53 protein-coding genes, 1 tRNA gene and 1 pseudogene (2 of these 55 cut by a window edge) are annotated in these 57,175 nt (G+C 56.5%); 25 read left to right on the top strand and 30 right to left on the bottom strand.

Features of this window, described 5'->3' with window-relative positions; genetic code table 11:
• The 7 genes from fdnG to PspS34_RS13890 all read left to right on the top strand — a co-directional run.
• Window positions 1–815, top strand: partial view of a formate dehydrogenase-N subunit alpha gene (gene fdnG, locus PspS34_RS13920; protein WP_159389946.1) — the 3' portion only. 2,251 nt of this gene lie to the left of the window's left edge; the window shows 815 of its 3,066 coding nt (coding positions 2,252–3,066); the start codon falls outside the window, past its left edge; it ends in the stop codon at window positions 813–815.
• Window positions 816–1,751 (top strand): formate dehydrogenase subunit beta, encoded by a 936-nt coding sequence (fdxH, locus tag PspS34_RS13915; RefSeq protein WP_057714811.1) that lies wholly within the window; start codon window positions 816–818, stop codon window positions 1,749–1,751.
• Window positions 1,748–2,413 (top strand): formate dehydrogenase subunit gamma, encoded by a 666-nt coding sequence (locus PspS34_RS13910; RefSeq protein ID WP_057714812.1) that lies wholly within the window; start codon window positions 1,748–1,750, stop codon window positions 2,411–2,413. Before fdxH ends, PspS34_RS13910 begins: the two co-directional genes overlap by 4 nt.
• Window positions 2,414–2,416: 3 nt before the next feature.
• Window positions 2,417–3,343 (top strand): formate dehydrogenase accessory protein FdhE, encoded by a 927-nt coding sequence (fdhE, locus tag PspS34_RS13905; RefSeq protein ID WP_159389945.1) that lies wholly within the window; start codon window positions 2,417–2,419, stop codon window positions 3,341–3,343.
• A 51-nt stretch (window positions 3,344–3,394) separates the two neighbouring features.
• A complete protein-coding gene (selA, locus tag PspS34_RS13900; protein ID WP_159389944.1) occupies window positions 3,395–4,825 on the top strand; it encodes an L-seryl-tRNA(Sec) selenium transferase in 1,431 nt (476 codons plus the stop codon).
• Window positions 4,822–6,729: a selenocysteine-specific translation elongation factor gene (gene selB / locus PspS34_RS13895; RefSeq protein ID WP_159389943.1), complete on the top strand. Its 1,908-nt coding sequence runs from the start codon at window positions 4,822–4,824 to the stop codon at window positions 6,727–6,729. Before selA ends, selB begins: the two co-directional genes overlap by 4 nt.
• Before the next feature lie 19 nt (window positions 6,730–6,748).
• Window positions 6,749–6,844 (top strand) — tRNA-Sec (locus PspS34_RS13890).
• A 119-nt stretch (window positions 6,845–6,963) separates the two neighbouring features.
• Here PspS34_RS13890 and PspS34_RS13885 read toward each other — a convergent pair.
• From PspS34_RS13885 to PspS34_RS13875, 3 genes are all read right to left on the bottom strand, one after another.
• Entirely contained in the window at window positions 6,964–7,083 is a 120-nt protein-coding gene (locus PspS34_RS13885; protein ID WP_202982169.1) for a type II toxin-antitoxin system RelE/ParE family toxin, read from the bottom strand.
• The gene (locus tag PspS34_RS13880) at window positions 7,076–7,321 is read right to left on the bottom strand and encodes a type II toxin-antitoxin system ParD family antitoxin (RefSeq protein WP_102670266.1); all 246 of its coding nucleotides are present in this window, start codon (window positions 7,319–7,321) and stop codon (window positions 7,076–7,078) included. The genes PspS34_RS13885 and PspS34_RS13880 overlap by 8 nt, the downstream gene beginning before the upstream one ends.
• A 170-nt stretch (window positions 7,322–7,491) precedes the next feature.
• Window positions 7,492–8,811, bottom strand: coding sequence for an OprD family porin (locus tag PspS34_RS13875; RefSeq protein WP_159389942.1), 1,320 nt, complete (start codon window positions 8,809–8,811; stop codon window positions 7,492–7,494).
• 264 nt (window positions 8,812–9,075) lie between these two features.
• Between PspS34_RS13875 and PspS34_RS13870 the strand changes: the two genes are divergently transcribed.
• On the top strand, window positions 9,076–9,807 hold the full coding sequence (locus PspS34_RS13870) for a hypothetical protein (protein WP_159389941.1): 732 nt from the start codon (window positions 9,076–9,078) through the stop codon (window positions 9,805–9,807).
• A gap of 485 nt (window positions 9,808–10,292) precedes the next feature.
• On the opposite strand, the gene PspS34_RS13865 is transcribed toward PspS34_RS13870, so the two are convergent.
• Together PspS34_RS13865 and PspS34_RS13860 are read right to left on the bottom strand one after the other, a co-directional pair.
• Window positions 10,293–11,783: a DUF1214 domain-containing protein gene (locus tag PspS34_RS13865; RefSeq protein WP_159389940.1), complete on the bottom strand. Its 1,491-nt coding sequence runs from the start codon at window positions 11,781–11,783 to the stop codon at window positions 10,293–10,295.
• A 110-nt stretch (window positions 11,784–11,893) separates the two neighbouring features.
• Window positions 11,894–12,961 carry an alpha/beta hydrolase gene (locus tag PspS34_RS13860; RefSeq protein WP_154909062.1) on the bottom strand — a complete coding sequence of 356 codons (1,068 nt, stop codon included), beginning with the start codon at window positions 12,959–12,961 and terminating at the stop codon, window positions 11,894–11,896.
• 290 nt (window positions 12,962–13,251) lie between these two features.
• Between PspS34_RS13860 and PspS34_RS13855 the strand changes: the two genes are divergently transcribed.
• Complete coding sequence (locus tag PspS34_RS13855) at window positions 13,252–13,761, top strand: cupin domain-containing protein (RefSeq protein WP_159389939.1); 510 nt, start codon at window positions 13,252–13,254, stop codon at window positions 13,759–13,761.
• Window positions 13,762–14,241: 480 nt separating this feature from the next.
• On the opposite strand, the gene PspS34_RS28400 is transcribed toward PspS34_RS13855, so the two are convergent.
• The 4 genes from PspS34_RS28400 to PspS34_RS13835 form a co-directional block, all read right to left on the bottom strand.
• The gene (locus tag PspS34_RS28400; protein ID WP_202982168.1) at window positions 14,242–14,694 is read right to left on the bottom strand and encodes a hypothetical protein; all 453 of its coding nucleotides are present in this window, start codon (window positions 14,692–14,694) and stop codon (window positions 14,242–14,244) included.
• A 270-nt stretch (window positions 14,695–14,964) separates the two neighbouring features.
• A complete protein-coding gene (locus PspS34_RS13845; RefSeq protein ID WP_159389938.1) occupies window positions 14,965–16,068 on the bottom strand; it encodes a mandelate racemase/muconate lactonizing enzyme family protein in 1,104 nt (367 codons plus the stop codon).
• Between the two features lie 157 nt (window positions 16,069–16,225).
• Entirely contained in the window at window positions 16,226–17,137 is a 912-nt protein-coding gene (locus tag PspS34_RS13840; protein WP_238786602.1) for a glyoxylate/hydroxypyruvate reductase A, read from the bottom strand.
• 25 nt (window positions 17,138–17,162) lie between these two features.
• Window positions 17,163–18,143, bottom strand: a complete 981-nt coding sequence (locus PspS34_RS13835) for a 2-oxoglutarate and iron-dependent oxygenase domain-containing protein (protein WP_159389936.1) — start codon at window positions 18,141–18,143, stop codon at window positions 17,163–17,165.
• A 192-nt stretch (window positions 18,144–18,335) separates the two neighbouring features.
• On the opposite strand from PspS34_RS13835, the gene PspS34_RS13830 reads away from it, so the two are divergent.
• The 3 genes from PspS34_RS13830 to PspS34_RS13820 all read left to right on the top strand — a co-directional run bounded on the left by PspS34_RS13830 (window position 18,336) and on the right by PspS34_RS13820 (window position 21,999).
• The gene (locus PspS34_RS13830; protein ID WP_159390395.1) at window positions 18,336–20,372 is read left to right on the top strand and encodes an NADH:flavin oxidoreductase; all 2,037 of its coding nucleotides are present in this window, start codon (window positions 18,336–18,338) and stop codon (window positions 20,370–20,372) included.
• A gap of 64 nt (window positions 20,373–20,436) precedes the next feature.
• The gene (locus tag PspS34_RS13825) at window positions 20,437–21,552 is read left to right on the top strand and encodes an S-(hydroxymethyl)glutathione dehydrogenase/class III alcohol dehydrogenase (RefSeq protein WP_159389935.1); all 1,116 of its coding nucleotides are present in this window, start codon (window positions 20,437–20,439) and stop codon (window positions 21,550–21,552) included.
• A gap of 63 nt (window positions 21,553–21,615) precedes the next feature.
• The gene (locus tag PspS34_RS13820; RefSeq protein WP_159389934.1) at window positions 21,616–21,999 is read left to right on the top strand and encodes a VOC family protein; all 384 of its coding nucleotides are present in this window, start codon (window positions 21,616–21,618) and stop codon (window positions 21,997–21,999) included.
• A gap of 69 nt (window positions 22,000–22,068) precedes the next feature.
• On the opposite strand, the gene PspS34_RS13815 is transcribed toward PspS34_RS13820, so the two are convergent.
• The 4 genes from PspS34_RS13815 to PspS34_RS13800 form a co-directional block, all read right to left on the bottom strand.
• The gene (locus PspS34_RS13815; RefSeq protein WP_159389933.1) at window positions 22,069–22,845 is read right to left on the bottom strand and encodes a pyrroline-5-carboxylate reductase dimerization domain-containing protein; all 777 of its coding nucleotides are present in this window, start codon (window positions 22,843–22,845) and stop codon (window positions 22,069–22,071) included.
• A complete protein-coding gene (locus PspS34_RS13810; protein WP_150813134.1) occupies window positions 22,835–23,542 on the bottom strand; it encodes a TetR/AcrR family transcriptional regulator in 708 nt (235 codons plus the stop codon). The genes PspS34_RS13815 and PspS34_RS13810 overlap by 11 nt, the downstream gene beginning before the upstream one ends.
• A 224-nt stretch (window positions 23,543–23,766) precedes the next feature.
• Window positions 23,767–24,888 (bottom strand): mandelate racemase/muconate lactonizing enzyme family protein, encoded by a 1,122-nt coding sequence (locus PspS34_RS13805; RefSeq protein WP_174245518.1) that lies wholly within the window; start codon window positions 24,886–24,888, stop codon window positions 23,767–23,769.
• Window positions 24,875–25,993: an alcohol dehydrogenase family protein gene (locus tag PspS34_RS13800; protein WP_238786601.1), complete on the bottom strand. Its 1,119-nt coding sequence runs from the start codon at window positions 25,991–25,993 to the stop codon at window positions 24,875–24,877. The genes PspS34_RS13805 and PspS34_RS13800 overlap by 14 nt, the downstream gene beginning before the upstream one ends.
• A gap of 537 nt (window positions 25,994–26,530) precedes the next feature.
• Here PspS34_RS13800 and PspS34_RS13795 point away from each other — a divergent pair.
• Entirely contained in the window at window positions 26,531–27,298 is a 768-nt protein-coding gene (locus PspS34_RS13795; RefSeq protein ID WP_019690394.1) for a glucose 1-dehydrogenase, read from the top strand.
• 12 nt (window positions 27,299–27,310) lie between these two features.
• Complete coding sequence (locus PspS34_RS13790; RefSeq protein WP_150813136.1) at window positions 27,311–28,066, top strand: SDR family oxidoreductase; 756 nt, start codon at window positions 27,311–27,313, stop codon at window positions 28,064–28,066.
• Between the two features lie 78 nt (window positions 28,067–28,144).
• Here PspS34_RS13790 and PspS34_RS13785 read toward each other — a convergent pair whose 3' ends face one another.
• The gene (locus PspS34_RS13785) at window positions 28,145–28,924 is read right to left on the bottom strand and encodes an SDR family NAD(P)-dependent oxidoreductase (RefSeq protein WP_150813137.1); all 780 of its coding nucleotides are present in this window, start codon (window positions 28,922–28,924) and stop codon (window positions 28,145–28,147) included.
• Between the two features lie 445 nt (window positions 28,925–29,369).
• Here PspS34_RS13785 and fdhA point away from each other — a divergent pair, with 445 nt between their 5' ends.
• A complete protein-coding gene (gene fdhA / locus PspS34_RS13780) occupies window positions 29,370–30,569 on the top strand; it encodes a formaldehyde dehydrogenase, glutathione-independent (RefSeq protein ID WP_019690396.1) in 1,200 nt (399 codons plus the stop codon).
• 102 nt (window positions 30,570–30,671) lie between these two features.
• Here the strand turns inward: fdhA and PspS34_RS13775 are convergent, their stop codons facing one another.
• The 10 genes from PspS34_RS13775 to PspS34_RS13730 form a co-directional block, all read right to left on the bottom strand.
• A complete protein-coding gene (locus tag PspS34_RS13775) occupies window positions 30,672–31,601 on the bottom strand; it encodes a DMT family transporter (protein ID WP_159389931.1) in 930 nt (309 codons plus the stop codon).
• A gap of 36 nt (window positions 31,602–31,637) precedes the next feature.
• Window positions 31,638–32,651 carry a GlxA family transcriptional regulator gene (locus tag PspS34_RS13770; RefSeq protein WP_174245517.1) on the bottom strand — a complete coding sequence of 338 codons (1,014 nt, stop codon included), beginning with the start codon at window positions 32,649–32,651 and terminating at the stop codon, window positions 31,638–31,640.
• A gap of 102 nt (window positions 32,652–32,753) precedes the next feature.
• A complete protein-coding gene (locus PspS34_RS13765; RefSeq protein ID WP_150813140.1) occupies window positions 32,754–33,752 on the bottom strand; it encodes a 4-hydroxyproline epimerase in 999 nt (332 codons plus the stop codon).
• 12 nt (window positions 33,753–33,764) lie between these two features.
• On the bottom strand, window positions 33,765–34,613 hold the full coding sequence (locus PspS34_RS13760) for an ABC transporter permease subunit (protein WP_150813141.1): 849 nt from the start codon (window positions 34,611–34,613) through the stop codon (window positions 33,765–33,767).
• Entirely contained in the window at window positions 34,610–35,458 is an 849-nt protein-coding gene (locus tag PspS34_RS13755; protein ID WP_159389929.1) for an ABC transporter permease subunit, read from the bottom strand. The genes PspS34_RS13760 and PspS34_RS13755 overlap by 4 nt, the downstream gene beginning before the upstream one ends.
• The gene (locus PspS34_RS13750; protein WP_159389928.1) at window positions 35,455–36,573 is read right to left on the bottom strand and encodes a glycine betaine/L-proline ABC transporter ATP-binding protein; all 1,119 of its coding nucleotides are present in this window, start codon (window positions 36,571–36,573) and stop codon (window positions 35,455–35,457) included. The genes PspS34_RS13755 and PspS34_RS13750 overlap by 4 nt, the downstream gene beginning before the upstream one ends.
• Window positions 36,574–36,648: 75 nt before the next feature.
• Complete coding sequence (locus PspS34_RS13745) at window positions 36,649–37,500, bottom strand: glycine betaine ABC transporter substrate-binding protein (RefSeq protein ID WP_159389927.1); 852 nt, start codon at window positions 37,498–37,500, stop codon at window positions 36,649–36,651.
• A 68-nt stretch (window positions 37,501–37,568) separates the two neighbouring features.
• Window positions 37,569–38,915: an FAD-binding oxidoreductase gene (locus PspS34_RS13740; protein ID WP_159389926.1), complete on the bottom strand. Its 1,347-nt coding sequence runs from the start codon at window positions 38,913–38,915 to the stop codon at window positions 37,569–37,571.
• Complete coding sequence (locus PspS34_RS13735; RefSeq protein ID WP_150813146.1) at window positions 38,912–40,429, bottom strand: aldehyde dehydrogenase; 1,518 nt, start codon at window positions 40,427–40,429, stop codon at window positions 38,912–38,914. The genes PspS34_RS13740 and PspS34_RS13735 overlap by 4 nt, the downstream gene beginning before the upstream one ends.
• On the bottom strand, window positions 40,422–41,330 hold the full coding sequence (locus tag PspS34_RS13730) for a dihydrodipicolinate synthase family protein (protein WP_150813147.1): 909 nt from the start codon (window positions 41,328–41,330) through the stop codon (window positions 40,422–40,424). Before PspS34_RS13730 ends, PspS34_RS13735 begins: the two co-directional genes overlap by 8 nt.
• A gap of 791 nt (window positions 41,331–42,121) precedes the next feature.
• On the opposite strand from PspS34_RS13730, the gene PspS34_RS13725 reads away from it, so the two are divergent.
• On the top strand, window positions 42,122–43,357 hold the full coding sequence (locus PspS34_RS13725) for an aromatic ring-hydroxylating dioxygenase subunit alpha (protein WP_150813148.1): 1,236 nt from the start codon (window positions 42,122–42,124) through the stop codon (window positions 43,355–43,357).
• Between the two features lie 115 nt (window positions 43,358–43,472).
• Here the strand turns inward: PspS34_RS13725 and PspS34_RS13720 are convergent, their stop codons facing one another.
• Entirely contained in the window at window positions 43,473–44,426 is a 954-nt protein-coding gene (locus tag PspS34_RS13720) for a LysR family transcriptional regulator (protein ID WP_174245516.1), read from the bottom strand.
• A 448-nt stretch (window positions 44,427–44,874) separates the two neighbouring features.
• Between PspS34_RS13720 and PspS34_RS13715 the strand changes: the two genes are divergently transcribed.
• From PspS34_RS13715 to PspS34_RS13680, 8 genes are all read left to right on the top strand, one after another.
• Window positions 44,875–45,912 carry a glycine betaine/L-proline ABC transporter ATP-binding protein gene (locus tag PspS34_RS13715; protein ID WP_150813149.1) on the top strand — a complete coding sequence of 346 codons (1,038 nt, stop codon included), beginning with the start codon at window positions 44,875–44,877 and terminating at the stop codon, window positions 45,910–45,912.
• Window positions 45,913–45,920: 8 nt separating this feature from the next.
• Entirely contained in the window at window positions 45,921–46,925 is a 1,005-nt protein-coding gene (gene proW / locus PspS34_RS13710) for a glycine betaine/L-proline ABC transporter permease ProW (RefSeq protein ID WP_223508088.1), read from the top strand.
• A 67-nt stretch (window positions 46,926–46,992) separates the two neighbouring features.
• Window positions 46,993–48,036, top strand: coding sequence for a glycine betaine/L-proline ABC transporter substrate-binding protein ProX (gene proX, locus PspS34_RS13705; protein ID WP_174245515.1), 1,044 nt, complete (start codon window positions 46,993–46,995; stop codon window positions 48,034–48,036).
• Window positions 48,037–48,123: 87 nt separating this feature from the next.
• On the top strand, window positions 48,124–49,473 hold the full coding sequence (locus tag PspS34_RS13700; protein WP_159389925.1) for an MmgE/PrpD family protein: 1,350 nt from the start codon (window positions 48,124–48,126) through the stop codon (window positions 49,471–49,473).
• A 47-nt stretch (window positions 49,474–49,520) separates the two neighbouring features.
• Complete coding sequence (locus PspS34_RS13695) at window positions 49,521–50,555, top strand: helix-turn-helix domain-containing protein (RefSeq protein ID WP_159389924.1); 1,035 nt, start codon at window positions 49,521–49,523, stop codon at window positions 50,553–50,555.
• A gap of 97 nt (window positions 50,556–50,652) precedes the next feature.
• Complete coding sequence (locus tag PspS34_RS13690) at window positions 50,653–51,804, top strand: MFS transporter (protein WP_159389923.1); 1,152 nt, start codon at window positions 50,653–50,655, stop codon at window positions 51,802–51,804.
• Between the two features lie 139 nt (window positions 51,805–51,943).
• Window positions 51,944–52,585 (top strand): dimethylsulfonioproprionate lyase family protein, encoded by a 642-nt coding sequence (locus PspS34_RS13685; protein ID WP_223508087.1) that lies wholly within the window; start codon window positions 51,944–51,946, stop codon window positions 52,583–52,585.
• Window positions 52,572–53,543, top strand: coding sequence for an ornithine cyclodeaminase (locus PspS34_RS13680; RefSeq protein WP_159389922.1), 972 nt, complete (start codon window positions 52,572–52,574; stop codon window positions 53,541–53,543). Before PspS34_RS13685 ends, PspS34_RS13680 begins: the two co-directional genes overlap by 14 nt.
• On the opposite strand, the pseudogene PspS34_RS28560 reads toward PspS34_RS13680, so the two are convergent.
• Window positions 53,540–53,689: pseudogene (locus tag PspS34_RS28560) on the bottom strand (transcriptional regulator); the annotation flags it as partial. The gene PspS34_RS13680 and the pseudogene PspS34_RS28560 overlap by 4 nt on opposite strands.
• Window positions 53,690–54,067: 378 nt before the next feature.
• Between PspS34_RS28560 and gfa the strand changes: the two are divergent.
• Window positions 54,068–54,646 carry an S-(hydroxymethyl)glutathione synthase gene (gfa, locus tag PspS34_RS13675; protein ID WP_150813155.1) on the top strand — a complete coding sequence of 193 codons (579 nt, stop codon included), beginning with the start codon at window positions 54,068–54,070 and terminating at the stop codon, window positions 54,644–54,646.
• 82 nt (window positions 54,647–54,728) lie between these two features.
• Here the strand turns inward: gfa and PspS34_RS13670 are convergent, their stop codons facing one another.
• The 4 genes from PspS34_RS13670 to PspS34_RS13655 form a co-directional block, all read right to left on the bottom strand.
• Window positions 54,729–55,496, bottom strand: a complete 768-nt coding sequence (locus PspS34_RS13670) for an ATP-binding cassette domain-containing protein (protein ID WP_150813156.1) — start codon at window positions 55,494–55,496, stop codon at window positions 54,729–54,731.
• A 30-nt stretch (window positions 55,497–55,526) separates the two neighbouring features.
• Window positions 55,527–56,240, bottom strand: coding sequence for an ABC transporter permease (locus PspS34_RS13665; protein WP_150813157.1), 714 nt, complete (start codon window positions 56,238–56,240; stop codon window positions 55,527–55,529).
• The gene (hisQ, locus tag PspS34_RS13660; RefSeq protein ID WP_150813158.1) at window positions 56,237–56,926 is read right to left on the bottom strand and encodes a histidine ABC transporter permease HisQ; all 690 of its coding nucleotides are present in this window, start codon (window positions 56,924–56,926) and stop codon (window positions 56,237–56,239) included. The genes PspS34_RS13665 and hisQ overlap by 4 nt, the downstream gene beginning before the upstream one ends.
• 92 nt (window positions 56,927–57,018) lie before the next feature.
• On the bottom strand, window positions 57,019–57,175 hold the final stretch of the coding sequence (locus PspS34_RS13655) for an ABC transporter substrate-binding protein (RefSeq protein ID WP_150813159.1). 632 nt of this gene lie beyond the right edge of the window; 157 of the gene's 789 nt are visible here — the last part of the coding sequence; the start codon falls outside the window, past its right edge — the gene reads right to left on this strand; it ends in the stop codon at window positions 57,019–57,021.

The raw sequence follows: 57,175 nt of genomic DNA, 5'->3' as shown, positions 1-57,175 counted from the left end.
AGATGGCGCGGCGCGACAACAACGACCCGTACGGCATGCACCAGCATCAAGGCTGGGCCTGGGCCTGGCCGGCCAACCGGCGGATTCTCTACAACCGCGCCTCGGCGGACCTGCAAGGCAAGCCGTGGGATCCGAAAAAACGCCTGGTGTGGTGGAACGGCAAAGCCTGGGCCGGCACCGACGTGCCGGACTACAAGGCCGACGTGCCGCCGGAAGCGGGGATGAATCCGTTCATCATGAACCCCGAGGGCGTGGCGCGATTCTTCGCCGTCGACAAGATGAACGAAGGCCCGTTCCCCGAGCACTACGAGCCGTTCGAGACGCCGATCGGCATCAACCCGCTGCACCCGCAAAACAAGAAAGCCACCAGCAACCCGGCGGCGCGGATCTTCGATTCGGTGTGGGATTCCCTCGGCGTGGCCAAGGATTACCCGTACGCCGCGACCAGTTACCGGCTGACCGAGCATTTCCACTTCTGGAGCAAGCATTGCAAGCTCAACTCGATTACCCAACCGGAGCAGTTCGTCGAGATCGGCGAAGTGCTGGCCAAGGAAAAAGGCATCGTCGCCGGCGACCGGGTACGGGTCAGCAGCAAGCGTGGCTTCATCGAAGCGGTGGCGGTGGTGACCAAGCGGATTCGTCCGCTGCAGGTCAACAATCAGGTGGTGCACCAGATCGGCATTCCGTTGCACTGGGGGTTCACCGGCCTCACGCGCCACGGTTACCTGACAAACACCCTGGTGCCGTTCCTCGGCGATGGCAACACCCAGACCCCGGAATCCAAGTCATTCCTGGTCAACGTGGAGAAAGTCTAAATGGCCAGCCAAGACATCATTGCTCGCTCGGCCACCACCACACCTGCGCCCTCGGTGCGCGGCATGGAGGAAGTCGCCAAGCTGATCGACACCACCAAATGCATCGGTTGCAAGGCCTGTCAGGTCGCCTGCTCGGAATGGAACGAGTTGCGTGACGAGGTCGGCCATAACCATGGCACCTACGACAATCCTCAGGATCTCACCGCAGAAACCTGGACATTGATGCGCTTCACCGAGCACGAGACCGACGCCGGTAACCTGGAATGGCTGATCCGCAAGGATGGCTGCATGCACTGCGCAGAGCCCGGTTGCCTGGCGGCATGCCCCAGCCCGGGGGCGATCATCAAGCACGCCAATGGCATCGTCGATTTCGATCAGGATCATTGCATCGGTTGCGGCTATTGCATCACCGGGTGTCCGTTCAACATTCCACGGATCTCGCAAAAGGATCACAAGGCCTACAAATGCACCTTGTGCTCTGACCGGGTGGCGGTAGGGCTGGAGCCGGCCTGCGTGAAAACCTGCCCGACCGGTGCCATCGTGTTCGGCTCCAAGGACGACATGAAGGAACATGCGGCAGAGCGTATCGTCGACCTCAAGAGCCGGGGTTTTGAAAACGCTGGCCTGTACGACCCCGAAGGCGTTGGCGGTACCCACGTGATGTACGTGTTGCACCACGCCGATACGCCAAGACTGTACGCCGGCTTGCCCGATCACCCGGCGATCAGTCCGTTGGTAGGGCTGTGGAAGGGCATCAGCAAACCCCTGGCACTGTTGGCCATGGGCGCGGCGGTGCTGGCCGGGTTCTTCCACTACGTGCGCGTCGGTCCGCAAATCGTCGAAGAGGATGAACATCCGGAGCCGCCGGACAACGCCGTGCACGAAGTCGATCCATCGGTGCACACCTTCGATCCCCGAGGGGAGGGCAGGCCATGAGCGACAAGACGATCCTGCGCTACACCAGCAACCAGCGCACCAATCATTGGCTTGTGGCGATTCTGTTCCTCATGGCCGGATTGTCCGGGCTGGCGCTGTTCCACCCGGCGCTGTTCTGGCTGAGCAACCTGTTCGGCGGCGGGCCATGGACGCGCATCCTGCACCCGTTCATGGGCGTGCTGATGTTCGTGCTGTTCCTCGGCCTGGTGTTTCGCTTCTGGCGCGCCAACTACTTCATCGCCAATGATCGCCTGTGGCTAAGGCGCATCGACCGGGTGATGAAAAATGAAGAGGAGGGCGTCCCGCCCATCGGCAAATACAACCCCGGGCAGAAGCTGCTGTTCTGGACTTTACTGCTGTGCATGCTGGTGCTGTTGTTCAGCGGGCTGGTGATCTGGCGTGCGTACTTCAGCGAGTATTTCGGCATCACCACCATACGCTGGGCGATGTTGCTGCATGCGCTGGCCGGTTTCGTGCTGATCCTGAGCATCATCGTGCACATCTATGCCGGCATCTGGATCAAGGGTTCGGTCAGCGCCATGTTGCACGGCAGGGTCAGCCGCGGCTGGGCCAGGAAACACCACGAACTCTGGTATCGCCAAGTGACTCAAGATGAGACCCGCGGCGAAGCGCCCAAACGACCGATCACCAAAAAGGGCTGACATTTGCCAACCATCCTTGAACCCGGAGAAATCGAAGCGGCGGCCAGTTCGCCGCCGTTTCTGTACATGCCACCGCATAACCTGTTCAGCCTGCGTGGCCAGCGCCTGGAAACGCTGGCCGAAGGGCACCCGATGGCCGATTACCTGCGCCTGATCGCCGGGTTGTGCCGGGTGCAGCAACAGGTGCTGGACGACCCGCCGCCAAGCGATCCCCTTGACCGACAACGCATCGAGTTGTGCCAGCAACACGGCTTGCCACCGTTCGCGGCCGACAGCCTGGCGCGCGAAAACGATTGGCAGCCTTACCTCGATGCCTTGCTGCAGTGCTATAGCGCGCCGTCACAATCCGCCGTGGCCGATGCCGTGGACACCTTGCGCCTGGCCGGTGCCGGGCAACGTCGTGCCTGGGCGGTGGCGCTGGTCAGTGGCCAGTATTCGCTGGTGCCGGCGGCGCTGGTGCCGTTTCTCGGTGCGGCGCTTCAAACAGCCTGGAGCCACTGGCTGTTGAGTACGCCGAACCTCGCGCTAACTCCCGGCGACAGCCTCAGCCAGTGCCCGGCCTGCGGCTCGCCGGCCATGGCCGGGGTCATCCGTCATCGCGGCAAGCACAACGGCTTGCGTTACCTGGTCTGCTCGCTGTGTGCCTGCGAGTGGCATGTGGTGCGGGTCAAATGCGTGTATTGCGAACAGAGCAAGGGCCTGGAATACCTCAGCCTTGAAGATGATCGCTATGCCGCCAACCAGGCACCGTTGCGCGCCGAAGTCTGCCCCGGTTGCAACAGTTATCTGAAGTTGCTCTATCTGGAGAACGATGCGGACGCCGAAGCGTTGTCGGCAGACCTGTCCAGCCTGATGCTCGACATGCGCCTGACCCAGGACGGTTATCAGCGTCTGGCACCCAATCTGTTGCTGGCGCCGGGAGACGAGTAACCGCAGCGTCTACACTCTGGCGCGAGGGTCATTCGTTTTCAGGAGCACCAGATGTCTGCACGCAGTGCCAGCCAACCCTTGCGTCTACCTTCCATCGACAGTTTGTTGCGTCACCCGGCGTGCCGGCCGTTGGCCGAGCGCTATGGACGCGACGCCTTGCTGGGCGCCTTGCGGCTATTGCTGGATGAACTGCGCGAAGGCGTACGGCAGGGTTTGCTCGAACCTGTGGAAGGCAGCGCCGACGTGCTGGCGGGCAGGGTCGGCGAGCGATTGGCAACCGAGCATCGCAGCCATGTGCGTCGGGTGTTCAACCTCACCGGCACGGTCTTGCACACCAATCTCGGCCGGGCGCTATTGCCCGAGGAAGCGATTGAAGCGGTGCAAATGGCCGCGCGCTATCCGCTCAACCTCGAGTTCGACCTGCGCAGCGGCAAGCGCGGAGATCGCGACGACCTGATCGAAGGCTTGATCCGCGAATTGACCGGCGCCGAAGCGGTGACCGTGGTCAACAACAATGCCGCAGCGGTGCTCTTGACCCTCAACAGCCTGGGCGCACGCAAGGAAGGGATTATTTCCCGGGGCGAACTCATTGAAATCGGCGGTGCCTTCCGCATTCCCGACATCATGGCCCGCGCCGGGGTGAAGCTGGTTGAGGTCGGCACTACCAACCGCACCCATGCCCGCGACTACGAGATTGCCATCGGCCCGCGCAGCGGCTTGATCATGCGCGTGCATGCAAGCAACTACAGCATTCAAGGCTTCACCACGAGTGTGGCGACGGCTGAACTGGCGCAAATTGCCCACCAACATGGACTGCCGTTGCTCGAAGACCTCGGCAGCGGCAGTCTGCTGGACTTGACCCGCTGGGGCTTGCCGGCAGAGCCGACGGTGCGCCAGGCCCTGCTCGATGGCGCGGACATCGTCACCTTCAGTGGCGACAAACTGCTCGGCGGACCACAGGCCGGATTGATTGTCGGCCGCAAGGAATTGATCGCCAGGATCAAGAAAAACCCGCTCAAACGTGCACTGCGTGTCGACAAAATGACCCTGGCGGCCCTGGAAGCCGTGTTGGATTTGTACCGAAACCCGGACCGACTGGCCGAGCGTTTACCGAGCCTGCGCCTGTTGACTCGGCCACAGGCCGAGATTCTCGCCCAGGCCGAGCGCTTGCGGCCGGCGCTTGCCCAAGTGCTGGGTGACGGCTGGAGCGTCAGTGCCATGCCGGCACTGGGCATGATCGGCAGCGGCAGCCAGCCGGTGGCGAGGCTGGCCAGCGCAGCGCTGTGTCTGCGCCCGCTGACGTCCAAGCGCTTGCGCGGACGCTCGTTGTTGACGCTGGAAGAAGCCTTTCGCGACTTGCCGATTGCGGTCCTGGGGCGCATCGACGATGACGCCCTGTGGCTGGACCTGAGGCAACTGGACGACGAGCCGGCATGGCTGGCACAACTCGAACAATTACAGGTGGAGGGCCGGGCAGGGTGATTGTCGGCACCGCAGGGCATATCGACCATGGCAAGACAGCGCTGCTCCAGGCGCTGACCGGTCAGGCGGGTGACCGGCGCCGCGAAGAGCGTGAGCGCGGCATGACCATCGACCTTGGCTACCTGTATGCCGAGCTGGAGGCGGATGCGCAGCTGACCGGATTCATCGACGTTCCCGGCCATGAGCGCTTCACCCACAACATGCTGGCCGGAGCGCAGGGCATCGATCTGGTGTTGCTGGTGGTGGCCGCCGATGACGGGGTGATGCCGCAGACCCGCGAGCACCTGGCGATTGTCCAGTTGCTGGGCATCCCCCGGGCACTGGTGGCGATCAGTAAGTGCGACCGGGTCGACAGCGCCCGGGTACAGATCGTGCGTGAGCAGGTCCGTACCTTGCTGGCGCCCGGAGCGTATGCCGATGCGCCGCTGATTGCGCTGTCGAGCGTGACCGGCGAGGGCATCGAAACCTTGCGCCAACAATTGCTGCAAGCCCAGCGTGAAGTACAGCAGCGCAGCACTGAAGGCGGTTTTCGCCTGGCGATCGATCGGGCTTTCAGCGTGGCCGGGGCCGGTATCGTGGTGACCGGCACGGCACTGTCCGGCCAGGTCGCGGTGGGCGATACCCTGCTGTTGGGGCCACAGGGTAAACCGGTGCGCATTCGCGGCCTGCACGCGCAAAACCAGGCCGCCGACCACGCTTTCGCCGGCCAGCGCGTGGCCTTGAACCTGAGTGCCGAACGGCTGGCCCTGGAACACATCCATCGCGGCCACTGGTTACTCGCCGAAGGCCTGTATGCGCCCACCCGGCGCCTGGACATCGACATGCAACTGCTGGCCGGCGAACCCCGGGCTTTCGAACACTTTCAACCGGTGCACGTGCACCTCGGCACCCAGGACGTGACCGGGCGCGTCGCCTTGCTGGAAGGCACCAGCCTGGCGCCCGGTGGCCGGATGTTTGCGCAACTGCTGCTCAACACAGCGGTGCATGCAGTGAAGGGTGATCCGCTGATCCTGCGTGACCAGAGTGCTCAACGAACCCTGGGCGGCGGCCGGGTGCTCGATCCGTTTGCCCCGGATCGGCAACGCCGCAGCCCCGAACGTCTGGCTCAACTGGGTGCGCTGGCGAACAGTGCCGGGCTGGAAGATGTTTTGCCGGCGTTGCTGGCCCACAGCGACACAGGACTCGATCCGCAGCGCCTGGAGCGGCAGTTCAACCGACCGCGCAGCAGTTGGGTGTTGCCCGCTGACGTGCGCCTGATCGATACCCGTCAAGGCCCATTGCTGTTCAGTGCAAGTCGCTGGGGATCCTTGAAAGCGCCCTTAGTGGATCAGCTCGCGCATTTCCATCAACTCGAACCGGATCAGATGGGGCCGGACCGGGATCGCTTGCGTCGATTCATCGGCAGCTCGCTGGAACGCCCAACGTTTATCAGCCTGCTCGACGAGTTGTTGGCCAGCGGAGACATCGCCAGCAGCGGCCCGTGGTTGCACCTGCCCGAACATCAGGTGCGCTTGAGCGAAGAGGACGAAACCCTGTGGCTACAATTGCAGCCGCTATTCGAACAGGCCGGATTCGACCCGCCCTGGGTGCGCAACCTGGGACATGACGAAGCCAGCGTCCGCGCACTGCTACGCAAGATGGCGCGCCTGGGCTTGTTGCACCAGGTGGTACGCGACCTGTTTTACACCGACAGCATGATTCGCCGATTGGCGGCTATGCTGTTGCAACTGGCGGACGCCAACCCGGTGATTCAGGTGACGGCGTTTCGTGATGCGGTGGGCCTGGGGCGCAAGCGCAGCATTCAGATACTGGAGTATTTTGACCGTGTCGGCCTGACCCGGCGCTTTGGCGATCGTCGGCAGATTCGCCTGGACAGTGCGCTGGCCCAGCGAAATGAGCTTTGATTCAGAGGCAATCATTCAAGGAAGGCAATCGCGCCCGGTGGCGCGGCCGGGCTTCAAACCCGGTTGGGGACGGCATCCGTTCCCGGGCAGGTTCGACTCCGGCTGCCTTCCGCCAATCAACCCCACACGTTCTGACTCAACTGAATCCCCTGTGGGAGCGAGCCTGCTCGCGATGGCAGTTGGTCGAAGCAACACATTCGTCCAGTTTTTACACGGGGGTTGTGAAATGGATCGTCAGAGATTGCGCTGCGCTTCCATGCGATTGGCCTGATCCAGGCCCCACTGGCGAGCGGTATAACTCCAGATTGCCTCAAGGTCACCCTCTGCGGCAGGCGTCAGACGATATTCAGCCATGCGCGGTTAACATTCTCTGTTTGAATGCAACTGGATCGAATGGCCGAGGCTTTCCGCTGGATTCACCTTCCCGAAGGGCGGAACGGATCGTTTCGAGTTCAGCGCTGCGCTCCTGTTCACGACGGATCAGATCGCGAATGTATTCGCTGTCGTTGGTGTAATGGCCCGCTTCTATCTGCGCTTTGATCCAGTTGTCTTGCTGGTCAGTCACGGTGATGGTTTTTCGTACGGTTCCCATGAATGGGCCTCCACGGAGATGGTCGACTGCGTGCAAGTTATCATACTATTGGTGCGGTTTCGAGCAGCCGGGCCACTATTGCAAACCTTCCAATCCGAACAGAATTTACAGCTTTGCGGCAAGCCCGCTCCAACAATTGAATACATTCCAAACATTGCCGCGTGGTTTGCTCAGAACTCCAGCGGGTACTCAATCACTACATATATCCGGTCTATGTCATCACCCGCCTGCGCCTCATTGGCCCGATGCGAAACGTGTGACACCTGTACCGACAGGTCCTTCGCCGCCCCCGTTTGGACGATGTACTTCAAATCAATGTCCCGCTCCCAATGCTTGCCGCCATCCCCTTGTTGCGGCACGAAGGTGCCGGTCGCCGGGTCGAACGGGTTGTAGGCCCCGCCTTGTGGTGCATGGGTGCCGTCGATCTGGTCGCCGGTGACGTAGCGGGTCATGAACTTCAGGCCGGGTATCCCGAAGGCAGTCAGGTCCAGGTCGTAACGAACCTGCCAGGAGCGTTCGTGGGCGCCGTTGAAGTCGGCGTACTTGATCGAGTTGGCCAGGTAGATGGAATCGCCACCGACGAAATCGAATGGCGTATCACCGTCGACTTTCTGATACGCCAGGGTGAAACCATGGGCGCCCAGCGCGTATTTACCGGACAGGCTGTACGCCGTGTTGTCGATGGCGCCGGCCAGCGCCTGACCAGTGTCCCTGGTGTGATAGAGGTTGGCGTCGAGGAACACCCCGGACTGCTTGAAGTGCAGGTTGCCGTAGTACTGATGCCAGGTGTCGGTCAGATCCGAGGCATACAGGGCGCCGCCAACCGGGCTTTGGGTAAACAGATCGGCACCGACAAACGAAATGCCGCCGGCCTCGGTATTGGCGCCATAACCGAAAAAGTTGCCCTTGCCTGAAGCACTGTCTTGATTCTTGAATGCCGTGAAGTGACCGGCTTGCAGGTTCATGCCGTCGATTTCGCGGCTGTTGAGCAGAAAACCTGTGGCGTACTCCGGTTGCAGGCGTTTGTCCGCGGTATCGAACACCGGGGATTCGACCTCCATTTCGCCAAACGCCAGGGTGGTGTTCGATGCCTTGAGCTTGATCGCGCCGCCACCGCTGGAGTAATTGCTTTCGCTACGACCGTCACTGCCCACGGGCAGCAGACCGGTTCCGGAATGGCCTTTGCCACCGTCGAGTTTCAATCCAGCAAAGGCATGGGCATCGAGACCGAAACCAACTGTGCCCGGCGTGAAACCGGATTCAAAAGCGCTGATAAAACCTTGAGCCCATTCGGCTTTGTAGTTTTTTCCGGTCGGTGAGGGGGATCGATAGTCGCTGTTCAGATAAAAGTTTCGACTGAGCACGCCAAGGGTTGAGCCCTCGAAAAATCCTTCTGCGCCTTGCACCGATTCCTCGGCCGGTGCGTGGTTGGCCAGCAGGCAGAAAAACAGGGCAACAGGCGCCCTGAAGTCTTGCAGGGAAAGGATCATCAATGGGTCACCAAAGGGGCAGGGTTATGCCAGGTTCTGCCTTTGCAATGGCCATGACACTGTCCTTACTTGGGGGGAGTGAGGTGGTCATGGTTACGTAGATCGGGTCGGGAGTATTGAATCGGTGTGCTGTCTTTGATGCCTGGTGCGCAAAGTGGTTAGAACCCCCAATTGGGCTGTCCATCGGCACGGCCCTGCAAGCGGTCGGCTATCGATTATTCTGGTAATGAGGCAAGCGCTGCCGGCCGAGGAGGGGACGCAATCATGTCTGCACAGGATCGAGAACTGCTGGACCAGGTGCTTGCCGCCCATGGCGGCCTGGTGCGCTGGAACAGTTTCAATAAGGTCTGCGCCACGATCGTCACCGGCGGCTCGCTCTGGGGCATGAAAGGGTTGACCCAGGACAGCGCGCCACGCCAGATGACCGCGTGGCTGCATGAACAAAGAGCCTCGGTGAAACCCTTCGGCGCACCGGAGCAATTCACGGCCTATACGCCGAACCGAATCGCCATCGAGAATACCGCGGGCAAGGTGATTGCCGAGCGCCATGCGCCCCGGGCATCCTTCAAGGGCCATGGGGAACACACGGCGTGGGACCCGTTGCACCGGGCCTACTTCAACGGCTATGCGATGTGGTCCTACCTGACCATGCCCTTCCTGTTCACCTTGCCGGGAGTAACCTGCGAAGAAATCAAGCCCCTGCAAGAGGGGGCCGAACTCTGGCGGCATTTGCGGGTGCATTTTCCCGACAGCATCGCAACCCACAGCACCATCCAGGACTTCTATTTCGGCGATGACTTTCTGCTGCGCCGCCACGACTACAGCGTCGATGTGAGCGGCGGCATGCCCGCTGCCCAACTGGTTGGTGACTACGTTGAAGCCGACGGATTGCGCATGCCGGGCAAGCGGCTAGCCTATCGACGCAAGATCGATGGGCAGGTCAACAAGGAGGCGTTGCTGGTGTCGATCGACTTGAGTGATATCCATTACTCGTAGCAAAAAGTCGTGTCTTGGCGTAAACCGGCGGAGCGCGAAGCCAGCCATCGTGTCCTGTGGGAGCGAACCTGCTCGCGATAAGGCCGGCACATCCAGCATTGATACTGGCTGACACTCCGCCATCGCGAGCAAGCTCGCTCCCACCTTTGTTTTGTGGTGTGACAAGCATTTGTGGACGTCACTGAAACCTGTGGGAGCGAGCTTGCTCGCGATGAGGCCGGCACGTCCAACATTGATATCGGCTGACACTCCGCCATCGCGAGCAAGCTCGTTCCCACCTTTGTTTTGTGGTGTGACAAGCATTTGTGGGCGCCACTGAAACCTGTGGGAGCGAGCTTGCTCGCGATGAGACCGGCACGTCCAACATTGATATCGGCTGACACTCCGCCATCGTGAGCAGTCTCGCTCCCACAGGGTTTAGGGGGGATTCCATGCCGCCAAAATGAAGTGAGCGCCACCCGGACGCTCATTTTTTCAGATCCTGTTCATTTGGTTTTCACCACCGCCGGTGGGGTCCAGTCACCGTCGAGGACATCGGCTTGCGGCCAGTAGGCGCGGATGTACAGCGAGAATTCGGCACCTTTGGGCGAGGGCAGCCAGTTGCTTTCCTTGTCCTTGCCCGGTGATTCACTTTGCACGTAAATGGTCAGCGAGCCGTCAGGATTGGTTTGCAGGGATTTGTTCTTGGTGCCGATGGAGTAACGCTTGAGCTCGTTCGGCGAGAAGAAGTGCTGTTCGTTGTACAGCGTCAGCGACCAGAACCCCCTGACTGGCGGCAGCTTGCCTTTGGCGAACGTGACGCTGTAGCCGTACCGGCCGTTGAGGCGCAGGCCGTTCTCATCCAGGTCCTGGTAGAAGTATTTGGTCTCTTTCTGCTGGTTCACGAAGATGTTCGAACGCGCGACGGCGGTACGGGTGAAATAGTCGGTGCCGAACGCTGCACCGTTGCTCACGGTGCTCCAGTGATTGGGCAATTGCAGACCGTAGTTGCGGAACTGCAACAGCGGGTCGATCACTTCGCTGTCGGTCTTTTTCGCCTCGTCGATCATCGCAGCGCGAAGTTGCGGGTCGGCCTTGGCGATGGCCGCGAGGGCGGCCATTTGCGCGTAGCGGGCTTCTTCCCCCGGCAATGGCTTGGCGTCCTTGAGCAGGGCCGGCAGCTCATCGAAGAACTTCTCCGGCACCACCCACCTGGTTTCGGCATTGCCTTCAGAAGCCTGGGCCGGGAATTTCGGCAGCCTGGCCCAGTTGCGCTTCTTCATTTTGCCGTCGTATTGCGACAGCGGGTACATGTCGATGCCCGACAAAGCCGGCTGCACGGCCTGGCGGTCGGCGGCGGTATCGTCCTGGAATACCCGAGGGATCACGAACCCGGTGTTCGTACGCGCCCGGTACACCCGCTTGATGCCGGGCGGCACCTTGCCGTTCCAGTCCGGGCCGACCAACAGGTAGAAACCCGGTTGGGTGTTATACATTTTGCCCATCTCGACGAAGCTGTCCGAACGCAGGTCCACCACCTGATACACCCAGAATCGGCCGTCGAAGTCCGGCACTTGCAGCACCACCGGCTCAATGTCCAGGGCGATGCTGCCGGCGCCGTACACCACGTCCTGGTTCGGACAGGCCACCAGCCGCTCGGCCGGGTCGATGTAGTCGCTGAGCATCGACAGCCGATTGATCGGGGCCACGGGTACGATGCCACCCATCAAGCCGGGTTCCGGCAAGTTCTTGAAGGCCTGGCGACGATTGAAGATATTGGCCATCGGCCAGGCCCAGAAATACGCCTCGCGCGCCATCATGCGCACATACGGTTCGGTTACTTTGGTGCCGGCGACAGGGCCTGAGACAGGGCTGGCGACCGGAGCGGCAACAGTGACTTGCGCTGCGTAACCCGGCGTACTCAACAGGGCTGCGGTTGTGACCGTACTGGCGAAAGTCAAGGCGAGGAGGGCATGACACCGGGGTAAACGATTCATGAAGCGTCCTTACTTGTCGGCAGTCACCGAATGCAGGTGATTCGCTCTCAAGATAGCTCATCCTTTACCCCAGTGCTGTTCAGCGCAGGCGCGAGGGCCTCAGATCGACCTCAAAGATGATCGGCATCAATCACCGCCTTGGCGAACGCCTGCGGATCTTCCTGCGGCAGATTGTGGCCGATGCCACCATTGATCAACCGGAACTCGTATTTGCCGGTGAAGCGCTTGGCATAGTCTTCAGGCGCCGGGTGCGGTGCGCCGTTGGCATCGCCTTCAAGGGTGATGGTCGGCACGCTGATGGACGGCGCCGTGGCCAGTTTCTGCTCCAACGCTTCGTACCGACTTTCGCCCTGGACCAGGCCCAGGCGCCAGCGGTAGTTGAACACGGTGATGTCGACATGGTCGGGGTTTTCCAACGCCTTGGCACTGCGGTCGAAGGTGGCGTCATCGAACGCCCATTTCGGCGAAGCCAGTTGCCAGATCAGCTTGGCGAAGTCATGGGTGTTCTTCTCGTAACCGGCGCGACCACGGTCAGTGGCGAAGTAGAACTGATACCACCACTGCAATTCCGCCTTGGGTGGCAGCGGGTTCTTGCCGGCCGCCTGGTTGCCGATCAGATAACCGCTGACCGAGACCAGCGCCTTGACCCGTTCCGGCCACAGTGCCGAGACAATGCCGGCCGAACGCGCACCCCAGTCGTAGCCACCGAGCACCGCTTGCTTGATCTTCAGGGCATCCATGAAGTCGATGACATCACTGGCCAGTGCAGCCGGTTGGCCATTGCGCAGGGTTTTGTCGGACAGGAAATGCGTATCGCCATAACCCCGGGCATAGGGCATCAGCACCCGATAACCCTTGGCGGCCAGCAACGGCGCAACCTCATCATAGCTATGAATGTCGTACGGCCAGCCGTGCAGCAGGATCACCACCGGCCCGTTGGCCGGGCCTGTTTCTGCGTACGCCACGTCCAGCAGCCCGGCGTTGACATGCTTGAGCGGGCCGAAGGGCGAGGGCGCCGCCTGGGTGGTACCGGCAGGGACCACGGCTGGCTGCGCGGTGGCGGCCGTTTGCGCGTGGGCCGCACCGAGCACGCCGAACAGCGTCAGCGCGAGGATCGAAGGGCCGACCAGGTGGCGGCGAGTCTTGCCGGATTTGCTGTTGCGCAGTGCCATCTTCATGGGATGTCTCCATTACCAGCCGTGGGTCAGGGGTTCCGTCCGAACCCCTTCAAACCTTACGTGTATTCAAGCGCGGCAACGTATCTGGCCTGTGTCCAATTGCAGGCCGGATGAAAGTCTGTGTATCGAGGTGTCACGCCGATACACTGTAATACACAACAGGTCAGACACTGGAGGGGGGGCAGGATCAGTATGAAGGCTAACTCGACTAAAGCACTATTTAGTCGAGTTATGTTGGCAAATGCTTCGATTATGCCAATAACGTTGCGATTTAAAGGCAGGGAGACAAAATGAATCCAAGCACCACGAAAATTGCAGAGCTGATCAAAACCCTGGCCCTTGATCCCCATATCGAAGGTGGTTTCTTTCGCAGAACCTACCAGTCGGACGACCAGAACATGATTCTGACGTCCGCTGGCCAACGGCATTGCATGACGTCGATTTTCTATCTGCTGACCCAGGACGCTCCAATAGGTCATTTCCATCTGAACCGGTCAGACATCGTTCATTACTATCATCTGGGCGATCCGATTCAGTACACGCTGATTTTTCCGGACGGCGCATTGAAAACCATTGTGATGGGTCACGACGTTCTCGCCGGACAATGCTTGCAACTGCATGTGCCCGGTGGCATCTGGAAAGCTTCGCAGGTGATGCACGGTGCAGCAGGATTCGGCTTGATCAGTGAAGCGGTTACGCCAGGCTTTGATTTCGCGGATATGGAAATGGGTGACCGGCAAAAGCTCGCTCAGCAGTTTCCTGAGCATTGGGCATTGATCGAAAGGCTGACGCGAGGATGAGGTGGTAGCTTGCTTCAAGATCTGTGAGAGTCTGGGCCAATCTGGCCATATCGTATTACGTGTAATGTATATTATGTTAAATGTTGTATTGAAGCAGATCCCCGCCTCAGTCGCGCGCTGGTTCCAATCCTCATTCCACATCGCGTAGTGCTGCGCAGTGGGCACCTGGCTCTCCAATGTGAAGCGGTAAAGATCGCGCTCTCGAATTTGCTCGATGGTCATTCGTGCAAATGCCTCGGCTAGCTTTTGCTTGGCTGTGCTGTCCTTTAAAGGCATGCCATGACCCCGATGAACAACGAACGCTTCTCCAAAAACTTTAGGAACTGCTTTTCCATCTGCTCCGGGATGGTCAAGCACCTCAATTTCAATTCCTAAAAGCTCTCGAGTGGCATCTGCATGTAGATAACTTTCCATTTCATGCTTGATGGTCAAAGCCCCCCAAGATCCATCAGTACGCGTATTCACCTCTTGGACTCCGCATTATGGAGTATTCGACTCAGGTTCTTGAACGCCGTAACGTCGTTCGGTCCCTCTACGCATAACAACACTTTGACTCGCAACGTCACTGAATGCATCGGCCCCCATCTGAATACGAGGTTCACCGGTAGTCACTTCACGCAATACATAACGAATACTGTCCACGGGCAACTCCGACGCGAAACCAGGACTGTGTGTAGTCAGGATGACTTGGCAGCCCGGCTCGTTTGCAAGCGACTTGAAAGACTCGATCAGGATCTTTTGATTGGATGCGAGTTTCAGGCCGGCGCCTGCCCCCGGCAGAATCACGCCCCGGCTGAACAACCCGTAATCGGCGTCGCCGATGAAGTAGCTATCGCCCAACGGGCGTGACCCGAGGTGGGCCTCGTGCAGCGCCTGTAGTACGCCTTCCCAATCCAGTACCGATTGAATCTGTTGCGCGCTGATCATTTGCATTGTGTGTTTCCCAAGCATGAATAAGGCAGAGCCCGCCGTTCGCAGGGCCTGCCTGTTTGTTCAGGTTGCCGCTGGACGATCGGGCATCATCCGCCGATTACCAGCACAGGTTTACCAAGGAACGCCCTGTCGGGCGTCCCCCCCAAATCCGGCGCGGACGAGGCGACCATCTAGCCGCCCTTGATCACCGGCCTAAGTATCCGGAAGGAACCGAATAGTGCTGCCCTTCTCGTGAGAACGCGCTCATCGAGTAAGCTCTTTACCCCGCCACTAAAAAATCGCCAATGCAGCGCCAAAGAGACTTTCATCGGGCACTACGCCAAGCCCAACGCCCTTAGGTCGCTTAATATGGCCGCCCTCAATACGAATACCGTTTTCTGGATCGTAGTGGCCTTTGATAAACGGAGCCGCTAACCAGACACCCTCAAGCAGTTCAGGCGCAACCGTCGCACCAATATGGGTGCAGGCAGCCGCAATAATGTCTCCGCCCCAAGAGTCGTCGCAGGTATGAGGCAGATTCCGCGCCGCACAAAGGTCGCGGAATGCCCGCATCGGATGCAACCCACCGATCCGAGTGACCTTCATCCCGAAACCATCAACCAATCCGGTGCCAGCGGCTGTAATGGCGGTATTCAGATTGATACCGCTTTCATCCATATAAATGCCGTGGCTGACTTGCTGCCGGATTTTTTGCAGGTCCTCGATAGTGTTGCAAGGCTGCTCCATGATGAAGGGAATATCCGGACATTCGCGGCTTATCCGCAGGGCATCGCGGGTGGTCAAACTCCGATTGCCATCGATGGCAAGTCGCATACCCGAACCGCGGATCACTTCCCAAACTTTGCGGATGGTTTCAACGTCTTCTTCGACCGCTCTGCCGCCGACTTTGACTTGAAGACGCAGGTAGCCCTCGTCAAGTTTTTCCGCTGCGAGACGGGCTGTTTCATCCGCTGCGCCAATAACGGTAGAGTAGTAAGATGGCACGCGATCCGTCACAGCGCCCCCCAGCAAATCGGAAACACTGACACCAAGATGCTTGCCCAGTAGATCATGCGCAGCGATATCTATAGCGGCTTTGGCGTAATTGTGGCCAGTAAGCAAAGTGTTCATGCGCCGATGCAATGGCACCGGCAACACCTCAGCACCGATCAAGCCTGGGGCCATTTCTTTTAGTGCTGCCAACGCTCCTGCGGAGTGACATTCGGCATAGGTAGGACCTACCGGACAGGTTTCGCCCCAGCCGTACAGACCATTGTCGGCCACCAATTTGACTAGCGTAGTAGACAGAAACCAGACTTCTGAGAGGGCCATTTTATAGGGCCCGTTAATGACCGGCAAATTGTACTGATACAAATGGACTTCAGTAATTCTCATTGATCGATCTCCGGAATGGTGAGGATGAGCTTCCCAATTAACCCCTTACTCAGGAATTCCTCATGCGTTATATAAATTTCCTTTAGAGGAAAAGTTGGCAGATTTGGCCTGCGCCAGTCAGGCCGCGATCAGCATGGTGCTGTCGCAGGCGGAACATCTAATAGCCTTTAGACCGATCAACCACATTCAAGAGAGGCACTCCCTCACACTCTCTTCGGAGATTCTCAACAATCACAGCCACACTACCTTCAATCTGCACATCGCTTGCAATATGTGGGGTCAGGAGCACTTGAGGGTGTTTCCAGAGTGGGTTGTCTTGAGTGGGAGGCTCTTGTACCAAAACATCCAGTACGGCACCTCCAAGACGGCCTTCATCCAACGCAGAAAGCAGATCCGCTTCTACAACGTGGGCGCCACGTCCCACGTTAATCAGTCCAGCGCCATGAGGGAGACAATCGAGCCTTGCTGCATTGAGTATCCGGTCTGTTTCGGGTGTCAGCGGCAACATGTTCACAAGGATGTCGCACTGCCCTAAAAACTCCTCTAATTCGTCCGGGCCGACGTAACAGCTACCACCTGGCACCTCCTTCGAAGAACGATTCCAGCCACTGAGCTGAAATCCCAATGGCTGAAGGCGATCAAGCGCGGCACGTCCGAGATTGCCAACCCCCATGACACCAACACGCCGCTGTGAAGCATGCACGATTGGTCGAGGTTGCCAGCGAGCACTTCGCTGATCCTCTTGGTAAGCAAGGATGTTTCGATGCAAGGCAAGAACACCAAACAGAACATACTCAGCCATGATGTCAGCCATCGAGCTGTCTACCAGCCGTATTAGCGACACGTGAGCAGGCAAACTAGCCAAATCGAACTGATCAACTCCAGCCCCGGCAGCGTAGATGAGCCGAAGATTACCAAACTGCTCCGAAAGTTTGGCAAGAGGCTCCCAAGCCAGGATGTAATGCACCTCTGCCGGGTCACCGATATCAGGCCATTGGCGGAACTCTAGTTCAGGGGCGAGCGTTGACAGGCAATCTCGCCATTTCTGCGCATCGGCGGGGTCGGCCATGTATAGGATGCACATAGAAAACTCCCTATTCGCCTTTCAGATGCGCATAGCTATCAACGAAACGCTTAAATTTGTGTTTGCCACAAGTGTACGCTTCATACTTTGCGGGTAGAGCCTCACTCACGCAGGTTGGCACAGGCTCAACAACCGCATCAAAATCCAAATCAATAAAGAAAGGTATTGAATAGCGCTCTAGACCGCTAGTATTTATGACGCGATGCATTGTCGATGTGTAGCGATCGTTGGTGAGGGTTTGAACTAGATCACCAATGTTGACGATAAAAGTGCCTTCAACGGGTGGGGCGGTAACCCACTCCCCTGCCCGGTTCTTGACTTGTAAACCGCCAACTGTGTCTTGAGACAGGACTGTCAGGAAGCCGTAATCCGTGTGAGCACCAATACCGATCTCTTCCAGGGAGACCTTTCCTGCCTGAGGCGGATAACGCAAAACTCGCTGAATAGTGATGGGTTTGCGTTGGCGTTGTTCAAAATAATTTTGCGGCAAGTCCAGACTCAGCGCGATGCCGCCGATGAGCATTCTCGCAAGCGCCAATACAGCTGAATGATAAGCCTCGGCAACCGTTTCGAATTGCGGCAGTCCGGATGGCATTTGATTAGGGCCAAAAAACGGAGAAACCTCATCGTAATGGGCTCCGTAATCAAAGCACTCTTTGAAGTCGCGCGTATTAGCAGGGTCTACGTTTTCCGCATACATCGGGATGTAACCACGTAGCGTAAGCCCGGAGTTCACGATGTTAAGTGTGTTCTTCTCCTCGGATGGAAGCTTGAAAAAAAGTTTGGTGAGCCTGTACATCTCATCTATCAGTTGCTGCGAAACGCCATGGTTTTTTATATAAAAAAAACCCACTTTTTCGCACGCTTCACCTATCTGGCTTGCCACCCGCAGCGGATTTTCGCCGTTTATGAGTGGCGAAATATCTATGACCGGGATTTCAGTGAACGCAGTTTGTTTGCTGGCCAAACGAACATCAAATAACTCAGTCACGCTTCTCTCCTTTCTAAATGGATGACAGACGCGGACGAGCCACACTCGTCCTTGTTTTGACGGATGTTAATCCTGGTTTTTTTGGCACGCAAGCAAAATGTACACCTGTGTCATCGATCGTTGACACAGGTGTACATTTATCCTAATTTTAAGTCACCGAGTCTGATGAAGCCCACTTTGGAGCGCACCACGATGTCCAGCGATCCCTTGCTGCAACCCTATAAAATCAAGAATCTGACCCTCAGAAACCGGATCATGACCACCTCCCATGAACCGGCCTACCCTGTGGACGGCATGCCCAAGGATCTCTACCGCGCCTACCACGTGGAGCGCGCCAAAGCCGGTGTCGCCCTGACCATGACTGCCGGTTCCGCTGCCGTATCCCGAGACAGCCCGCCGGTGTTCAACAATGTGCTCGCCTACAAGGACGAAGTAGTCGGATGGTTGAAGGACCTGACCGATGAATGCCACGAACATGGCGCGGCTGTGATGATCCAGTTGACTCACCTGGGCCGTCGCACCCGCTGGGACAAGGCCGACTGGTTACCGGTGGTGTCGCCATCACATCGGCGGGAGGCTTCACACCGCTCCTTCCCGAAGAAAATGGAGGAATGGGACATCGAGCGGATCATCAAGGACTATGTAGAGGCTGCGGAGCGCATGAAGGCAGCAGGTCTCGATGGCCTGGAGCTTCAAGCTTACGGGCATTTGATGGACCAGTTCTGGTCGCCGTTGACCAATGACCTCGACGGCCCTTACGGCGGGTCGCTGGAAAACCGCATGCGCTTTACCTTCGACATCCTGCGTGGCATCCGCCAGCGGGTCGGCGAAGATTTCCTGCTTGGGGTTCGCTACACCGGTGATGAAGAATTGCCCGGTGGCTTTACTGCCAGTGAGGGCATGCAGGTTTCTCACATGCTCAAGGACAGCGGACTGGTCGACTTCCTGAACGTAGTGCGCGGTCACATTGATACGGATGCCGGCCTGACTGATGTCATCCCGATTCAGGGTATGCGCAACTCGCCCCATCTCGACTTCGCTGGCGAGATCCGCTCCTCAACTGGCTTCCCGACCTTCCACGCAGCGAAGATTCCCGATGTCGCCACCGCGCGCTACGCGATCGCCTCGGGCAAAGTGGACATGGTGGGCATGACTCGCGCGCACATGACCGATCCGCACATCGTGCGCAAAATCATCGAGAGGCGCGAAGAAGACATTCGCCCGTGCGTGGGCGCCAACTACTGTCTGGATCGCATCTACCAGGGCGGCGCGGCCTACTGCATCCACAACGCAGCGACGGGTCGGGAAACCACCATGCCTCATGACATTCCCAAAGCCGCAGTCAAGCGCAAGGTGCTGGTGGTCGGTACCGGCCCTGCTGGGCTGGAAGCGGCGCGGGTCGCCGGTGAGCGTGGCCATGACGTGACGGTGCTTGAAGCCGCTGACCAACCCGGCGGGCAGATTCGTCTGACTGCGCTGAGTGAGCGGCGTCGTGAGATGATCAGCATCATTGATTGGCGCATGGCGCAATGCGAACGGCTGGGGGTGAAGTTTCACTTCAATACCTGGGCCGAAGCCGACACCGTGCAAGCCTTCGAGCCAGACGTGGTCATCGTTGCGACCGGCGGCCTGCCGGATACCGAGGTGCTCCGCAAAGGTAACGAACTCGTGGTTTCAACCTGGGACATCATTTCCGGTGACATCAAGCCCGGTCGCAACGTACTGATCTTCGACGATGCTGGGGATCATGCCGCCCTGCAGGCTGCCGAGGTCATCGCGCAAAGCGGTGCGAGAGTCGAAATCGTCACCCCTGACCGCTCGTTTGCACCTGAAGTCATGGCCATGAACCTGGTGCCCTACATGCGCAGCCTGCAGGACCTGGAGGTCACCTTCACCGTCACCTACCGGGTCGATACCGTGGAAAAACGTGATGGCGGGCTCGTTGCAACCTTTGGCAGCGATTACGGACAGGTTCACAAGCAGCGCGTGGTCGATCAGGTGGTCGTCAACCATGGCACCCTTCCCCTGGACGACTTGTACTTCGAATTGCGTCCTCTCTCCACCAATGGCGGCGCGGTAGAACAGCATGACCTGATCGCCGGCACGGCACAGAACATCGTCACCAACCCCGAAGGACGCTTCCAGCTGTTCCGGATCGGTGACGCCGTGTCTGCTCGCAACACCCACGCTGCCATCTACGATGCTTTGCGCCTGGTGAAAGAAATCTGAATCCGAGCCTCCATTCTTGATGGAGCGGAGGCTCGCCATGAACAAGAGGGAAACCATGTCAGCAATGACCATTAAATCGAAGGCGGCAGTCGCTTTCGGCCCAGGACAGCCGTTACAGTTGGTGGACATCGATGTCGCACCGCCCAAGGCTGGTGAAGTACGGGTACGAATCGTGGCAACCGGTGTCTGCCACACGGATGCTTTTACCCTGTCGGGCGACGATCCCGAGGGGATCTTTCCTGCCGTGCTGGGTCATGAGGGCGGAGGGATCGTCGAGTCAATAGGCGAAGGCGTTACGTCATTGTCGGTCGGCGACCATGTGATTCCGCTGTACACGGCCGAGTGCCGGCAATGCAAATTCTGTCTGTCGGGCAAGACCAACCTGTGCCAGGCAGTCAGAGCGACACAGGGCAAGGGCCTGATGCCTGACGGAACATCGCGCTTCTCCTTTCAGGGCCAGCCTGTGTTCCACTACATGGGTTGCTCGACCTTTTCCGAGTACACGGTACTGCCGGAGATCTCCCTGGCCAAAATCCCCAAGGATGCGCCGCTAGAACAGGTGTGCTTGTTGGGCTGTGGCGTGACCACAGGCATTGGTGCCGTACTCAATACTGCCAAGGTCGAGGCTGGGGCAAGCGTTGCGATATTCGGGCTCGGCGGGATCGGGCTGGCGGCCATCATCGGCGCGAAAATGGCCAACGCCGGGCGAGTCATCGCCATTGATATCAACCCGGCCAAGCGGGATGTTGCCCTATCGCTCGGCGCGACCGACTTCATAAATCCCAAGGACTATGACAAGCCCATCCAGGACGTGATTGTCGAGCTCACCGATGGTGGCGTGGACTATTCGTTTGAATGTGTCGGCAACGTCAAGTTGATGCGAGCTGCTCTGGAGTGCTGCCACAAGGGCTGGGGCGAATCGATCGTCATCGGTGTCGCCGGTGCGGGCCAGGAAATCAGCACCCGCCCTTTCCAACTGGTGACCGGGCGCGCCTGGCGCGGCAGCGCGTTTGGTGGGGTCAAGGGCCGCACTGAACTTCCCAGCTACGTCGAGAAAGCGAGCACCGGGGAAATTCCGCTGGAAACCTTCATTACCCATAACCTCGGCCTTGAAGACATCAACAAGGCTTTTGAATTGATGCATGCCGGGCAAAGCATTCGCACCGTCATTCATTTCTGACCAAGGCACTGCCGTGATAACGGCCAGCGCTCACACCCGCATCACAACCCCAAGGAAATCAGAATGTCTGTTTTTACCCATGTCACTGTCGGTACCAATGACCTTGCCAAAGCACGGAATTTCTATGATGGCGTTCTCAAAGAAATTGGTCTCAACCGTGTTGCCGACCTCGATGAATCCGGCTCCATCTGGGGCGTGGATAAACCGTCGTTCTTCGTGCTGAAACCCGCCAATGGCAATCCTGCCAACGTTGGCAATGGCGTGACTATCAGCTTCGAAGCTCCAAATCGCGCAGCGGTCCATGCATTCCACGAAACCGCACTCGCCGCCGGTGGTACCTGTGAAGGCCAACCGGGTTCGCGTAACTGGGCAGAAAATGCCTATGCCGCTTACGCTCGGGACCTTGATGGCAACAAACTGGCTGTCTATTGCTTCAAGGCCGAATAATCGCAACCGTCTGACGCCTTTTGCAGTGAAGGCCCTTCAGCGGGCCTTCACTGTAGTCCCCTGCCCTGGCTACATTCCCCGCCGTGCAACCTCAGCGCCTGCCTTCACTGCCTGCCCCACAATGGACTCGATGTTCTGATCGGCCATCGACTGCAGCGCTGCCGCCGTCACGCCACGGTAAGCCATCAACGACTCAATCATTTGCTGCGGATCGCGGCTGGCAAGCATCTGACCGCCCCCCACTACTACGCCTTGTGCAGCGCGCTGCGCGATGACAAGGGGAATTCCCGCAGCCACCGCCTGATTAGTCAGTGCCATTTGCAACATTGCCGGGAAAGCCGGCCCAGTCCCGGACAATGCGCTGAGGTAATCGATACAGTCTTCATTAGGCACTTCGTCCGCTGAACCTACGCACTCGAACAGTCGCTGCACCCACTTGCGGTCGCGCTCTAGAAGGTTTCCGGCACTGTACCAAGGCGTGAACGACTGCCTGATTTCCACGGCTGCATTCGGCATGGCCCGCACCACTGCATCCGCACCAGTGGCCGCGCTGATGGCTGCCGCCGGTACTCCAGCCATCAGGGAAATCACCAACTTGCCGCGGGCGTTGATCTGCAGTTCACGAAACTGCTCCGGCCGGATGGACAGCACGACAATATCGCTGAGGTCCACCAACTGCTGGTTGTCGGCCAGCAGTCTCACGCCTGGCTCGAAGGTACTGACGCCGGAGCGGTTCGAGATCAACAAATGGTCAGGCTTGATGAAACCGCTATCAAGGAGCGCCTCGGCGATTGCACGCCCGAGCCAGCCAGTGCCCCCAATGATGCCCAGGGTTCTATTCTCCATCGGCAGGGGACTCCTCGAATGTATCGACCAAGGGAACGAAAACACCGGGCTCTTTTTCTGCGTAGCCGAACTTTCCATAAAAGCGGTCCAGCTCGCGCCGCTTCGGTACTTTGCCGGTAAACACGCTCACGTACTGAGGAATCCGTCGAAATCGAACGACGATATCTTCATTGGTTTTCATGGAGATGTAGCCGATCTGCGTGAGGTAGATCGTCCTGGCCCGAACGTCGGCCCCCTCTGCGTCGTAGCCAAACCGTCGGAACATCGCGGCCAGGGCATTCATCCGTGCTTCATCGGCTAAAGCGATTTCAGCTGTGACCTCGTCCGATTGCAGCGCCCAACTGCGCACGGCAAATTCGAATTGCGAGTCGAACAGCTCAGGGTTCACCCAGCACTCGAAGACGTTGAGAATCGCTTCGGAAATACTTTCTGCGTAACTCTCGCATTGGCTGACCATACCGCCGGTGTTCTTATCCCGCCATCGAGCCAGGAGCGCCGCGAGCAGCTGTTCCCGATCTTCATAGAACCAGTAGAAGCTGGTACGAGACAAATTCAAGCGTTTGGCCAGCGGCATCACCCGCACAGCATCCACACCCGACTCTTTAAGAGCATCGTAGGCCGCGTCCAGCCAAACATCGACAGAGCCTCGCCAGCCTGCGTCCTGCGCTTTGGTTTTCGCCCTTCCTGTCTGTGACATTCGGGTGCACCTTTAATTTGAAAATTCTTCTCCACTGTACACCGCAGGATCCGTGGCGTACACGGTATGTACATAGGCGTACATTTTCGAGACGCTCGTTCACCAAATCAAGTGAGCATGCCATCAATGGACCCGAATCAATTCACTGGTCAAAAAAACGCGGATTCCACACAAAAAAACGCGGCGCACGAAGTACTTCATGCGCCGCGCTGCTGGAGATTAACTCAGCGATATACCGCTACGGGTTCACCGATGACGTCCCGATTGATCGTGATGCCCAACCCTGGAGTCTGCGGGGCACGGATACATCCATCCACCACGGGAATGTCGACGTGCGCCGTGATCGGAGGGTACATATCGCGCGTATCAAGCACGCAGCGCAGATTTCGGTGCGGGATTGATTGCCCGAGGTGAGTCAGCGCAGCGAACGCTACCTGTGAGCCAGCGGTCTCCTGGACGCTCATCGTCAAGCCGGAGGTCATGCACATGTCGCGCAGACGTCGGGCTCTGGTCAGGCCGCCGTGTTTGGAAACTTTCAGACCAATACCGTCTGCAGCTTTCTCGCTGATCAGTTGCATCACCGAAGCTTCATCCGTCGCCAGCTCGTCCATGATCAATGGAACATTGGTTCGCTGGCGCAGGGACATGTGCTCAGCCCAGGTGGCGCACGGCGCCTCAAGGACGAAGTCCAGCCCGGATGGCAGCAGTTTCAACATGCGCAATGCATGCTCTACCGTCAGGCCACCGTTGCAATCAACGATGAAGTATTCCTCGGGGCGGGCATCTGCAAGTGATGCCTCAATGCGCGCGGCATCCAGCGCGGGCCCACCCTCCTCCGGTGTCGCGCCGACCTTCACCGAATGCCCCAGGTATCCTTGCTTTCGAGTCTGAGCAACTCGACGACGCATGTCTTCAGGATCGCCGGCATAAGTTGAGTCGATGATCGGCATGGACTGTCCTGTACTACCGCCCAGCAGTTCACAAACCGGCATACCCACCGCTTTACCCAGGATGTCCCAGCAAGCCACATCGATTGCAGCTTTTGCATGGAGGTGGCCCATCAAGGTGCTGTCCATGACATCGTTGATTCGATCAACCTGTCGGGGATCCCGGCCGATGAGCATGTCTGCCATTTCGGCGATACCCGCTCTCACCCCCAGGGCGTGCGCTGCAATGTAGTTCGGGCCGAAGGGTGTCGACTCGCCCCAGCCTTCAAGGCCAGTATCTGTGCGAATACACACTATCGTGGAGTCAAAACTTGTGTAAGTACGGCCCCCTGACAGCTTGTAAACGCCGCCAGCGTATGGCAGATCGAGTTGATAAACTTCAATTTCAATGATCTTCACAAACACTCTCCTGTGGTGGCACCAATACCAGTTTTCCCGCATAACGTTTTTCTATGAAATCATTCTGTGCCGTGGCAATTTCGGACAGCGGATAACTGTTGCTGACAAAGGGACGGATACGACCGTGTTCAATATGACTGACCAACTCATTGAAAACTGCATCCTCCTGGAAAGTGCAGCCATGAAACGTGAGGTCTTTCAAGTAAAGCGTTCGTAGATCCAGCTCGACGATTGGGCCAGCGATAGCACCCGAAACAGCGTAACGACCACCCCGCTTGAGCACTTGCAACAGCGCGGGCCAATCTTTCCCACCCACCAGGTCCAGCACCACGGAAACGCTGTTTTCTCCAAGCGTCTCAACCAGGTTTTCGTCTCGATGAATTACGCGATCGGCGCCCAGAGACAGAATTTGATCCGACTTGCTTGCGCTGGTAATTGCGATCACCTCGGCACCGCGGCATTTCGCCAATTGGACCGCAGCCGATCCCACACCGCCGCTTGCACCGGTGATCAGTACTTTGTCGGCGCCACTGACGGCTGCACGCTGGAGTAAAAGTTCGGCGGTTGAATAGGCACATGGAATCGAAGCTAATTCTATATCGCTCCAATCACTGTTCACCGGCCAGGTGTCCGCTGCCGGCGCTACTGTAAATTGCGCAAAAGCCCCATTGCAGTCCGAACCGTAGGTCCAGCACTCGAACGGCCGTTTCTCAACCGGTGCTCGCAGCATGTTACGTACCAGCACGCGCTGTCCGACTCGAGAATCGTCCACCCCTTGGCCAACCGCAACAATGCGTCCGCAGCAATCGGCACCCTGGATCAGCGGAAACTTGAGCGGAACACCGGACCAGGATGCGTCCTCAGTGACGATCTTAGCGAACCCGGAAGCGCCGCCCGAATTGGTGTCGCCGGTTATTTGTTTGGAGTACCAACCAATACGCGTGTTGATGTCGGTGTTATTGACTCCAGCAGCGCCGACTTTTATCAAGACTTCGCCGGCACCAGGGCAAGGCACTGGCACATCTGTATGGTATTCAAGCTGCTCAGTACCCCCATGCCCCTTCAGAAGCACAGCGTGCATGGTCTTGGGTAATGTAAGCGTCATTCGGCTCTCCTAGTCATTTGGGGGTATACAACCTGTCTTCGGTTTTTTATTAGTCGGCGGATTTGCCAAGAGGTTGTTTGCTGCGTGTGCAAACAAAAGACTTTACTGGCGGTTATTTATTCTTATTCATTAGGCGCTCAAACTCTGTGCATTCAATGGCTCAGGTGTTGCCAGCAAAAACAATGAGGTTTGTAAACTGCAAACTTGTAGCTTTCTACTTATAGAAAACCTTAGCAGTAGAGACTCCCTGGCCATAATGATATTTTAGATAGATAAATGATTACTTCACGCTATGAACAGCTGACGTTCCGCGGGATTGTGCGCTATGGCCATGATCAATGCTCCCGCAGAGAATGGGCTGACAGTGAAACTACATTTCGCCCCATTCCAACCGATCTGAGCACGATTCAAAATTTTCGATTCAGAAATTTTGGATAACGTCAGGTTATCCTTGGCCCGGTAAAAAAGTTGCTGGACGCTTCTATCCATGGAAATTAAATAATGGCTCCGCCAAAAAACTACCAGGTAGGTTGCCATATGAAATTTAATAATAAAGTGGTGGTCATTACCGGCGCTGCCGGCGGTGTCGGACAGGCATTAGCGTTATTGTTCGCCCGAGAAGGCGCAAAGCTTGTTTTGTCCGATCTTGATGAAGCCGGTTGCAAATCAATTTCCGCCAAAGTCCGTGACTTGGGCGCCGAAGTGCACTATGTGGCAGGCGATTTACGCCGAAAAGAATATTGCGAAGCGATTGTCCAAACTGCCGTCGATATTTTTTCGGGGATCGACATCGTATTGAACAATGCGGGCATCATTCCCCGCGGCACGATTGAGGAAACCACTGACGACATGTGGTTTGACGCCATGGGTGTAAACCTGAATGCGGTGTTCTTCATCTGCCGTGCCGCGATACCGCACATGAAAAATCGCCCAGGCGCCGCAATCGTCAACACATCATCTGTCTGGGGCATTTATCCAGGTCCCGCCCACGTGGCGTACTGCACAAGCAAAGGGGCCGTCGCGGCTTTAACCAAGAATCTGGGCCGCGATTGCGCGCCCTTGGGCATCCGCGTCAACGCCGTCTGCCCGCACGAAATCAACACCCCGATGATACGCAGCGGCTTTGAGCGTCGTGGCCTGGATCCGGACAAAGCCGTGCAAGAACTGAACAAGAGCGTGCCATTAGGCCGTATCGCCGAGCCTGAGGACATTGCGGATGTCATCGCATTTCTGGCGTCTGACGAGGCCAGGTACATCGCCGGCGAAACGGTAGAAGTCACAGGCGCCAAGCCGGTGTCCGGCTAAGGAGAGGTAGCGATGCTCAATGGTAAGAATGTAGTGGTGACCGGGGGCGGCAGAGGGATTGGCCGAGGCATCACCGAACAATTGCTTGAGGCGGGAGCTTCTGTATTGATCGCTCAGCGCCAGGCACTGGACGCCGACTTGCAAAATCACCCTCAAGTCTATTTCGTCGAGGCTGATCTCGCCTCGATGGAGTCACCCAATTTGATTGCACAGTTTGCCCAGGAGCAGCTTGGCGGAATCGATGTATTGGTTAACAACGCCGGGTTCATGTTCGAGAAATCCATTGATGATATGACCGAACAGGACTGGGATCGCATGATGGCTGTCAATCTGCGGGCGCCAGCGTTCTTGTGCAAAGCGTTGGTGCCCCAGATGCGTCAGCGAGGCGGTGGCAGCATCATCAACATCGGCTCGATCGAAGGGATAGGCGCCAACCCTGAACATGCCGCGTACTGTGCCTCCAAGGCCGGCATCCATGGGCTGACCCGAGCCTTGGCAATCGATCTCGGCCGAGACGGCATCCGCTGCAATGCCATTGCTCCAGGGTGGATCAATTCCGAGTTGAGTGATGCGTACCTCGCCGCTCAAGCTGATCCGCGTGCGGCGCGCCATGCACTCCTGCGCCTTCATCCGGTCGGACGTACCGGATTGCCGGCGGATGTTGGCGGGACAGTCGTTTTCCTGGCCTCGGAGTCATCGGCCTTCATCACCGGGCAGGTGCTCGTGGTGGATGGGGGGCGCACGGCGAAACTGCCACTGCCGTTTTGATCGAATCAGCCTGAATTGCGACGGAGGGAGTCAGTTACTCTCCTCCGCCGCAAATTTTTGCGGCGGGCAACGCATTCATTACTTGGGTGCTTTGTTCTCTATCAGACAATTGCCACCATCGATCACCAGCAACTCACCGGTAATGTAGCTGGACTCAGGTGAGGCCAGAAACGTAACGGCAGCAGCTACTTCTTCCGGGCGACCAGCCCTGCCAACCGGAACATACTTCGCTGCATTCTCTTCCTCTGAAGTGCTTGACCCTGTGGCGATCCAGCCAGGTGCGACCGAGTTCACAGTGATCCCATAGCGAGCGACCTCAAGGGCCAGGCTCATGTTCATGCCCACCATTCCGGCTTTTGCCGCGGCATAAGCTGCCTCTCCCGGATTACCGGCTCGAGTGCCAGTCGTGGAACTGACATTGATGATTCGGCCATAGTGTCTGTTACGCATCCCCGGCAAAATTCCACGGGTCAATAGAAAGGCGGTTGTCAGATTTCGAGCAATTGAAAGATTCCAGCTATCGACACTCATGTCCGCTAGATCGGTAAAAGGCTCCGGATGACCCTGTGCGGCCATGCCGGCATTGTTCACAAGAATATCGATTCGCCCCCATACCGATTCCGCCCAAGTGGTAAGTTCAAGGACTTGATCCTCTTCACTCAAGTCCGCCGCACGCCCTTGCGCTTCAAATCCTTCGGCACGTAACTCCTCCACCCGATCATGGATGCGAGCGCTGCTGCCTGTGACGATCAACCGCACGCCCAGGCTGCCCAGACGCCTCGCAATCGCAATGCCAATTCCTCGTTCACTACCGGCTCCGCTGACAAGCGCTACCTGACCAGTCCAGTCCGCAACCATCGCGTTTGCTCCTATCGTCCGGGGTTAGCCCCTGAATCCATGGAAATTGAGGGGAATGAGATACTCAACATACAACTCACACCTGGCGCTGCAGGTGGACATCTGGGGATACAGGCGCTGGTCCTGTTGGTAAGTACTGCGTCCTCATAGAAGATCAAGGCTGAATCATAGACGCATCAGGTACGGAGCGATGCATACCTCCGGCAAGGCTGGCGGTTGAGAGTCCTGAAACTGGTGGTGATTGGGTGCTAAATGCCCTCGCAGAGTGCTGATACCAGGCGTAGGATCGATACGATGACTGCTAATCACGCGTCGTTGGAAGGTGACTTCCAACCAATCTGCATTCACGCGCAAACGCAAGACATATACCGCCGCACTGTAAGGCCGCGCGCCCCTTCGCAGTACACGGGCCGTGTTCTCACAACAACAAAAGCGAGGTGAAAGCATGTCTGGTAATCGTGGTGTCGTGTATCTCGGCGCAGGCAAGGTCGAGGTGCAGACCATCCCCTATCCAAAAATGGAAGACCCGCGCGGCAAGCGCATTGACCATGGCGTGATCCTGCGCGTGGTTTCGACCAATATCTGCGGCTCCGACCAGCATATGGTGCGTGGTCGGACCACGGCCCAGGTCGGGCTGGTGCTTGGCCATGAAATTACTGGTGAGGTAATCGAGAAGGGCCGTGACGTGGAAAACGTGCAGATCGGTGACCTGGTCTCGGTGCCGTTCAACGTCGCCTGCGGCCGTTGTCGCAGTTGCAAGGAACAGCACACCGGCGTCTGCCTGACGGTCAACCCGGCGCGCCCCGGCGGTGCCTATGGCTATGTGGACATGGGCGACTGGGTCGGCGGCCAGGCCGAATACGTGCTGGTGCCGTATGCCGACTTCAACCTGCTGAAGCTGCCCGACCGCGACAAGGCAATGGAGAAAATCCGCGATCTGACCTGCCTCTCCGATATCCTGCCGACCGGCTACCACGGCGCGGTGACCGCCGGTGTCGGCCCTGGCAGCACAGTGTATATCGCCGGTGCCGGTCCGGTCGGACTGGCTGCCGCCGCCTCCGCCCGTCTGCTGGGTGCGGCGGTGGTGATAGTCGGCGACGTCAATCCGCTGCGTCTGGCGCATGCCAAGGCCCAGGGCTTCGAGATCGCCGACCTGACCCAGGACACTCCGCTGCACGAGCAAATCGCCAACCTGCTCGGTGAGCCGGAAGTCGATTGTGCTGTCGATGCGGTCGGCTTCGAAGCCCGTGGCCACGGCCATGACGGCGCGCAGCACGAGGCCCCGGCCGATGTGCTCAACGCGCTGATGGGCGTGGTGCGGGTCGCCGGCAATATCGGTATCCCCGGTCTGTATGTCACCGAAGACCCGGGCGCGGTCAACAAAGCCGCCAAGCATGGCAGCCTGAACATCCGTTTCGGCCTCGGCTGGGCCAAGTCCCACAGCTTCCACACCGGCCAGACCCCGACGATGAAGTACAACCGTCAGCTGATGCAGGCGATCATGTGGGACCGGATCAACATTGCCGAGGTCGTCGGCGTGCAGGTGATCAGCCTGGACGACGCGCCGCGCGGTTACCACGAGTTCGATGCCGGGGTGCCGAAAAAATTCGTCATGGATCCGCACAAGCTGTTTAGCGCCGCCTAAGGAGCAGGTTGGAAAAGGGCAGCTTTGAGCTGCCCTTTTTTATGGCCGTGTCTCGTCCTGGAAACTAACTACAAATTGAGTACTTCATACACTCAGGTATGTTCACGCCTTTGCCTTAATCGCATACAGCCCACCGATAATCACCAACGTGGCTCCGATAACCACCCAGGTATCAGGGCGCTCGGCAAAAACGATCACACCAATCAAAGTGGCGAACACCAGAAGCGCATAATTGAAAGGCTGCAGGGAAGAAGCGGTCGCGTATTTCAGTGCTTGAATGAAGAGAATCTGAGCAACTACCCCCGTCAATGACAGGATCCCCATCAAGAGGCCCTGGACCGGAGTCGGAGAAACCCATGCGGGCAGCCCCGCAAATGTGACCGTCAGGGCACCCACACTCGCCATAAAGAGCATGTTCGTTGCAAAGGAATCGTGCTGGCTAATCCGGCGCGTCAGTACGTTGAACACTGCGAACGCCAAAGCCGCCAGCAGGGGAATCAGCGCCGCGAGTTCAAAAACCCCCGCGCCTGGTCGAAGGATGATCAGTGTCCCGGTGAACCCTATGGCGGCGGCAATCCAGCGCCGCAAACCTATGAACTCCCCAAGCACGGCCCCCGCCAATGCCAGTGCCATCAGCGGAAATACGGCATAGAGCGCATGCATTTCGGCCAGGCCCAAATATCGTAGCCCCACTGCAAACAGTATGGTTTCACCCACGGCTAACAGCGCTCGAATGATTTGGAGCCAAGGGTGCTTACTGCGAAAGGACTCCTTGCCCCTACCTTGGTAGGCGGCATATCCGAGGGCAAAAACGACAAACACCCAATAGCGCATCATGACCAGTTGGGCAACCGGGAAGTCTTTGACAAGCACCTTGGTTAGTCCGTCCTGGCTCGCAAAGATAAGCATTGAAAGCAGGCATAGGAAGATCCCAAGTTGGGGCCTTGCGACCCCAGGACCAGCGGCAACGGTGGGCGTAGTTAAGTGCGGAGTATTTTTCGTTCGGTCGCTCTTCAATCGCAACTCGGTCATGCCCTCCTCCTTAAAATTTCAGCAATATCCGCTTTTTTATTTCACCAGCCGCGTTTCTCTCGAAGGCCGGTAACCAAAATACGAGCTGTAGCATTTGCTGAAATGGCTTGGTGAAACAAAGCCGCATGCGACCAGCACATCAACCTGAGACAGCTCTGTGTGCTGAAGCAATCGCCGTGCTTCGGTAATGCGTAATTCCAGGTAATACCGTTGCGGTGTTGTACCCAGCTGTTCTTTGAACAAGCGCTCTATTTGTCGACGGGAACGTCCGGCATAGACCGCCAGTTGGTCCATTTGCAGCGGTTCTTCAAGGTTGGCGTCCATCAGCTTGACCACCTCTTTAAGGGGGGCGCTCAACGAGATGTTCTGCGTCGGTTTGATACGCCGATAGCGCGACTCTTCGAAAGAAAGAATGTCTTCGATGCCTTCGACGAGCGCCTTACCGTGCAATCCCTTGATCCACTCCAGGGCCATGTGAAAAGCACCCGCCGGACTCGAAGCCGTGAGCCTGTCTCGATCCATGACAAATGCTTCACTGGTGACATGCGTGACTTTTGAAATTTCTGCGAGCGCGGGTCGATGCTCGGGATGAATCGCACAACGATACCCTTCAAGCAAACCTGACACGCCCAAAAACCACGCCCCATTCCACAGCCCGGCCAGTGTGATACCAAGTTCCGATGCTGTTTTAAGGATGCTGATCAGCTCGTGATTGACTTTGAGTTCCGTGCGGTAGCCGCCGCATATGACCAGCAAATTAAGGTCTTTGAGTGCTGCGACGTCCAAACGCGCATCCGGTCGAATAACCAGGCCAAGGTCGCTGGTGACCTCTCCCTCCTGCAACCCGAAGGTTCGTGAAGAGAACAACGTAGGACGCAACAGGTTGGCAGTGACAATCGTATCGAGCGCTTGCGTAAATGCAGGCAACGAGAAGTGCTCGAGCAGTAAAAATCCTGCCCGGGAATGAGCCCTCGGCTCACTCCGAGTCTCTTCCAGATAGCGCAGGTTTTTACCTTTCATACACCCGCTGAAATCTCGTCGTTCGATCACTTTACGCCTCGCTTCTTTACACTAACAAACGCAGCCTTTGTGCAAACCACAGTTGAATCTGCGCATCCGAAGAATCAACCACTGGCGCCGTGACCAAACGGTTCATGCGAGCTGGAATCCGTGGGCTAGAGGGTCTTTGTCATCAACGAAAATAGTGTTGTGACCTATCACCTCCGCCCAGCCGCTGACACTTGGTCTCATGCCGTCGAAGGATCCGACTTTTACCGGCGCCTCAACTTTTCCTTCGTAAATCGTACCGATCAGACTTTCAAGTCGGTAAACGTCGCCGACGTTCAACCGACCCTTTCCAAAGAGCTGAGCCATCCGGGCAGAAGTACCGGTACCACCGGGAGAGCGATCAATGGCTTTATCACCGTAGAACACGGCACAGCGTCCATTCACGGTTCTGCTTTGTGGTTTGTCACACCAAATAATGTGGTGAACACCGCTGATTCTACCGTTCTCCGGATGCACAGGGTCACAAATGGCCGAAAGCGCTGCGCGCAGCTTCTGACTCAACCCCACGATGTCGGCCGTCGTCTGCCCTTCGAATCCAGTCCAGCACTCCTGTGGTTCGACTACCGCGTAGAAATTCCCGCCGTAGGCGATGTCCACCGTAAATGTTCCAACGCCAGGTACTTCCACCACCACATCGGCGCTGTGCAGGTAGCTGGCTACGTTGAACAAGCGAATCGACTCAACAAATTCGCCGCCCATTGTGTATTCGACATCGACCCGTCCCGCCGGTGTTTCAATGGCCAGTTTTCCTGGCTCACGAGGTGACACCAAGCCCTCTTCAATGACCACGGTCGATAATCCGATGGTGCCCGCACCACACATCGGCAGGCAGCCGCTGACTTCGATGAACAATGCACCGAAATCGCAGTCATCACGTACCGACGGATAGATGATGACGCCGGACATGATGTCGTGCCCCCGGGGCTCGAACATCAATGCGGTGCGTACCCAGTCGTGGTCACGCACAAAAATATCGCGCCGCTCCGCCATTGATACGGAAGGCATCAGCGGTGCTCCGCCCGCTACAACCCGAACCGGGTTGCCGCACGCGTGCGAATCAATGCAAAAAAAACTGCGTCTCATACTGAAGCCCTTTCAAAGAAGTTTGCTTGGGGAATGACGCTGCAACGCACCGCGTGACAGTCGATCCAACAGCAGAGCAATAGCGACAATGGCCAGGCCAGCTCGAAGCCCTAATCCCATCTCCATCCTGGAGAGGCCTCGGGTCACTTCAGCCCCCAGACCGCCCGCCCCCACCAAACCTGCCAGCACCACCATCGCCAGGGACATAAGGATGCATTGGTTCAGGCCTACCAACAGTGTGGGTGCGGCAGTCGGCAGTTCTATCTTGAACAAAATGTCTTTCGGCGAAGCACCGGACGCCTGGCCCAACTCGAGTAGATCCTTGGGCAGCTGCTTAAAGGCAAGGGTCGTTAGCCTGAGCATCGGTGGAATGCCATATACGATGGTCGCGATGATCGCCGGCACCCGCCCCAAGCTGAACAGCATCACTGCAGGGATCAGGTAAACCCAAGGCGGCACCGTTTGCATGATGTTTAGAATCGGCAGCAATACTTCATCGACACGCTTCACCCGGGCCGCCAAAACCCCCAGCGGAAAAGCGATGGCAACAGAGATCAGGACCGACACGCTGACGAGCGCAATTGTCTGGATGGACGCGCCCCAAAGGCCAGCGAACAAACAGAAAGCCAACATCACCGCAGCAAAAACAGCGACTCGCTTATTGGCGAAAAAGAACGCCGCTACGACGACAATACCAATAAACAAATAGGGATGGGGAGCAAGCAGCGCGCCCTCCACCGCACCCAGTACCGCCTCGATGAGTTGACTGATGCCCTTGAACACCCCATGCAAATTGGCGTTCAGCCAGTCAACGGCTGGAGCCAGGTAATCGCCTGGAGAAAACTGAATGTGCGTTGTCATTGGGAAGCCCCCACCCGCGTCCGTGCAGCGCTCTGCGCCAGACGATCCAGAATCATGGTCAGGATAACGATAGCGATGGCCGCGTTGATCGACTTGGCGATATCCAATGTACGGATGGAACCGTAGATCGCCTCGCCCAAACCACCCGAACCCACGATGCCGGCGATGACCACCATGCCGAACGCCATCATCAGGCTTTGGTTAACGCCAGCCATAATGCTAGGCATGGCGAACGGTAAGCGGATCTTGAAAAACATCTGCATTCCAGTCACGCCAGTGGCATCTCCCAATTCGATGAACTCCTTGGGCGTCATGCGAATCCCCAGGGAGGTCAGTCGTAGAGCCGGGGGAAGCGCAACGATAAAAGTCGCCAACAGCGCCGTGGCAGGCCCATAGCCGAGTAGCGCAATGGCCGGTAGCAGGTAGATGTAAGGCGGCATCGTCTGAATCAAATCCAGACAAGGATCAACCACACGATCAAAGGCAGGCGCCAGACCAGCGATGACTCCCAGCGGAATGGCGACAGCCAGTGCCAGCACGGTGGCTGTGAGCACCAGGGCAAGCGTGCTGACTGTCTCTGGCCACAAACCAATAATGTCGCAAAACAACAAGGCCAGGCTTGTGAGAATCGCAAAGCGAACGCCCGCAACACGCCAGCCAATCAACGCCATGACAATCGCTACAACGTAATGCGGTGGATAGGCGATACACCACAGCACGCCTTCGTAAATGCCCTTCAGCACCGCATTGACGGCATCGAACACGAACTCGCCGTTATCCGAAAGCCATTCCAGTCCTGTATCAATGGAGCTATCAAACTGACTAGAAAAATCCGGCGTGCTCATGCGGACGCCCCCATCGCACTGGCGGTTGGTACTGGCGCCAACTCGTTGGGAATACCTTGAACGCCACGCAGCAAATCACGGGGCGTAATGATCCCTACCACTGTTCCGTTATCGACGACGGCAAGCGCATCGCGCTTGGACTTCATCGTCAATCCGATAAGCTCATTGATATCGGCGTCAAGATAGGTTTCGCTGAGCCTGGTGATGTCGCAGGTCGGGTGTGCTGCCTGGTAGGCCCGGACAGACGTCATGACCGAGTGAGCCTTCACCAGATGCAGTCGGGAAATGCCGGCGACAAACTCAGCCACGTAGTCGTCAGCCGGGTTGAGCACGATCTCCTCGGCGGTGCCGACCTGAATGATGGCGCCATCCTTCATGATCGCAATGCGATCACCAATGCGGATGGCCTCGTCCAGGTCGTGTGTAATAAACACCGCGGACTTGCCCAGTTCCTTGGTCAGCTGGCGGAACTCATCCTGCAACTGTCGGCGAATCAGCGGATCAAGCGCGCTAAATGGCTCATCCATCAAAATCACTTCTGGATCGGCAGTCAGTGCACGTGCCAGCCCGACTCGTTGCTGCATGCCCCCGGACAGCTCGCTGGGATAGCGCGACGTCCACTCGCTCAATCCAACCTTCGCCAGCGCCTGCTCGGCCACTTTGTAACGTTCAGCCTTGCCCACACCCTGCACTTCCAAGCCAAACGCAGTGTTCTCAAGAACCGTACGGTTAGGTAGCAAGGCAACGCTTTGAAAGACCATGCCGATGTGACGCGCCCTCACCTCTCGAAGCTGTGCTGGCGACAAGGATGAAACGTCTTTGCCTTTGACCAGCACCTTCCCCGAGCTAGGGGTGATTAGCTTGTTCAGCAATCTTATAAGGGTGGATTTGCCACTGCCGGACAAACCCATGATGCAAAAGATTTCCCCCCGGCGAACCTGGAGACTGACATCGGAAACCCCGACCACACATCCATAGTTTTGCAGGATCTGGGTCTTTGAGAGACCCTGCTGGACAACCGCGTCCATGGCTGCTGGTGCACTTTTACCGAAGATTTTCCATACCGACTGGCAATCTACCAGCACTTCGTCAGTATTAATTGAGGCCATTGTCATTTCGCAATCCATCGAACCAGTTGTTTGCTGGTTTTTTTAATTAATCAAAGGGCGGCAGTGGCAAACAAACAAAACTTAATAGTTCTTGATATTTCCCCAACGATTTACAAGGTCTGTATGACTATCAATCCAGCCCTTGATAGCCTCGTCCATGGTCTTGCCATCCTTGACTTCAGCATTCATCGCGGTGATGTCCGTGATAGGCACATAAACGCTGGCCATCAGTTCACGCGCACGCGGATTGGCTTCAGCGAAGCCTTTGTGTCCGATCCAGTAATAACCCTGCAATGGCGGGAAGACCCCTTTTGGATCTTTCAGGAATTTGAGATCAAATTTCTTGGTCATCCAAGATGGATCCCAGACGGTTACCGCCACCCATTCTTTGCGGTCGACTGCCGACTTTAAAGCCGCGGTCATTGCGGAAGTACTGCCTTCGACCAGCTTGAGCTTGATGTCGTACGCTTTGACGACATTGTTCGCGTCACTCATTAAACCCGAACCCGGCTCGATGCCAATGATTCTGTTCCCCAGCTTTTCCGAGTTTGCATTCAGCTGTTCAATGGAGTCGATGTCTACGTAACTGGGTACTGCCATACCCTGATAAAGACCATAGGAGACCGGCGACAGCTTCTCGATTTTGTTTTTATTCTTTTTCCAATAATCTGCTGCAGCGTAGTCGGTCTGGGATGCCAGCACTTGAATATCCCCTTTGCTTAGTGCAGCATAGGCGATACCCCACTCGGAAAACTCCACAACTTTTACGGTGTATCCTGCATTCTCAAGTACTTTCTTGGTTATGCCAGTGATGGGCACCAAGTCCTCCCAGGACATAGTACCCATTACAATGTTTTTTTCTTCTGCCTGTGCCTGCAAACTCATCATGCCCACAAGCGCGAGCGCGCAGAATGCCTTCCAAATATTCTTCATGGATTAATCCGTTCTTATTAGTGACTTATTAAAGGGTCTTTCTAGTAAAAGCCGATAACTTAAACTTACTAACCTTCTCGCCCGGCCCAAAATTCATGCCAACGAATGACCGAACTGACGCCCAGCTTCGTTATTATTTTGGGTGGTAGCCTGCTGGGTCCTGGCGCGTGACTGAAACTATCCAGAAAATCAGAACGTGTCCCCGAAGCCAACTCCGCCGCCATTACACCTGCCAGGGTGCTCTTGACCGTTCCCAACCCATTTTCGCAGCAAGCCGAATACAGGTTTTCTTCGATCTCGCCAAATGCAGCGGCGCTGTTACGGCTCAAACACAGACGGCCGGCCCAGCTGAACTCCAACGGAGTGGATTTCAGTTCTGGAAAGCGTGCATCCAAGGAATGTCGCTGCTCTTTGGCAACTGCAGCTACACGCTCTGGTGTGACCTGGATACTCGGGTCGTAGGTGAACTTTGTCCGGATGACGATACGCGAGAGACCGTCTGAAGAAATCTTGCGAACGGTCGCACCCATTGGATCAGCCGGCAACAAGGCCCACCTGGCTTTGCCCGGTACATCCTTCCTGAATGTATTATCACTGTACGCCGCCGTCATGGAAGCGTAAGTGAAGACATGCAGCAGGCGGCCTTGATAATGGCCAAAGTCCTCAATGTGCCCGTTAACCCCCAGAATCACCTTGGGTGCGTGCACCGTCCCATTATGGGATCGAGCGCTCCAACCGCTTCCCTGCTTGGTCAATTCAATAATGGGAGAGCGTTCGAACAGCGTGATTTTCCCTTCAAGCCCTGCAGCCAGGTCTCTAATGTATTGCGCGGGTTGAATCAACACTGCGCCGGGAGTGTAGATCCCACCGTGGTAATAGGTGGACCCGGTGATTGCGCGCATTTGCGCGGCATCAAACATCTCGAACTTCTCGCCAATGCGCTCAAGGGATTGAGCGTAATTGACATTCAGCTTCAATCCTCGCTCAGTGGCGGCCGCGTTGATCTTCCCGGAAGGGTCGAACGTGTCGGCAGACATGCCGTATTCCCGCGCGGCTTCAGCGGCAAAAGCAATCGCAAACCGATTTTGCGTGATTTCCAGCGCCGTTGCAGACTCACTCGCCACGGAGTACTCCCCGGACGACAGACTGTGCGGCACATCGATCATGAATCCAGAGTTTCGGCCCGCCGGCCCCTTGGCGACTTCATGAGCATCGACCACAACAATGCTGTCACCTGGGTGCAATTGGGACAGCCGGCGAGCGGCGGACAGGCCGGCAAAACCGGCACCGATAATCAGCCAATCCGCCGTCACGTTTCCATCAAGCATGCGGACAGGCGCAGTGCGTGCGGAAATCGCCTCCCAACCTGAAACCCCGGTGTCTACCGGCAGGCGCTTGATGGTATGGGTGCTCATTTTTCGGTCTCTTCATCCGACCGATCAGACACATCGATCCAGATTGTTTTAATTTCGGTGTACTGGTCATGGGCGAAAATGGATTTGTCCCGACCGCCGAAGCCCGACTCCTTGTAGCCACCGAATGGTGTCGACGCGTCGCCCTCACCAAAGCAGTTCACGGTGACGATGCCCGCGCGAATTTCCCGCGACAACTTGATTGCCCGCCGCAAGCTGCCGGTGTAAACCGAGGCCGCCAGGCCATAAACCGTGTCATTGGCCAGGGCAATGGCTTCGGAGATCGTATTGAAGGTGGTGACCGAGAGAATCGGGCCGAAGATCTCTTCCTGGAACAGCCGGTTGTCTCGACCAACACCGTCAATCACCGTTGGCTCTACAAAGGCACCGTCTTTGGTCGCGCCACCGTAAACAACTTCAAGCTTTCCGGCGGTGGCGTGCTCAAGGTACGACTTCACTTTTGCGAAATGCTCTGGGCTGACCAGCGAGCCTACGCGGTTCTGCGGATCGAGTGGGTCCCCCATCTTCCATTCGCGGATGTAGGCGCCCATGCGCTCCAGCAGCTCGTCTTTAACCGACGCATGGACGATCAGACGTGAAGTCGCGGAGCAATTTTCGCCCATGTTCCAGAACGCGCCATTAACGACATGCTGAGCGACGAGATCCAGGTCTTGGGCATCGTCCATCACCACGGCCGGATTTTTTCCGCCGCACTCAAGGACGATGCGTTTCAGGTTCGAATCGGCGGCGTAATGCAGGAAGCGGCGGCCGGTAGCGGTGGAGCCGGTGAAGCTCACCATGTCGACATCGTTATGCAAACCAATGGGCTCACCGACGTCTTTACCCGTGCCGGTCACAATGTTGAGTACACCAGCGGGTATACCGGCTTCAAACGCCAGCTGAGCGACACGCAACGTAGTCAGCGAGGTTTGTTCAGCAGGTTTGACGATGACCGAACAGCCCGCAGCGAGCGCCGGCCCGATTTTCCAGGCCAGCATCAGCAGTGGGAAGTTCCAGGGCAATACGCAGCCCACCACGCCGATCGGCTCCCGGACCACCATAGTCAGCGCGTCGCTGCCAACCGGGGCGGTATTGTCATAAATCTTGTCAATCAGTTCTGCGTGCCAGCGGATCGTGTGGATGGTGTCCGGGATGTCGACCAACTCACACTCACTGACCGGTTTGCCGCTATCGAGGCTTTCGAGGACGGCCAGTTCGTGTTGATGGCTTTCAAGCAGGTTTGCAAACTTCAACAGAACCGCTTTGCGCTCCCGAGGAGAAATAGACCTCCAGCGTCCATCCTCAAAGGCCTCCTTGGCATTGCTCACCGCGAAGTCGACATCATCGGACGAACAAGCTGCGATGTCGGTTAAAAAGTCGCCGGTCGCCGGATTGTTCGTGGCGAAGGTTTTGCCGGAGATCGCGGGTTTAAACGCGCCATTGATGAACGCCTTGGATGGCAACGAAATGTCTTTGGCCAGAGCGGCATATTCGGCCTTGCTCAGAAGATCACCCATGGCTGGCTCCCGAAATGTTGGCTACGTTACGTTTGAGTTCAGTAATGACCGACGCGAAACTCTGCTTTTCGTCCGCTTCAAGTGGCTGCAATGGCAGGCGCACGTTACCGACTTTCAATCCGGCAACTTCGCAGCCGTACTTGATCGACTGCACGAACTTGCCACCGTCCAGGGCATTCATCAGCGGCATCATTGCCGACATGATTTGACGGCCTTTGTCGAAGTTCTTTTCGATCACACAGGCTTCATAAAGCGCTACGTGTTCCTTGGGCAGGAAGTTGGAACCTGCGCACACCCAACTGCGGGCACCCCAGGCAAAAAACTCGAGGGCTTGGTCGTCCCATCCGCAGGACAAGGCGATGTTGGGGAACTGCCGGGCCAGCATATGCACCTGGCTCATGTCGCCGGAACTTTCCTTGATGGCGACGACGTTTTTCGATTGGCTGACACGTGTGAAATATTCTTCATCCATCGAAACGCACATGCGCCCCGGATAGTTGTAAAGCATGATCGGCAAGTCCGCTGCGCGATCGATAGTGAGCGCGTGAATCGCGTTTTCCTGTGAGGTTGGCAGCGCGTAAGGCGGGGATGTGACAAGAATGGCGTCCGCTTTGATCGATTTGGCATCCTTGGCGTACTGAACCGCATCTTCGGTACGAATCGCCCCGGTACTGACGATCAGTTGCACCCGAGTTCCGATCACATCTTTGGCGTAGGCAGCCAACTCGGTGCGTTCTTCTGAAGTCTGCGCATAATACTCGCCGGTCGACCCGCCGATAATAATGCCGTGCACCTTCGCCTCAATCAGCGACTCCAAAACTTCAGAGTACACATTCCAGTCAATGTCCCCATCAGAGTTATAAGGAGTTACTGCTGGTGTATAAATACCTTCAAATTTCAAGATAAATGCTCCGAATGCGAGTTAGGTGGACGATCAACGAGCGCGTCAGCTTTGATGCCTTGACGCGCGATAAAAATTTCTATGTTTTCACAGGACAGAGGAACTGGCCTTTAAAGTCTTGTAAAGAGCACTTTTGCTGCCTTTCACAAATGACCTCCAGAGGTTGTTTTGCCGACTAGTACGGTTAACTGTTGAATCCAGACTGGCATGGGCCAAGAAGGCGGTCAATAGAGTGTATTTCTGGCGTATACATTTCTAGATGGGTGCTTCGCTCGGCCTGAAAAATAAATTACCTTTTGTTTTCAATGACTTAAAGCTTTCTCGTCTGGGCCGAGACATCAATCGATAACATTTGTTTATGCATTGATAAGAGTAAATGTTTCTTGTTGATGCATGATTGCCGTCGTAGCCTTACAACAGCGATATTCTACCGACGAATTGGATAAGAGAATTCCTCGTACATTCGTTCCATTAGTTAGAATCTGTTTGCCCAGGCTCGAATAAGGAACTGTAGAAAAATTGCTATTGATGCAAACATCAGCATTACAGGAATGTCTGCATCAGTAAGGACTCGAGCGAAATGAGTGCACGGATGGCACCACCATCCAAGAAGGCACATTTTTCGTAAGACGCTTCCTGGACGTGGCAAAACGTTCCGGTTCGCGGATAGAAGCAGCACGGTTTGATGGGCTTGCATCCACAGACGGTACTGCGAACTCAAGACCGTTTGGCCTCACCTCGCAGAGCAGGCTGAATGTGTCGCCCCCTTGGTATTTTGGAGTGTGTTGACCGTGAGCACTAAATCGGCAGTTTCAAATCTAATCGCGCAGCGCAAGCCTGACCACGCGCTGCCAGGTGCCCTTTATAGCGATCCAGACGTTTATAGGCAGGATCTGGAACAGATCTGGCACAAAAGTTGGATCTTCGCAGGGCACACATTTGAGCTGGAGAAGTCGGGTCAGTACCTGTCGCTGCAAATCGGCGATTACCCTGTCGCTATCGTGCGCGGTGCAGACAAGCAGATTCGAGCGTTCCACAACGCTTGCCGCCATCGCGGCTCAAAGGTGTGCCCGGAAGCAAGCGGCAAAGTCGCCAAACTGGTGTGTCCTTACCACAAATGGACATTCGAGCTGGACGGCAGACTGCTTTTCGCCGGGAACATGGGGGACGATTTCGACAAGTCTCAGCATGGGTTGAAGTCCGTGCATTGTGAGGTCGTCGAAACGTACATCTATGTGTGCGTAGCAGATGTCGCCCCAGACTTTTCGTCGTTCAGAAAATCCGTCACCCCTTTCGTTGCGCCTCATAACCTGGACGACTGCAAAGTCGCGTTTGAGTCGAACATCATCGAGAAAGGCAACTGGAAACTGGTTTTCGAGAACAACCGCGAGTGTTACCACTGCGATTTTACTCACCCGGAATTGATGCACTCATTCGTGGACAACCCATCAGTGGGTGGCGCTGGCGGCGACGAGGATCTCGAACTCAAAGAGCACTGGGATCGCTGCGAAGCGGCAGGACTGCCCAGCCGATTGGTCATGGATGATGAGGGTCGCTTCCGAATGACCCGCATTCCACTGTTTTCCGGGGCCGTCAGCTACACAATGGATGGCAAGCCTGCAGTCGCTGGCCGGTTGGACACCTCCGGTGAAGCCAACATCGGAGCGCTGCTTTATTTCAACTACCCATCAACCTGGAACCACTTTCTGGGCGATCACGCGCTGAGCTTCCGCGTTCTGCCCATCGGTCCGGGCGAGACATTGGTCACTACAAAATGGATCGTCAAGAAGGACGCGCAGGAAGGTGTCGACTACGACATCGATCGACTCACCAAGGTTTGGCTTGCAACCAATGACCAGGATCGAACCTTGGTTGAAGGTGCACAGGTCGGCGTCAGCTCTCCTGCTTACGAGCCAGGCCCATTGTCGGTGGCCAGCGAAATTGGTGTGTGTCAGTTTGATGATTGGTACTGCAAAACGATGCTTGATCACCTCAGTGACACGATCCCGTTAAGATCTGTCGGCTAAATGCAAAACTGCCGGTGGTGAGAACCACGAATGATCACCACCGGCATACCCAAACCTCTCCCCTCCTTGCACCCCGAGTCACTGCTCGGCCAGTACCCCCTATCTTCTAAACAGGTCAGGAAAACTGGGCGAGAATCCAGTCTCGTAGCCGGCAACAGGCGTCGTCATTGATCCGGTCTTCACGAAATGTCAGATAGTGCTGACTTTCGTGGAGAACCACTTCCTCTTTGATCGGCCGAATCAACGTGCCGTTTGCGATCAGGTTTGCAACCAGGTGATTCCATCCGAGGGCTACGCCCTGATGGGTCAACACCATACTAATTACCAGGTTGTAGTCGTTCGCGTTGAAAACGTGAGGACTATCGTGGGGGCGTTTCTCGATATCAACATCGTGATAAGCCAGCCAAACACCCCAGTCAACGTGCTCCGCAACCTGGGACCTGCCATAGGGGCTGAGGTTTAGCAAAACCCCGTCGCGTAATCCTTCCAGGCTGGACAGCTCAGGGTGCTCCTCTTTGTAACGAGGTGTGCACACCGGGTAGATGACGTCATGAAACAACGGATAACTGCGGTAGCCATCCTGAATCCTGGCCATTTTGGTGATGAAGATGTCCGGAGTTACACCCGGCTCCATCGACAAAAAGTTTTGAGTGGTCACCAGATTGAGGTCGATGTCTGCGTTCTTGGTAAAAAACCCCGGTAGCTTGGCTGCGAGCCAGAGGGCTGAAAACGCGGGAGAACAGCAAAGCGTCAACGTGCGCTTGCCTGCATTGTTGGTGCGAATACGCTCCGCCGCTTGGGAAATGTTGACGAAAGAAATCTGTGCAGCATCAAAAAAGATGGATCCGGCTTCCGTCAACTCGACCGCTCGACCCACCCTCTTGAAGAGATCCACCCCAAGGTACGCCTCAAGCTCTCGAATCTGACGGCTGATTGCCGCTTGAGTAACGCACAGCGCTTCAGCCGCACGCGTAAAGCTCTGATATTTGGCGGCGGCGACGAATGACTTTACTGCTTTCAGAGACGGCATTTTCAGCAGCGTCATGTCTGGATCGATGTGCTTAACCATAACCTAGAGTATTGAATATCCGGTTCGGGGCCCTTTGAAGGGCCGTTTGGGACGAGATCGGCGAGAGGATTCCACCTAGAGCCTATGCTGGAGCGTAGCTGAAACAGAGGGTCTAAGACAGGGCCAGCGGTAGTCGCCTTCGCAACCAGCACTGTCGCAGTCGCAAATTGATACGATTAGTTGATTGATAACATGACGTTATTGATTGGTTGGAAGAAATGTTGTTAGACGCTGACTCTATAAGGTAATAACTTGGGTCTCAAGGCACTGATTAATTCAGCGCCGATAAAACAAGAATAATAAACATCACATAATAAAGAGGATGGTCACAATGACTAACTCCCAACCTTTCTCTCAGCTTGACTGCCCCCATAAGCACCGCCTTAACTGATTAAGATAGGTATATCTAAATTCTTGATCTTACGTCGTATTTGCAGCAGGAGGGGTTATGAGTCTTGGTGACGAGATACTCTCGGTAAAAAACATTTACAAAGTCTTTGGTACTCAGCCAAAGCTCGCGATGGAGATGCTGGCTCGCGGTGCTGATAAAAGTGAAATTTTCAGCAAAACCGGTCAAGTCGTTGGCGTTTTTGATGCCAGTTTCTCCGTAAAACGTGGAGAGATTTTCGTCATCATGGGGCTTTCCGGTTCCGGGAAGTCGACGATGGTCCGGTTGTTCAATCGACTGATCGAGCCAACCTCCGGAACGATCCATCTTAACGGACAAGAAATCACTGGTCTGTCGGACGCCGATCTTCTCAGCGTTCGTCGCAAAGACATGAGCATGGTGTTTCAGTCGTTTGCCCTGATGCCCCACATGAGTGTGATCGACAACGTTGCTTTCGGCCTGGAAATCTCGGGTGTAGAGGAAAGTGAACGGCATAAACGTGCACTCGAGGCACTCAAACAGGTAGGGCTCGATGGCCACGCCTACAGCTATCCGCACCAACTGTCCGGCGGTATGCAACAGCGGGTAGGCCTGGCCCGAGCGCTGGCGAATGACCCCGCCATCCTGCTGATGGACGAAGCCTTCTCGGCACTCGACCCGTTGATTCGCCACGAAATGCAGGGCGAACTGATTCGCCTGCAGGCAGAACAGCATCGCACCATCATCTTCATCTCCCATGACATTGACGAGGCGATTCGCATCGGCCATCGCATTGCGATCATGGAGGGTGGGCGGGTAGTACAGATCGGTACCCCGCAAGAGCTGCTTTGCAACCCCGCGAACGACTACGTCAGAGCTTTCTTCAAAGGCTTTGATGCCTCGAAGATCCTCAAGGCTGGTGATGTTGCCAAAATTTGTGCAGAGCATCCGTACGCCGTGGATCAATCCACGCCTACGCTGCGCGACGATGTACTCCTGCAGGACGTCTTTCACATCGTTGCTGATGCCGTTAATCCAGTTGCCGTGCTGGATCGCCAGGGTGTGTTCAAGGGCACGATCTCCAAGAGCCTACTGCTTCAGACAATGAGCCGACATTAATAGTCTCTATTTGCTGGCTTGCCAGGCTCGGACATTCAGGTGATGACATGAACGAATTCAATTTTCTAGACCCGTTTCAATCCATCAACGTCCCATTGGGCCAATGGGTAGAAGTTGCCCTGAATTATCTGGTTCAGAATTTCCGCGAGGTATTCCGCTCGATTAGATGGCCGATCGACCAGGTACTTAATGGTATTCAGTTCGGATTGTTGGCTATTCCTCCGTCAATATTCATTATTTTTGCGACGCTCTTGGGCTGGCAGGTAGGAGGGAAAAAGATAGGCATTCTTTGTTTCGTCACCCTCACCCTTTTAGGAGTGATCGGCGTATGGAATGACGCCATGATCACCCTCGCGCTGGTGCTCACTTCACTGTTTTTCTGTGCAGTCATTGGCATACCGCTGGGTGTCCTGTGTGCCCGGAGTGACCGACTGGAGATGCTGCTGCGGCCGGTGCTCGATGCAATGCAAACACTGCCTGCTTTTGTTTATCTGGTACCCGTGGTGATGCTGTTTGGTATCGGCAACGTACCGGGGGTACTGGTCACGATCATCTTTTCGGTGGCGCCACTGGTCAGGCTCACCAATCTGGGAATTCGCCAGGTACCGGAAGACAAGATTGAGGCGGCCCGGGCTTTCGGATGCACCCCACGCCAGATGCTGAAGCGGGTTCAACTTCCTTTAGCTGCACCGACGATCATGGCGGGTCTGAATCAGGCATTAATGTTGTCACTTTCCATGGTGGTGATCGCATCAATGATTTCGGTTGGTGGGTTGGGGATGATGGTACTTCGCGGGATTGGCCGCCTTGATATGGGCTTGGCAACCGTCGGTGGATTGGGGCTGGTATTGCTGGCGATTTTCCTCGACCGACTGACCCAGGCGATGGGCGAACGCAGTAACAGGGCAACCAAAGGTGAGCACTGGTACCAGACAGGCCCGGCGGGTGTCGTTTACCGTCTGAAAAGAAAGAACACTGTTACAAAAATAGAAGTTAGTCCCAAGGAAAGTTAATCCGCTTAGCGGCGCGTTGTGAACCAAAAGAAATGCCAACTTCTTAACCCAGCCAAGGTAAACGATAATGAACTTCACAACCTTCGGAATAAAACAGAAATTCATTCATTCTGTGGCGCTTTTAGTTTTAGCGGTATCACCTGTGTTCGCATCGGCCGCAACGGCGCAGGAGCCCGGAAAAGGTGTATCAATCACCCCGATCTTTCCGTCAATCGCCGAGGAGCGGTTTCGCGGGGAGATTGCAATGGCGGGGCTCAAGGAATTGGGCTACGACGTTGAAACACCAAAGGAAACCGAGTACTCCACCATGATGGTGGCGATTGCCAATGGTGACGCGGACTTCTCAGTGCATTTGTGGGAGGAACTGCACAAGTCTTTCTACGAGAAGGCCGGCGGCGATGAGACGATGGTGAAAACCGGCGCTATCATGCCGGGCGTGTTGCAGGGCTACATGATTGACAAAAAAACGGCCGATGAACACCACATCACTTCGCTCGCAGATTTGCAGAAGCCGGAAATTGCCAAACTGTTCGATGCCAATGGTGACGGTAAAGCTGACCTCACGGGTTGCAACCCGGGTTGGGGCTGTGAGCTCATCATTGCGCACCACATGAAAGCCTATGACCTGATGAAAACCGTTTCCAATAACCAGGGCTCCTATTTTGCCCTGATGGCGGACACTATCGCTCGTTATAAACAAGGTAAGCCGATTCTCTATTACACCTGGGTACCTCAGTGGATCTCCGGTGTTCTGGTCGAAGGCAAAGATGTTGTGTGGTTAACCGTGCCGCGTACGGATCTTCCAGGTGGCAAAAACGATGTCAACACTACCTTCAATGGTAAAAACCTTGGTTTCGCGGTAGACAGTGTCAAAGCGGTAATCAACAAAGAGTTTGCCGAGAAAAATCCGGCTGCCGTGAAGTTCCTGTCTGAAATGCAGATCACTACCGACGATGAAAGCGCGCAAAATCTGAAAATGCACGACGGTGAAAAAAGTGCAGCCGACATTACTCGTCACGCCAAAGAATGGATCGCGGCCCATCGCGCGAAATATGACAGCTGGCTGGCAGACGCACGAGCCGCGGCTAATACCGCCACCGCAAAAAATTAGTCCCTCCATTTAAATCTGCATAAAAGGTTGCCCTTCCCCGGGCAACTTTTTTATCCGTTTCGGCGTTCATCATTCAGGAATCATGAAATGCAGTTGTATTCATTCGTCCAGAATTTCAGTTACAAGGACGCGCCCCTGCATACACGCGAGCTGGTTAAAACTTGCCTGCTCGACATCATTGGTGTGGCCGCCGGTGCTCGCGATAATCAAACCAGCGTGATGCTCAAAACCTACGCTGACACCCACTACTCTGCCAACAAGCTGTCCAGCCGACTTTGGTTCGACGGCAGAGCCGTACATCCATTGGGCGCCGCGTATGCAGGCGGTTTCTGCGTTGATAGCCTGGATGCACATGAAGGTCACTTCACCTCCAAGGGGCATGCGGGTGCAACGGTTGTCCCGGCCATTGTTGCATTGGTAGACGCGTATCGCAGTCAGGGCAAAGATATCAGTGGCGAAGAATTCCTTAGCGCACTGTGCATTGGTTACGAGACCGCGTTGCGTGCAGGCCAGGCATTGATGGCCACTGCCCCGGAATATCATGCCTCAGGCGCCTTTTCCGGGATCGGGGTCGTTTGCGCCGGTGCCCGCTTGCTGAAGCTTGATGAAACAACGTTCCGTCATGCGCTGGGTATCGCGGAATACTTTGGACCCAGGTGCCCGATGATGCGCCTGGTGAGCTTTCCGACGATGTTGCGAGATGCCCACGGCGCCGGGGCGTATGCCGGACTGAACGCGCTACTGATGGCGCAGATAGGTGTCACTGGCGCGCCAGCCGCCACCGTTGAACCTTTGGAGATCTCCACTTTCTGGCAGGACATCGGGACCCGCTGGGAGATCGATGAGCAATATTTCAAACCGTGGCCGGTATGTCGCTGGGCGCAACCGGCACTCACGGCCATGACCGATTTGATGCGAGCACATCCAGTCATCTCTGCTGAGTTGATCGAGACCATCGATGTCGAGACATTCCACGAGTCTGTGTGCTTGCAGGGGCATTTTCCGAAGAATGCGGATGAGGCCCAGTATGCGCTCGCGTTTCCACTGGCCGCCTTGATCGTTCGTGGAAAACTGGGCCCTGACGAAGTCACCGGGGATTCCATTCATGCGCCGGACATTTTGAACATCAGCGGGAAGATAACCCTTCATGAGTCGCCCGACCTGTCCGCCAGGTTCCCGGAGGAAATTGTCTCCCGCGTCACCGTTACCCTGAAAGACGGCACACGTCTGACGAGCCCGACCGCGACGGCCAAGGGCGACCCCGGCAACCCGATGTCGAGTGCTGAACTCACGGCTAAGTATCATTTACTGGCTGATGACAGCTTGGGATCCACGCTCAGCAATGCGATCAAGAACAATATTGAAGCACTGCTTGAGAGTGATAACTGCCAGTCATTCTTTGATTTGTTGCTGTCTGCTCCAAAAACCGCTGTCTAGATTGCGCAACGGTTTCGTAGCTATTGGTCAGGTGTCAAAGAGGATATATGCCATTCGTATTCGAGAGCGTGCTTAAAGACAAGAACATGGGGTACTCCTACACGGCGGAGAAACCATTGAAGCCGCAGGCGGTGACTCGTGTAGCTTTCGTGCTTTTGAACAATTTCTCGATGATGTCGTTCACTGGCGCTATCGATGCGCTGGTGACCGCCAACCTGATTAGCGAGACACCGGCGTTTGAGGTGTTGACGGTCGGCATCAAGAACCGTCTGGTGATGAGCGATCTGGGAATTGCGATTTCAGCGGACCTGGAGTTATCCCAACTACCGGATCGTATTGACGTTCTGATCGTCGCTGGTGGTTTGCGGGTGAAGCTGATCAGCGACCCGCTATTACGGCGCAAGCTACGTAACGTTGCCTCTCTTGGGGCGACCATGGGCGGTTTGTGGAATGGTGCGTTTTTTCTCGCGGAAGCTCAGTTAATGGACGGTGTCGAGTGTGCCTTCCATCCAGATGGGCGAGCGATGATGGAGGATGTTTTCCCCAAAGTCCTGGTCACCTGTCGAACTCACGTATTAGATAAAAACCGTATCACGTGCGCCGGCGCCAGCAGTTCGTTACGAATGATGCTGGAGCTCATCACCGCTAAACAAGGCGTGTCGCTGACCCATGCTGTCGAGGAAATACTCAGTTGCGATCAAACTGCTGAAGTCTCCGGGATATCGACTGTCATTGTTGACTCTGACCCCACCTTGCCACAAACCCTGAAGCTCGCTTTAGAACTGATGCAAAAGAATATCGAAGAGCCGCTATCGATCGACGAACTGGCTGAATGTGTGAAAATTTCCCGACGACAATTGGAGCGGCGCTTCTGCCGTTTCGTGGGCGCCACGCCCACACGTTACTACCTTGAGCTGCGCTTGACTCGAGCGCGACAGCTTATTCTGCAGAGCAATCGGCCGATCACCGATATCGCGATTGCGACCGGCTTCTGTAGTTTCGCCAACTTCCATATGCGCTTTCGTGACTTCTTTGGCGTAGCGCCGAGTAGTTATAGAGCGACGTATGAGCGCAGGCGCTGAGTTTTCGACACCCGTGCACGCGCAAAACATACAAAACCCGCACTGTCTAAGCCGCGCAAATGATGGCTAGCATCATCGATAAGGATTACCGAGAATTATGAATGCTCCATCGCCGGTGCTGATCTCCGCCGCGAACCACAGCGAGCGGATGTCTACACGCATCGCCTTTCTTATCGCGGGCTTACTCATGTCCGCGTGGGCGCCGCTGGTTCCATTAGTTAAAGCCCGCGCTGGCCCGGACGATGGTGGTCTGGGATTGCTGCTTCTCGGCCTGGGTGGTGGATCAATTGCGGCCATGCCCTTCGCTGGATATCTCACGGCACACTATGGATGCCGCCCGGTCGTAATCTGGGCGACGATTGTCTTGTGTGCCGTTCTTCCGCTGTTGAGCACCATGGAGTGGCTGCCTGGCCTGGTCATAGCTGTAATCATCTTCGGTGCCAGCATGGGCATGCTCGATTGCGCCATGAATATACAGTCCGTCATCGTCGAGAAAAACAGCGGGCAGGCACTTCAGTCCGGCTTCCATGGCCTTTACAGCGTCGGAGGCATAGTGGGCGCCGGGGCTATGACCGCTTTATTGACCTTCGGGCTGGATCCACTGATTGCGGCGCTCTGTATCGTTACCACAGTTTTGGGATCGCTTTACAAGGCTGCGCCTACTTTGCTGACCTATGGCACTGAACGGGGTGGGCCATTGTTCGCGGTGCCCAGAGGTATCGTGCTGCTGTTGGGGACGCTCTGTTTCATCGTCTTCCTGACTGAAGGTGCAATGCTCGACTGGAGTGCGGTATTCCTTGTCTCGAACCGAGGGTTAGAGCCGAGCATCGCCGGTTTGGGCTATGCATCCTTCGCCGCTGCGATGACGGTGGGCCGCCTGACGGGGGACGCCATCGTCAGCAAACTGGGCGGCGTGCGCGTCGTTGTGCTAGGCGGACTTTGCGCGGCCGCAGGCATGATCGTGTCACTTGGAATCGATGGCTGGCCCGCGTCCTTGATCGGCTACGCCCTGGTCGGGGCTGGCTGCTCGAACATTGTCCCAGTGATCTTTACCGCTGTAGGCCGCCAGCAACGTATGCCACAGGCGGTAGCCATTCCTGCTGTCATCTCGATGGGTTATGCGGGGATTCTGATAGGTCCCGTATTTATCGGGGCGGTCGCCCATCTGAGCACCTTGTCGTTCGCTCTGGGCTGTCTGATTGTCCTGCTGTTTTTTGTCAGTGCGGCAGCTCGATCACTTCGAAATTAACCGATTCTTTTCAGATGGGATTTCAGCATTGACCATTGCGAATTGAGCTTGATCGTTCAGAAATCCAAGAGACATCACGATGGATGTATCACTGAATTCTCAAAGGGACCTGCCAGGTATGTTCAAGAGGTAAAAGGTCATGCAGTCGTACCCACAGATGTCGGAACAACAACTCCTGATACAGGGAGTGGTGATGCGGGAGGCACTTGTGCGGATCCTGGCCCGGCATTCTCAAGTGAGTGGAGTTGATGGCGTGGATACAGAAATCTGTGTTCGCTCTTTGAGCAATGCGCGCCTCGACATCGGCTTGCCTCCCTTCTCGGGCGCCTCCCTGCCCGCTTGCCTGGAACCCACGGTAATGCGGGCATTGGCTGATGCTCCCCGAACGGAACGGGACTTCAAGATTCTGCTTTCGGCTCTTGAAGCCCTGCTATCCAGTAGTCGCTGGATAAAGCGATCCGCTTCAGAAGGGGACGATGGTGCTTTCGAAGAAAAGCACCGACATGCGCTGATTCTCGGCAAGGGCGCACTGCTTGAATGTTCGACTATGACAGTGGGGTTGGCGGTAATGGAGCCCGAACTTTGCTATCCGTACCACAAGCATCCTCCGGCAGAGTTTTATATCGTTTTATCGGAAGGTTATTGGTACCGGGAAGATGTCGGTTGGTGGAGTCCAGAGCCGGGCGGTGTGGTGTTCAACCCGCCATCGGCTGTCCATTCCATGAGGTCAACCGACAAGCCGTTGCTGGCGCTTTGGGGACTTTCCTATGCAGTGGATTGATGCACCGACAATCAGCAGATTGCTCGACTATCCAAGCTTATGTACCACTTTCGCCCAGGCACATAGAGAACCGCTACCTGTCATTGCCGATCTATGCCTGGAGCCCCCTGGTGGCGCTGATCGTTTTATGTTGCGCCCCGCTTGGAGCGAACGGCAAATGGTCGGAGTGAAGCTTGCCACCGAGTTTCCTGGCAACCAGCACCGACACCCGGCCTCACCTTCGATACAAGGCGTCTATGTCGCGTTTGATGGCATCACCGGCGCCCCTTTGTTCATTGCTGATGGCGCCGCCCTCACCGCCCGCAAGACTGCCGCCGACTCGGCCCTTGGACTTGATCTGCTTGCGCGCCAGGATGTCCGAACGATGCTGATGGTCGGTGCCGGTGACATGGCTGGCCCGCTGATCGAGGCATTCACGGCGATGAGGACGTCATTGCGCCAGGTTTGTATCTGGAACCGCACTAGACCTCGCGCAGAGAAACTGGCTGTCGAGCTTCAAATACCCGGTGTTGAACTCACTGTGGTCGATGATCTCGACGCGGCGTTACCTGCGGCTGAAGTTATCTGCGCCGCAACCATGAGCGACCAGCCGTTGATCCGTGGCGCCCAGGTTGCACCGGGCACACATGTCAATCTGGTGGGTAGTTGGCTACCGCATATGCGTGAAGCCGATAACGATGTTTTGATTCGCGGCCAACTCTATGTGGACTTTCGACCAACTGCCCTGGCAAGTGGCGAACTTCAGCTTCCGTTAACGTCAGGTGTTATCTCCTTCGACGATATATCTGGCGATCTGTTTGATCTGTGCGTTAGTGCTCCCCCTCGCTTCACCAGGGATCAAATCACTGTGTTCAAGAACGCCGGTGGAGCCCACCTTGACCTTTTTACGGCTCAACTATTGGCGAGGAGACTGGGTGTTGAACAAGCGGCGCTGCAGGTCGAAAACGAGTCCACCTAGCTCTTGTTCACGCCTCGAAGAAATGACATTTCGATCAGTACCGCCATTCTATACCGGGCCACACGGCCACGACGCTCAGCATCCACCAGCCCGAAAAGTATGGTAGCGAAGATCTCCGACAGCACAGGGGCGGCAATATCGAACTGTGTCTGAAGCTATCTGTGCTTCAGCCAAGCAAGGGGCCAATCTGGATAGCGGAAATTCTCTCCCGCTCGACCAAACTGCGCCGCTTCCAGGCCTACCTGCTACGACACCAGAATCGACGCTGGACGAGTGGGAATCCACGAACAATAAGAAACCGCTTGCTACCCGGTTTTCAGGGCGTCTTTGAACTATGATTTTCTCTGGGATACCGGAGGCGACAGCCACTCTTTCTCCCCGTGGTCGCTTGGCCCAGGCGATCTTCGGGTCGATAAATCCAAAGGCGTCGAGGGTCGCACCCTGTTGCCGAAGATGTTCCAGGATGCGATGAGGTGCACGGCCCAAGGCACTTTCGTCTGACACCCTGAAACGGAGAAGCCAACGTGAACACCTTGAAACTTCACCCTGCACTGGACAATGGTATCCAGCCTGCCGCTGCGAATTTCACAGGAGGCACCCTGCAATGCCTGTGTGCGACTGACAAGGTCGAGGTCAAGATCGACGCACAAACCCTGCATAACCACGCGTGCGGCTGCAGCAAATGCTGGAAACCGCAAAACGCGATATTCGCTGTCATTGCCGTAGTACCTCGGGATAAGGTCAGCGTCACTGCCCACGGTGAAAAACTGGCAATTGTCGACGAAACCGCCACCATTCAGCGGCACGCCTGCAAGCAGTGCCACGCCCATCTCTTCGGGCGCATCGAGAACAAAGACCATGCATTTTATGGTCTGGACTTCGTCCACACCGAGCTCTCTCCCCAACGTGGATGGGCTGCGCCGAGCTTCGCGGCGTTCGTGTCCTCCATCATCGAAACCGGCACACCGCCAGCGCAAATGAAGGCCATCCGTGAGCGCCTGCGCTCGATCGGCCTGGAGCCCTATGACTGCCTGTCCCCGGACTTGATGGACGCACTGGCGACTCATGTCGCCAAACAGAAAGGCCTGCTCCCCGCCGCCTGATTGATCGGCCGCCGTGGTTTCTTCATCGGACCGCGGCCCCGACATCCCCAAAAACCACTTCCCGCACACTGGGCGCGACAGGTTACTTCAGACTACCCGACAAAAACTGTTTCAACCGCTCGCTACGGGGCTGTTCCAGCACAGCGCTCGGCGCCCCCTGCTCCTCCATCCGGCCCTGATGCAGGAACATGACGTGGTTCGACACCTGCCTGGCAAACGCCATTTCATGGGTGACCACCACCATTGTCCGGCCCTCTTCGGCAAGCTGCTGCATGACTTTGAGCACCTCACCCACCAGTTCGGGATCCAGCGCGGAGGTCGGCTCATCGAACAGCATCACCTGGGGCTCCATGGCCAGTGCGCGGGCGATAGCAACGCGCTGCTGCTGGCCGCCGGAAAGATGGACCGGATACTGGCTTTCAACCTTGGCTGGCAGACCTACCTTGGCGAGGTAATGACGCGCACGCTCCAGGGCTTCCCGTCGACCGATGCCCAGCACGCTCATCGGGCACTCAATGAGGTTTTCCAGCACCGTCATGTGGCTCCACAGATTGAAGTGCTGAAACACCATCGATAGCTGGCTGCGCACAACCTGCAACTGCCGGGGATCGACCGCACACAAGTTGCCACTTTTGTTCTTGCGGGTCAGTAGCTCCTGCGAATTGATGATGATCCGCCCCGCCGACGGTTGTTCCAGATGGTTGATACAGCGCAGGAAGGTACTTTTCCCGGACCCGGAGGAGCCGATGATGCTGATCACATCACCCGCTCTGGCCTTGAGCGAAACACCCTTGAGCACTTCGTGGCTGCCGTAGTTTTTATGGACATCTTCAACGATCAATTTATACATGCGTGCAAGTCCGATGATTCAGGGTGTGGTTCAGTGCGTGCGAGGGTTAAGGTAGGCCAGCCAACGCAGTTCGCCGCGCCGAAACAGCCAGATCAGGAAAAATGCGCTGGCGGCATACAGCACCCCGGCAATGCCGAATGCGCTGAACGAGGCGTAGGTCGCCGAGTTGACGTCGCGGGCAATTTTCAGTAAATCGGGCACCGTGGCGGTAAACGCCACCGAGGTTGAGTGCAGCATCAGAATCACTTCATTGCTGAAAAACGGCAGTGCCCGGCGCAACGCCGACGGCAAGACAATTCGGCGATAGAGCGTAAACCGACTCATCCCATAGGCGCGGGCAGCCTCGATTTCGCCGTAGGGCGTCGCCCTGATCGAGCCGGCAAAAATCTCGGTCATGTAGGCACAGGTATTGAGACCGAACGCAAGCACCGTGCAGTTGAAGCCGTCGCGGAAAAATGCATTGAGAAAGTCCTGGGACCGAACCACGTGCAGGCTGTACACCCCGGTGTAGAAGAACAGCAGCTGGATGTACAACGGGGTTCCGCGAAACACATAGGTGTAACACCAGACCGGTAAACGGAGCAGCGGATTGCGGCTGACGCGGGCAATCGACAACGGCACCGCGAGCAGGAAGCCGATCACCACCGACAGAATCAACAGCCACAAGGTCACTGCCAACCCGGAAAAATGCGGTCCATCACTCCACAGGTAGGCCTGCCAGTAGTCTTCGAAAATGCTGGTCATGGCGCAACCTTCCTGACACCCACCGAATAACGGTGTTCAAGCCACAGCAACACCCCGTTGGACACCGTGGTGATAGCCAGGTAGATCAGGCCGCCCACCAGCGTGAAATAAAAGAACTGCATCGAACCCTTGCCCGCATCCTGGGTGGCCTTGACCACGTCGGTCAGGCCGATAATCGAGACTAGCGCCGTGGATTTGATCAACACCTGCCAGTTATTGCCTATACCCGGCAACGCATGTCGCAGCATTTGCGGGAACAACACCTTGCGAAAGGTTTTCCCCCGGCTCATGCCGTAGGCCCGTGCCGCTTCGAGCTGGCCGGCCGGAACGGCCTGGAAGGCACCGCGAAACGTCTCGGTAAAGTACGCCCCGTAAATGAAGGACAAGGTCACGACACCGGCCAGAAACGGGTCGATGTCGATCTGACTGAACCCCAGCCAATCGGTCATTCGGTTGAGCAGCATCTGCAGACTGAAGAACAGCAGCAACATGATCACAAGGTCCGGCATGCTGCGGATCACCGTGGTGTAACCCGTGGCCAGAGCCCGCAGTAAACGGTTGGAGGACAATTTGGAACTGGCGCCAAGCAGGCCCGCCAGGACCGCGATCAACAATGACCACAGCGCCAGTTTGATTGTGGCCAGGGTGCCCAGCAGGATTTGCGGGCCAAAGCCTTCCAGAAGCATTTCACTCTCCTTGTTTTTATTAGGTTGAGGTGAAGGGGTGGCTCAAGCAGAGCGGTCTGGTCGACCACCCTGCGCAACGTTGTGAGGGGGCGTTATTTCGCGCCGTAGACGTCGAAATCGAAGTACTTTTTGTTGATTCGCGCGTAAGTGCCGTTGGCCAGAATGGTCGCCAGTGCCTTGTTCAAGTCTTCACGCAACTCGACATCGCTCTTGCGCAAGCCGATGCCATCACCGACGCCGAAAAAGTGC

Origin of the sequence: Pseudomonas sp. S34 (assembly GCF_009866745.1) — a bacterium.
In the GTDB taxonomy this organism is placed as follows: Bacteria; Pseudomonadota; Gammaproteobacteria; order Pseudomonadales; family Pseudomonadaceae; genus Aquipseudomonas; species Aquipseudomonas jessenii.
Note: the sequence above shows the minus strand (reverse complement) of the source record. Positions and strands in the feature narration are given on the sequence as shown.

What these genes read in the sequence shown, in the direction of transcription:
- PspS34_RS13745 (WP_159389927.1), bottom strand. Translation starts at nt 37,500, where the DNA reads ATGAAGAATATTTGGAAGGCATTCTGCGCGCTCGCGCTTGTGGGCATG.
- PspS34_RS13665 (WP_150813157.1), bottom strand. Translation starts at nt 56,240, where the DNA reads ATGACCAGCATTTTCGAAGACTACTGGCAGGCCTACCTGTGGAGTGAT.
- PspS34_RS13860 (WP_154909062.1), bottom strand. Translation starts at nt 12,961, where the DNA reads ATGAAGATGGCACTGCGCAACAGCAAATCCGGCAAGACTCGCCGCCAC.
- PspS34_RS13735 (WP_150813146.1), bottom strand. Translation starts at nt 40,429, where the DNA reads ATGGGTGATCTTCTGAGCAAGGCCGAATATGCCGCTCTGGCCAAAGAC.
- PspS34_RS13800 (WP_238786601.1), bottom strand. Translation starts at nt 25,993, where the DNA reads ATGACGCTTACATTACCCAAGACCATGCACGCTGTGCTTCTGAAGGGG.
- PspS34_RS13840 (WP_238786602.1), bottom strand. Translation starts at nt 17,137, where the DNA reads ATGGCCGACCCCGCCGATGCGCAGAAATGGCGAGATTGCCTGTCAACG.
- PspS34_RS13790 (WP_150813136.1), top strand. Translation starts at nt 27,311, where the DNA reads ATGCTCAATGGTAAGAATGTAGTGGTGACCGGGGGCGGCAGAGGGATT.
- PspS34_RS13845 (WP_159389938.1), bottom strand. Translation starts at nt 16,068, where the DNA reads ATGAGAATTACTGAAGTCCATTTGTATCAGTACAATTTGCCGGTCATT.
- PspS34_RS28400 (WP_202982168.1), bottom strand. Translation starts at nt 14,694, where the DNA reads ATGCAAATGATCAGCGCGCAACAGATTCAATCGGTACTGGATTGGGAA.
- PspS34_RS13785 (WP_150813137.1), bottom strand. Translation starts at nt 28,924, where the DNA reads ATGGTTGCGGACTGGACTGGTCAGGTAGCGCTTGTCAGCGGAGCCGGT.
- PspS34_RS13820 (WP_159389934.1), top strand. Translation starts at nt 21,616, where the DNA reads ATGTCTGTTTTTACCCATGTCACTGTCGGTACCAATGACCTTGCCAAA.
- PspS34_RS13715 (WP_150813149.1), top strand. Translation starts at nt 44,875, where the DNA reads ATGAGTCTTGGTGACGAGATACTCTCGGTAAAAAACATTTACAAAGTC.
- proX (WP_174245515.1), top strand. Translation starts at nt 46,993, where the DNA reads ATGAACTTCACAACCTTCGGAATAAAACAGAAATTCATTCATTCTGTG.
- PspS34_RS13720 (WP_174245516.1), bottom strand. Translation starts at nt 44,426, where the DNA reads ATGGTTAAGCACATCGATCCAGACATGACGCTGCTGAAAATGCCGTCT.
- fdxH (WP_057714811.1), top strand. Translation starts at nt 816, where the DNA reads ATGGCCAGCCAAGACATCATTGCTCGCTCGGCCACCACCACACCTGCG.
- PspS34_RS13690 (WP_159389923.1), top strand. Translation starts at nt 50,653, where the DNA reads ATGAATGCTCCATCGCCGGTGCTGATCTCCGCCGCGAACCACAGCGAG.
- PspS34_RS13750 (WP_159389928.1), bottom strand. Translation starts at nt 36,573, where the DNA reads ATGACAATGGCCTCAATTAATACTGACGAAGTGCTGGTAGATTGCCAG.
- PspS34_RS13910 (WP_057714812.1), top strand. Translation starts at nt 1,748, where the DNA reads ATGAGCGACAAGACGATCCTGCGCTACACCAGCAACCAGCGCACCAAT.
- PspS34_RS13815 (WP_159389933.1), bottom strand. Translation starts at nt 22,845, where the DNA reads ATGGAGAATAGAACCCTGGGCATCATTGGGGGCACTGGCTGGCTCGGG.
- PspS34_RS13830 (WP_159390395.1), top strand. Translation starts at nt 18,336, where the DNA reads ATGTCCAGCGATCCCTTGCTGCAACCCTATAAAATCAAGAATCTGACC.
- PspS34_RS13865 (WP_159389940.1), bottom strand. Translation starts at nt 11,783, where the DNA reads ATGAATCGTTTACCCCGGTGTCATGCCCTCCTCGCCTTGACTTTCGCC.
- PspS34_RS13810 (WP_150813134.1), bottom strand. Translation starts at nt 23,542, where the DNA reads ATGTCACAGACAGGAAGGGCGAAAACCAAAGCGCAGGACGCAGGCTGG.
- PspS34_RS13755 (WP_159389929.1), bottom strand. Translation starts at nt 35,458, where the DNA reads ATGAGCACGCCGGATTTTTCTAGTCAGTTTGATAGCTCCATTGATACA.
- PspS34_RS13680 (WP_159389922.1), top strand. Translation starts at nt 52,572, where the DNA reads ATGCAGTGGATTGATGCACCGACAATCAGCAGATTGCTCGACTATCCA.
- PspS34_RS13765 (WP_150813140.1), bottom strand. Translation starts at nt 33,752, where the DNA reads ATGAGACGCAGTTTTTTTTGCATTGATTCGCACGCGTGCGGCAACCCG.
- PspS34_RS13880 (WP_102670266.1), bottom strand. Translation starts at nt 7,321, where the DNA reads ATGGGAACCGTACGAAAAACCATCACCGTGACTGACCAGCAAGACAAC.
- PspS34_RS13855 (WP_159389939.1), top strand. Translation starts at nt 13,252, where the DNA reads ATGAATCCAAGCACCACGAAAATTGCAGAGCTGATCAAAACCCTGGCC.
- PspS34_RS13795 (WP_019690394.1), top strand. Translation starts at nt 26,531, where the DNA reads ATGAAATTTAATAATAAAGTGGTGGTCATTACCGGCGCTGCCGGCGGT.
- PspS34_RS13875 (WP_159389942.1), bottom strand. Translation starts at nt 8,811, where the DNA reads ATGATCCTTTCCCTGCAAGACTTCAGGGCGCCTGTTGCCCTGTTTTTC.
- PspS34_RS13775 (WP_159389931.1), bottom strand. Translation starts at nt 31,601, where the DNA reads ATGACCGAGTTGCGATTGAAGAGCGACCGAACGAAAAATACTCCGCAC.
- PspS34_RS13760 (WP_150813141.1), bottom strand. Translation starts at nt 34,613, where the DNA reads ATGACAACGCACATTCAGTTTTCTCCAGGCGATTACCTGGCTCCAGCC.
- PspS34_RS13685 (WP_223508087.1), top strand. Translation starts at nt 51,944, where the DNA reads ATGCAGTCGTACCCACAGATGTCGGAACAACAACTCCTGATACAGGGA.
- PspS34_RS13885 (WP_202982169.1), bottom strand. Translation starts at nt 7,083, where the DNA reads ATGGCTGAATATCGTCTGACGCCTGCCGCAGAGGGTGACCTTGAGGCA.
- selA (WP_159389944.1), top strand. Translation starts at nt 3,395, where the DNA reads ATGTCTGCACGCAGTGCCAGCCAACCCTTGCGTCTACCTTCCATCGAC.
- PspS34_RS13870 (WP_159389941.1), top strand. Translation starts at nt 9,076, where the DNA reads ATGTCTGCACAGGATCGAGAACTGCTGGACCAGGTGCTTGCCGCCCAT.
- PspS34_RS13740 (WP_159389926.1), bottom strand. Translation starts at nt 38,915, where the DNA reads ATGAGCACCCATACCATCAAGCGCCTGCCGGTAGACACCGGGGTTTCA.
- PspS34_RS13825 (WP_159389935.1), top strand. Translation starts at nt 20,437, where the DNA reads ATGACCATTAAATCGAAGGCGGCAGTCGCTTTCGGCCCAGGACAGCCG.
- hisQ (WP_150813158.1), bottom strand. Translation starts at nt 56,926, where the DNA reads ATGCTTCTGGAAGGCTTTGGCCCGCAAATCCTGCTGGGCACCCTGGCC.
- fdhA (WP_019690396.1), top strand. Translation starts at nt 29,370, where the DNA reads ATGTCTGGTAATCGTGGTGTCGTGTATCTCGGCGCAGGCAAGGTCGAG.
- PspS34_RS13670 (WP_150813156.1), bottom strand. Translation starts at nt 55,496, where the DNA reads ATGTATAAATTGATCGTTGAAGATGTCCATAAAAACTACGGCAGCCAC.
- PspS34_RS13700 (WP_159389925.1), top strand. Translation starts at nt 48,124, where the DNA reads ATGCAGTTGTATTCATTCGTCCAGAATTTCAGTTACAAGGACGCGCCC.
- PspS34_RS13695 (WP_159389924.1), top strand. Translation starts at nt 49,521, where the DNA reads ATGCCATTCGTATTCGAGAGCGTGCTTAAAGACAAGAACATGGGGTAC.